The 55,752-nt window shown below is 69.1% G+C and carries 53 protein-coding genes; 23 read left to right on the top strand and 30 right to left on the bottom strand.

Features of this window, described 5'->3' with window-relative positions; genetic code table 11:
* Positions 1 to 82: 82 nt before the first annotated feature.
* On the top strand, positions 83 to 496 hold the full coding sequence (locus tag NO900_RS16180; protein ID WP_256410058.1) for a winged helix-turn-helix domain-containing protein: 414 nt from the start codon (positions 83 to 85) through the stop codon (positions 494 to 496).
* Positions 489 to 830, top strand: coding sequence for a hypothetical protein (locus NO900_RS16175; protein WP_256410057.1), 342 nt, complete (start codon positions 489 to 491; stop codon positions 828 to 830). Before NO900_RS16180 ends, NO900_RS16175 begins: the two co-directional genes overlap by 8 nt.
* 79 nt (positions 831 to 909) lie before the next feature.
* Here the strand turns inward: NO900_RS16175 and NO900_RS16170 are convergent, their stop codons facing one another.
* Positions 910 to 2,223, bottom strand: a complete 1,314-nt coding sequence (locus NO900_RS16170; protein ID WP_256410056.1) for an RNA-guided endonuclease InsQ/TnpB family protein — start codon at positions 2,221 to 2,223, stop codon at positions 910 to 912.
* A gap of 330 nt (positions 2,224 to 2,553) precedes the next feature.
* On the opposite strand from NO900_RS16170, the gene NO900_RS16165 reads away from it, so the two are divergent.
* A complete protein-coding gene (locus NO900_RS16165; RefSeq protein WP_256410055.1) occupies positions 2,554 to 4,182 on the top strand; it encodes a DUF7827 domain-containing protein in 1,629 nt (542 codons plus the stop codon).
* A 127-nt stretch (positions 4,183 to 4,309) separates the two neighbouring features.
* Here the strand turns inward: NO900_RS16165 and NO900_RS16160 are convergent, their stop codons facing one another.
* From NO900_RS16160 to NO900_RS16150, 3 genes are all read right to left on the bottom strand, one after another.
* On the bottom strand, positions 4,310 to 5,896 hold the full coding sequence (locus tag NO900_RS16160) for a hypothetical protein (protein WP_256410054.1): 1,587 nt from the start codon (positions 5,894 to 5,896) through the stop codon (positions 4,310 to 4,312).
* Positions 5,897 to 6,108: 212 nt separating this feature from the next.
* On the bottom strand, positions 6,109 to 7,425 hold the full coding sequence (locus tag NO900_RS16155; protein WP_321169241.1) for an ABC transporter ATP-binding protein: 1,317 nt from the start codon (positions 7,423 to 7,425) through the stop codon (positions 6,109 to 6,111).
* Positions 7,422 to 8,684 carry an ABC transporter ATP-binding protein gene (locus tag NO900_RS16150; RefSeq protein ID WP_256410053.1) on the bottom strand — a complete coding sequence of 421 codons (1,263 nt, stop codon included), beginning with the start codon at positions 8,682 to 8,684 and terminating at the stop codon, positions 7,422 to 7,424. The genes NO900_RS16155 and NO900_RS16150 overlap by 4 nt, the downstream gene beginning before the upstream one ends.
* A gap of 259 nt (positions 8,685 to 8,943) precedes the next feature.
* Between NO900_RS16150 and NO900_RS16145 the strand changes: the two genes are divergently transcribed.
* Positions 8,944 to 10,239: a transposase gene (locus tag NO900_RS16145; RefSeq protein WP_256410052.1), complete on the top strand. Its 1,296-nt coding sequence runs from the start codon at positions 8,944 to 8,946 to the stop codon at positions 10,237 to 10,239.
* Positions 10,240 to 10,244: 5 nt separating this feature from the next.
* Here NO900_RS16145 and NO900_RS16140 read toward each other — a convergent pair whose 3' ends face one another.
* From NO900_RS16140 to NO900_RS16130, 3 genes are read right to left on the bottom strand one after another with little or no spacing between them, the layout of a single operon-like run.
* Positions 10,245 to 11,264, bottom strand: a complete 1,020-nt coding sequence (locus NO900_RS16140) for an ABC transporter permease (protein WP_256410051.1) — start codon at positions 11,262 to 11,264, stop codon at positions 10,245 to 10,247.
* Position 11,265: 1 nt separating this feature from the next.
* On the bottom strand, positions 11,266 to 12,258 hold the full coding sequence (locus tag NO900_RS16135) for an ABC transporter permease (RefSeq protein WP_256410050.1): 993 nt from the start codon (positions 12,256 to 12,258) through the stop codon (positions 11,266 to 11,268).
* Between the two features lie 30 nt (positions 12,259 to 12,288).
* A complete protein-coding gene (locus NO900_RS16130; protein ID WP_256410049.1) occupies positions 12,289 to 13,917 on the bottom strand; it encodes an ABC transporter substrate-binding protein in 1,629 nt (542 codons plus the stop codon).
* A 184-nt stretch (positions 13,918 to 14,101) separates the two neighbouring features.
* On the opposite strand from NO900_RS16130, the gene NO900_RS16125 reads away from it, so the two are divergent.
* The 5 genes from NO900_RS16125 (at position 14,102) to NO900_RS16105 (ending at position 17,789) form a co-directional block, all read left to right on the top strand.
* Positions 14,102 to 14,557: a DUF7529 family protein gene (locus NO900_RS16125; RefSeq protein WP_256410048.1), complete on the top strand. Its 456-nt coding sequence runs from the start codon at positions 14,102 to 14,104 to the stop codon at positions 14,555 to 14,557.
* A gap of 132 nt (positions 14,558 to 14,689) precedes the next feature.
* Positions 14,690 to 15,403, top strand: a complete 714-nt coding sequence (locus NO900_RS16120; RefSeq protein ID WP_256410047.1) for a phosphoribosyltransferase family protein — start codon at positions 14,690 to 14,692, stop codon at positions 15,401 to 15,403.
* 125 nt (positions 15,404 to 15,528) lie between these two features.
* Positions 15,529 to 16,908, top strand: a complete 1,380-nt coding sequence (locus tag NO900_RS16115; RefSeq protein ID WP_256410046.1) for an NCS2 family permease — start codon at positions 15,529 to 15,531, stop codon at positions 16,906 to 16,908.
* 95 nt (positions 16,909 to 17,003) lie between these two features.
* The gene (locus tag NO900_RS16110) at positions 17,004 to 17,258 is read left to right on the top strand and encodes a glutathione S-transferase N-terminal domain-containing protein (protein ID WP_137782601.1); all 255 of its coding nucleotides are present in this window, start codon (positions 17,004 to 17,006) and stop codon (positions 17,256 to 17,258) included.
* Between the two features lie 174 nt (positions 17,259 to 17,432).
* The gene (locus NO900_RS16105) at positions 17,433 to 17,789 is read left to right on the top strand and encodes a DUF192 domain-containing protein (RefSeq protein ID WP_256410064.1); all 357 of its coding nucleotides are present in this window, start codon (positions 17,433 to 17,435) and stop codon (positions 17,787 to 17,789) included.
* A 29-nt stretch (positions 17,790 to 17,818) separates the two neighbouring features.
* Here the strand turns inward: NO900_RS16105 and NO900_RS16100 are convergent, their stop codons facing one another.
* From NO900_RS16100 to NO900_RS16085, 4 genes are all read right to left on the bottom strand, one after another.
* The gene (locus tag NO900_RS16100; RefSeq protein WP_256410045.1) at positions 17,819 to 19,321 is read right to left on the bottom strand and encodes a sensor histidine kinase; all 1,503 of its coding nucleotides are present in this window, start codon (positions 19,319 to 19,321) and stop codon (positions 17,819 to 17,821) included.
* An 82-nt stretch (positions 19,322 to 19,403) separates the two neighbouring features.
* Positions 19,404 to 22,037 (bottom strand): DNA topoisomerase I, encoded by a 2,634-nt coding sequence (locus NO900_RS16095; protein ID WP_256410044.1) that lies wholly within the window; start codon positions 22,035 to 22,037, stop codon positions 19,404 to 19,406.
* Between the two features lie 88 nt (positions 22,038 to 22,125).
* Positions 22,126 to 23,340, bottom strand: coding sequence for a DR2241 family protein (locus NO900_RS16090; protein WP_256410063.1), 1,215 nt, complete (start codon positions 23,338 to 23,340; stop codon positions 22,126 to 22,128).
* Positions 23,341 to 23,369: 29 nt separating this feature from the next.
* Entirely contained in the window at positions 23,370 to 24,239 is an 870-nt protein-coding gene (locus tag NO900_RS16085) for a CbiX/SirB N-terminal domain-containing protein (RefSeq protein ID WP_256410043.1), read from the bottom strand.
* A gap of 129 nt (positions 24,240 to 24,368) precedes the next feature.
* Here NO900_RS16085 and NO900_RS16080 point away from each other — a divergent pair, with 129 nt between their 5' ends.
* The 4 genes from NO900_RS16080 to pheA all read left to right on the top strand — a co-directional run bounded on the left by NO900_RS16080 (position 24,369) and on the right by pheA (position 26,804).
* Positions 24,369 to 24,905, top strand: a complete 537-nt coding sequence (locus tag NO900_RS16080; protein ID WP_256410042.1) for a DUF7523 family protein — start codon at positions 24,369 to 24,371, stop codon at positions 24,903 to 24,905.
* A gap of 1 nt (position 24,906) precedes the next feature.
* Positions 24,907 to 25,266: a hypothetical protein gene (locus NO900_RS16075; RefSeq protein ID WP_256410041.1), complete on the top strand. Its 360-nt coding sequence runs from the start codon at positions 24,907 to 24,909 to the stop codon at positions 25,264 to 25,266.
* A gap of 95 nt (positions 25,267 to 25,361) precedes the next feature.
* Complete coding sequence (locus tag NO900_RS16070) at positions 25,362 to 25,880, top strand: copper resistance protein CopD (protein WP_256410040.1); 519 nt, start codon at positions 25,362 to 25,364, stop codon at positions 25,878 to 25,880.
* Positions 25,881 to 25,997: 117 nt separating this feature from the next.
* Complete coding sequence (pheA, locus tag NO900_RS16065) at positions 25,998 to 26,804, top strand: prephenate dehydratase (protein WP_256410039.1); 807 nt, start codon at positions 25,998 to 26,000, stop codon at positions 26,802 to 26,804.
* Between the two features lie 371 nt (positions 26,805 to 27,175).
* Here pheA and cysS read toward each other — a convergent pair whose 3' ends face one another.
* A complete protein-coding gene (cysS, locus tag NO900_RS16060; protein WP_256410038.1) occupies positions 27,176 to 28,675 on the bottom strand; it encodes a cysteine--tRNA ligase in 1,500 nt (499 codons plus the stop codon).
* 628 nt (positions 28,676 to 29,303) lie between these two features.
* Entirely contained in the window at positions 29,304 to 30,689 is a 1,386-nt protein-coding gene (locus tag NO900_RS16055) for a cryptochrome/photolyase family protein (protein ID WP_256410037.1), read from the bottom strand.
* Positions 30,690 to 30,867: 178 nt separating this feature from the next.
* Between NO900_RS16055 and NO900_RS16050 the strand changes: the two genes are divergently transcribed.
* A complete protein-coding gene (locus NO900_RS16050; protein ID WP_256410036.1) occupies positions 30,868 to 31,230 on the top strand; it encodes a hypothetical protein in 363 nt (120 codons plus the stop codon).
* Between the two features lie 21 nt (positions 31,231 to 31,251).
* On the opposite strand, the gene NO900_RS16045 is transcribed toward NO900_RS16050, so the two are convergent.
* The 10 genes from NO900_RS16045 to ahaH form a co-directional block, all read right to left on the bottom strand.
* Positions 31,252 to 31,677 (bottom strand): DUF6276 family protein, encoded by a 426-nt coding sequence (locus NO900_RS16045; RefSeq protein WP_256410035.1) that lies wholly within the window; start codon positions 31,675 to 31,677, stop codon positions 31,252 to 31,254.
* Positions 31,678 to 31,743: 66 nt separating this feature from the next.
* The gene (locus NO900_RS16040; protein WP_256410034.1) at positions 31,744 to 32,448 is read right to left on the bottom strand and encodes a V-type ATP synthase subunit D; all 705 of its coding nucleotides are present in this window, start codon (positions 32,446 to 32,448) and stop codon (positions 31,744 to 31,746) included.
* 129 nt (positions 32,449 to 32,577) lie between these two features.
* Positions 32,578 to 33,999, bottom strand: coding sequence for a V-type ATP synthase subunit B (locus NO900_RS16035; protein ID WP_256410033.1), 1,422 nt, complete (start codon positions 33,997 to 33,999; stop codon positions 32,578 to 32,580).
* 2 nt (positions 34,000 to 34,001) lie between these two features.
* Entirely contained in the window at positions 34,002 to 35,780 is a 1,779-nt protein-coding gene (locus NO900_RS16030) for a V-type ATP synthase subunit A (protein ID WP_256410032.1), read from the bottom strand.
* 1 nt (position 35,781) lies between these two features.
* Positions 35,782 to 36,111: a V-type ATP synthase subunit F gene (locus NO900_RS16025; RefSeq protein WP_092566743.1), complete on the bottom strand. Its 330-nt coding sequence runs from the start codon at positions 36,109 to 36,111 to the stop codon at positions 35,782 to 35,784.
* A complete protein-coding gene (locus NO900_RS16020) occupies positions 36,108 to 37,154 on the bottom strand; it encodes a V-type ATP synthase subunit C (protein WP_256410031.1) in 1,047 nt (348 codons plus the stop codon). The genes NO900_RS16025 and NO900_RS16020 overlap by 4 nt, the downstream gene beginning before the upstream one ends.
* Positions 37,151 to 37,729, bottom strand: a complete 579-nt coding sequence (locus NO900_RS16015) for a V-type ATP synthase subunit E (protein WP_256410030.1) — start codon at positions 37,727 to 37,729, stop codon at positions 37,151 to 37,153. The genes NO900_RS16020 and NO900_RS16015 overlap by 4 nt, the downstream gene beginning before the upstream one ends.
* A 21-nt stretch (positions 37,730 to 37,750) precedes the next feature.
* On the bottom strand, positions 37,751 to 38,005 hold the full coding sequence (locus tag NO900_RS16010) for a hypothetical protein (protein WP_092565591.1): 255 nt from the start codon (positions 38,003 to 38,005) through the stop codon (positions 37,751 to 37,753).
* 223 nt (positions 38,006 to 38,228) lie between these two features.
* Positions 38,229 to 40,451 (bottom strand): V-type ATP synthase subunit I, encoded by a 2,223-nt coding sequence (locus NO900_RS16005; protein WP_256410062.1) that lies wholly within the window; start codon positions 40,449 to 40,451, stop codon positions 38,229 to 38,231.
* Positions 40,452 to 40,455: 4 nt separating this feature from the next.
* A complete protein-coding gene (gene ahaH / locus NO900_RS16000) occupies positions 40,456 to 40,812 on the bottom strand; it encodes an ATP synthase archaeal subunit H (protein WP_256410029.1) in 357 nt (118 codons plus the stop codon).
* Positions 40,813 to 40,980: 168 nt separating this feature from the next.
* On the opposite strand from ahaH, the gene NO900_RS15995 reads away from it, so the two are divergent.
* On the top strand, positions 40,981 to 42,423 hold the full coding sequence (locus tag NO900_RS15995; protein ID WP_256410028.1) for a nucleotide-binding protein: 1,443 nt from the start codon (positions 40,981 to 40,983) through the stop codon (positions 42,421 to 42,423).
* A 54-nt stretch (positions 42,424 to 42,477) separates the two neighbouring features.
* Here NO900_RS15995 and NO900_RS15990 read toward each other — a convergent pair whose 3' ends face one another.
* The gene (locus NO900_RS15990) at positions 42,478 to 43,449 is read right to left on the bottom strand and encodes a transcriptional regulator (RefSeq protein WP_256410027.1); all 972 of its coding nucleotides are present in this window, start codon (positions 43,447 to 43,449) and stop codon (positions 42,478 to 42,480) included.
* 232 nt (positions 43,450 to 43,681) lie between these two features.
* Between NO900_RS15990 and NO900_RS15985 the strand changes: the two genes are divergently transcribed.
* Positions 43,682 to 45,172 (top strand): tRNA(Ile)(2)-agmatinylcytidine synthase, encoded by a 1,491-nt coding sequence (locus NO900_RS15985; RefSeq protein WP_256410026.1) that lies wholly within the window; start codon positions 43,682 to 43,684, stop codon positions 45,170 to 45,172.
* A gap of 6 nt (positions 45,173 to 45,178) precedes the next feature.
* Here NO900_RS15985 and NO900_RS15980 read toward each other — a convergent pair whose 3' ends face one another.
* Both NO900_RS15980 and NO900_RS15975 read right to left on the bottom strand, forming a co-directional pair.
* A complete protein-coding gene (locus NO900_RS15980; protein WP_256410025.1) occupies positions 45,179 to 45,409 on the bottom strand; it encodes a DUF7543 family protein in 231 nt (76 codons plus the stop codon).
* Between the two features lie 73 nt (positions 45,410 to 45,482).
* Positions 45,483 to 45,635, bottom strand: coding sequence for a hypothetical protein (locus NO900_RS15975; RefSeq protein ID WP_256410024.1), 153 nt, complete (start codon positions 45,633 to 45,635; stop codon positions 45,483 to 45,485).
* 96 nt (positions 45,636 to 45,731) lie between these two features.
* On the opposite strand from NO900_RS15975, the gene NO900_RS15970 reads away from it, so the two are divergent.
* From NO900_RS15970 to NO900_RS15960, 3 genes are all read left to right on the top strand, one after another.
* Positions 45,732 to 46,856, top strand: a complete 1,125-nt coding sequence (locus tag NO900_RS15970; protein ID WP_256410023.1) for an aminopeptidase P family protein — start codon at positions 45,732 to 45,734, stop codon at positions 46,854 to 46,856.
* A 279-nt stretch (positions 46,857 to 47,135) separates the two neighbouring features.
* Positions 47,136 to 47,423: a DUF5789 family protein gene (locus NO900_RS15965; RefSeq protein WP_256410022.1), complete on the top strand. Its 288-nt coding sequence runs from the start codon at positions 47,136 to 47,138 to the stop codon at positions 47,421 to 47,423.
* 124 nt (positions 47,424 to 47,547) lie between these two features.
* Positions 47,548 to 48,003, top strand: a complete 456-nt coding sequence (locus NO900_RS15960; protein WP_256410021.1) for a DUF302 domain-containing protein — start codon at positions 47,548 to 47,550, stop codon at positions 48,001 to 48,003.
* A 477-nt stretch (positions 48,004 to 48,480) separates the two neighbouring features.
* Here the strand turns inward: NO900_RS15960 and NO900_RS15955 are convergent, their stop codons facing one another.
* Entirely contained in the window at positions 48,481 to 49,716 is a 1,236-nt protein-coding gene (locus NO900_RS15955; RefSeq protein WP_256410020.1) for a cation:proton antiporter, read from the bottom strand.
* A 58-nt stretch (positions 49,717 to 49,774) separates the two neighbouring features.
* Positions 49,775 to 50,254, bottom strand: a complete 480-nt coding sequence (locus NO900_RS15950) for a cation:proton antiporter regulatory subunit (RefSeq protein WP_256410019.1) — start codon at positions 50,252 to 50,254, stop codon at positions 49,775 to 49,777.
* A gap of 119 nt (positions 50,255 to 50,373) precedes the next feature.
* Here NO900_RS15950 and NO900_RS15945 point away from each other — a divergent pair, with 119 nt between their 5' ends.
* From NO900_RS15945 to NO900_RS15935, 3 genes are all read left to right on the top strand, one after another.
* Complete coding sequence (locus tag NO900_RS15945; RefSeq protein WP_256410018.1) at positions 50,374 to 50,742, top strand: DUF7562 family protein; 369 nt, start codon at positions 50,374 to 50,376, stop codon at positions 50,740 to 50,742.
* A gap of 112 nt (positions 50,743 to 50,854) precedes the next feature.
* Positions 50,855 to 52,156: a ribonuclease catalytic domain-containing protein gene (locus NO900_RS15940; protein ID WP_256410017.1), complete on the top strand. Its 1,302-nt coding sequence runs from the start codon at positions 50,855 to 50,857 to the stop codon at positions 52,154 to 52,156.
* Positions 52,157 to 52,240: 84 nt separating this feature from the next.
* A complete protein-coding gene (locus NO900_RS15935) occupies positions 52,241 to 52,708 on the top strand; it encodes a hypothetical protein (protein ID WP_256410016.1) in 468 nt (155 codons plus the stop codon).
* Between the two features lie 22 nt (positions 52,709 to 52,730).
* On the opposite strand, the gene NO900_RS15930 is transcribed toward NO900_RS15935, so the two are convergent.
* Together NO900_RS15930 and NO900_RS15925 are read right to left on the bottom strand one after the other, a co-directional pair.
* Positions 52,731 to 54,014, bottom strand: coding sequence for an MFS transporter (locus tag NO900_RS15930; protein WP_256410015.1), 1,284 nt, complete (start codon positions 54,012 to 54,014; stop codon positions 52,731 to 52,733).
* Positions 54,015 to 54,080: 66 nt separating this feature from the next.
* Positions 54,081 to 54,215 (bottom strand): hypothetical protein, encoded by a 135-nt coding sequence (locus tag NO900_RS15925; protein ID WP_255310119.1) that lies wholly within the window; start codon positions 54,213 to 54,215, stop codon positions 54,081 to 54,083.
* Positions 54,216 to 54,559: 344 nt separating this feature from the next.
* Here NO900_RS15925 and NO900_RS15920 point away from each other — a divergent pair, with 344 nt between their 5' ends.
* Positions 54,560 to 54,976 carry a type IV pilin domain-containing protein gene (locus tag NO900_RS15920; RefSeq protein WP_256410014.1) on the top strand — a complete coding sequence of 139 codons (417 nt, stop codon included), beginning with the start codon at positions 54,560 to 54,562 and terminating at the stop codon, positions 54,974 to 54,976.
* Positions 54,977 to 55,752 lie beyond the last annotated feature (776 nt).

Here is a 55,752-nt window from a genome sequence, read left to right as displayed (position 1 = left end):
GGATGACCGTGACGAACGCTCCGGCGTTGCCGTGATCGGGCACAACAGTCATATGGTACAACCGATTACAGTCGGCTACACCATGCCGGTACTCCTCGACGATCACGACGCCGACCTTCCACTGCGACCGGGGACCACGAAGTCGGACATCGCGGCGTTTCTCTACCGTCACCCCGATTGGGGGTACTCGCCGCAGGAGGTCACGGAGGAGCTCGACGTCCCTCGCGGGACCGCCACGACCACGCTCGCGCGCCTCCGCGACGAGGGCCTCGTCGGGAAGACTGACGACGGCTACTATCACGCCATCGACGACCGGTCCGACGTCCGGCGGTACGTCGCCAGCCTCGACCAAGTCGACCGGCTGTTCGGTCGCCACCGCGACGACGACGTCACGCCCGAGGAACCGGAGAAGCGGATCGGTGAGGATCGTACCAACGACGAACTCGACGCGGAACTCGACGCGCTGGAAGCGGAGCGCGACGAGTCCGATGAGTAAGCTACCTGCGGGAACCGTCTGTTGGGCGCGGGATCCGACGGGTGCGCATCCCCAGCGACCGGTCGTCGTCTTGGCTCACGAGACGCATCCGTTCAGCGCTACCGATTGCACCGTGATGTGTATCGGAACGAGTGCGGGAGCGTACGAGCAAACGACTCCGGAACTCGAAGACGAACACCTCGACGGGATTTCGTTCGCTGACGCCTCGTACCTCATGCCGTGGGCGCTGTACACGATCGCTCCGAGAACGATCGCGAACGGGAGTACGAGCGGTGAGCTCACGGAGGCGGGACGGAGACTGGTGAAAAAGTCGCTCATTTCGCTCATCCCGTGATCGACGGTCCGCGGAGTTGACATCCTCCTCCGCCTGAAGGCGGAGGAATCCCACGGCACCGCGCCGCTGGTTTGGGATATTAGGATTTGCAGTCTACCACTTGATCCTGCGGTTGGAATCCGCTGGACAAATCATATAGGTAGACTCCGGGCTGTGCCAACCAGCCGGTACTCCTATCCTCGTCCAAACTGGCCGAAGACTCGGAGTTACTTTCGTTCATGTTGAGACGGATGTTCTCCGCCCCGTTCACGTCTGCGTTGAACGCCGCATCACACTCCTCGCAGACGTATAGACCACGCTCAACACGCTGACTACCGTCTTCTCTCCCACACATACAACACGTCTTGCTCGTGTCGCGCTCGGACACTTCTACGACTTTGATGCCTTCCACTTTCGCCTTGTATTCGAGCAGGTCCGTGAAGCGGTCGAACGCCCACCCGTGCAAGTCGAGGTTTCCGTGCCGACCCCAGTTCTTTGAGCTACCATCTTCGTCCTCTCGGATACCCCCCAAGTCCCCCACGTTGATACGACCAACTTGGTTTTCAACACACCGTTGAACGATATGTTTGGCGAGACTGTGGAAGAAGTGAGTGCGCCGCTCCGACCATTTCGCGTGTAGACGGGTGGCTTCTTCGCCACCTGAGTCGTCGCACTTGGCAATCTCTTTTGGGAAGTAGTAGCCGTCCTGTTTCAGCCGGTTGCCGGGGTAGAGGTCAGCTTCCTCGGTACTGTACGCAACGGTGGCAAAGTTACAGATACCGAGGTCAATACCTGCCGTCTCGGTGCCGGGAGCGTCAGGAGTCTCAACTTCGTCATTGCAGACGAGGTGTAGTTCCCATTGCCCGTTTGAGTTGTCGTAGACGGCGCGAACCTGTTGTAGATTTTCGACGGTGACGCCGGGTGCGGTTTCGTACTCAACGAGGATGTACTCTCTCGCTCGGGGATACTCCTTGTGATTTCGACCTTTTGAGAGGCGAACCCGATCGTTCTTTGAGTCGTGACGGATGCCTTTCTGTTTCCACGTCACCGTGCTACGCGGGTGTTCTTCGTGGACGCGACGACCCTGTTGGTCGTAGTAGTTTTCTTTGCGGTAGCCGGGGGGGTTATCTCTGTCATCATCGGAGCCGTACCACGAGTTGAAGGCTTCAGCGAGTTCCTCCAGAACGCGCTGACTGGACTGACTGTGCAGCCCTTTGTATTTGTTGTGGGTCTTCAACTCGTCTTTGAGGTCTCCGTGATCGGGGATTTCACCTGTTTCATCCCATACTTCGCGGGAGTAGTAGTTAGCGACGTTCCAGAGCTTGCTGGCTGACCACCCGTGCCTGTCAAGCGACTCCACTACCTGACCGTGGTTGAGGATTTTCGCTTGGTGGGTGCGGTGGACTTCCAGCATCTGAAACACCCTATAACAAGTTATAGTTAGGTCATCAATAAAAGATCTGGCTGAGAACGGTGGAATATCCAAACTTGCTATCGATAGTAGGGTGTGTCAGAGTTGTCGGATTCATCCCGCGCCTGAAGGCGCGGGTATTCTCCTTGTATTTTATAACGATGAGCCGTTCCAAACCGCGAACTCGCCGTGAGCGCGCTCGATACCTCCGACTAGTCCAGTTGTGCCGTGGTGCGTGATTCCCCGATACCACGGTAGAACGTCTGTAGCCACCGTTCTCGAAACCCCGTCACAGAAAGTATTTACCCGCGACGGCGGTAGATCAGGGCATACATGGACACACGTCTCACCCTCGCGGCGGTCCTCCTCGTCGGTGTCGCGGGGATCGCCGCGCCGCTGGCCGCCCCCGCGGCGGCGCAGTCCGAGCCCGCCGTCGGCTTCGGCGACGCTCGGACGACGGTGGCGCAGGGTGACGTCGCAACGATCGATCTGCAGCTGCGCAACGCCGACCGAGCAACCCTCCAGATCAATGCAGCTAGTCTGCCATACCGGGCGACGCTTCGCGTACACGACGGCGACGGCGACGGGACCGTCCAGGTCCGCGCCAACACGTTCCACGGCGAGGGTGTCGACGGCGACGAGCGATTCACCGCGGCTGGCGACGCAGACGAGGCCCGGCTCCTCGCTGAGGCGAACCCACCTGAGGGGGCCGTCCTCGACACCGGGCGCTACAACCTGATCGTCTCGACCGCCGAGACAAGCGTCGCGGCCGTGCTCGCCGTTGAGGAGCCGACCGCCAGCAGCAGCAACGCGACCGTCGTCGCTCCAGACGCCTCACTCAATCCGGAAGCGGGCGACTCCGAGACGACAGCAGGCAGCTCGGGCGACGCGAGCGCAGATGACGGGACGAGCGAGACGGACGCAGCCGATCCGCTCTCTGCCGCCCGCAGTGACCAGGTGCGGACGGCGTTCGCCGTCAGCGGAATCGGCGGAATTCTTGAATCACCTGCGCCCGCGAACAACCTCGTGTTTCCCGCTAACAGCGCTCCTAGCGCACAGACAGTTCACACAATTGAGACGGCACCTGACGAGGATGTCTCGGTGCGGTCAGTGACGATCGACTACGGCATTGATGACGCCGTCCCGCCGCGGACCGTCCACCAGTTCACCCGGAGCGACATCGAGGCAATCGGGATCGATGAGACGGGTGACGGCTACATCGACCGCTCGGTGGGGATCGCGATCCAAAACACTCGGACGAGCACCGACGGTCGCATGACGATTACGTTCGACCGGTCGGTCACCATCGCGAGCAATCAGACGTTCCGGCTGGCCTACGCGATGGAGAACCCCGAGGTGACCGGGCCACAGGCTGTAAGCGTCGCGCTCGACGGCGAGCGAACGACCCATCACGAGCGCGGGACCGTGCTGTACGGGCCCGCGGGACAGGGGACACTTGGGTACGGCGTCGACCTCCGTCTGACGACGGCGGACGGCGAGGGGCCGACCGCGCCGCTCGCGGCGGTCGAGACCGCATACGACATAGACAATGGTGGGCTCGTCGCGATGATCGACACGGACGCGCTCGCGACCGAGGAGTACGCCGTGGAGCTGACGGTCGGCGAGGCCGCTCCGGAGCCGGTGCCGCGCGTCTCGTTGCGCGAGCCGTTCACTGTCGTCGAGCCCACCGCCGAGTTTACCAACCGCTCTGTGGGTGACGACGAGCAGCTCTCCGTGACCGCGGACACCAACCTCGCGCCGGAGGGGTCAGTGATCATCCGCGTGGAGGCCGACGAGTCGGGCGGCGGTATCAGCCAGGTGCTCAACTGCGTGGCCACAGTAGAATCTGACGGCGCTGTCGGCTGCGAGTTCGACCTCTCGAGGTCTGCGAGTGACTTCGACATCGAGGTCTCGATTCAGCGAGATGGCTCCGTCATCGCCGGGCCGACTGAGTACAATTAACGGACTCCTCTGGTCGTCGTCTTGGTTCGGCCGAGATTGCTTCGATGCTCCGCGTCCGTACTGTTTCGGGACGGATGCAAAGAACACCACCACAAGGAGAGTGGGCCCCGTTTCGCGACGATTCCGGTCAAATCCGGTGGCCGAGCAGATATGTCGCTCCCACAACTGCGACCCCGCCGAGCGCCTCGCGGGTTCGGATGGGGACGAACACGGGACCGGCTCGATCTAACGGGTTCTCGTCACCGGTTACCGGCGTATCACCATCCCCGGTCACCATGCTCGCGTTGCCACTCGATTCGTCGTCAGATCCGGATCTGTCCTCGTTCCTGTCGCTTCCAGCTCCGTCAGCGGCGGAGGTGTCCGTCGCTTCCTCGTCGGCCGACTCGGGTGGCGTACTGACTGCCGGCGTGATCGACCGAGAGTACTGTCCGTGTTCATACGCAATAATGAGATTGACGGCGGTTTTACCGGGGACGGCCGTGAGCGTATGATTAAGATCAACGGTCGTCGCTGGCGGCGCGTCTGCCTCGTACACTCGAGCGATGTCGAGCCGTTCGCCGGACCGCGTGTCGATCGATTCGAGTGTCACACGGCGAATCTGCGCTTCTGAGACATTGCCGGCAACGTGAACCGTCTTGGCAGTCACATTGGTCACGTTCTCCGTAACGGTCACACGCGGGGTTGGATCATACGCAACGCTGAATGTTTGATTTTCAACGTTGCCAGAGGAATCTTCGGCGACAAGGCGGAACTCGTTATCCTCGTTGGTATCGTACAGATCGATCGTCGTGTTAACGTCATAGGTGAGTCGCTCCGGCTCCGGTCCAGGCTCGTCGCCGGCTAACAGTACCTGCGATGCGCCGTTGCTGGTGCGACTGAGTGTCACCCGGTGGAGTTTTGTTTCGTCACGAACGGTTCCCCGGACACGTACTGAATCGGTGTAGCTCTCGTTCGGTGCGTGAAGCGTGATAGTCGGGTCAGTTACATCGTCGACGATCAATCGGAACGAGTCCTTTCGTATCCGACCGGTTGAGTCAGCATACCGTGCCACAATTCTGTTTGTTCCGTTCGCAAGCAACAGATCCTGTGAAAACGAGTCGCCCGGTTTCGGGAGCCGGTAGACGTTACGCTCAGTTGGGATAGACTGATTAGAAGCGTATTTAAAATGTGTGCGTTCAATCCAGATCCACTCAACGTCTGATGCTGTATGGAGCGTGCCGGCGAGCGTCACCTGGCCTCCAGAGACGTTCGTCTCGTTGGGGGGTCCACCTACAACACTCGTAGAGAACGGCGAGCTGTAGCGGACCCACGGCGCGGCAGTGTGTTTGATAACTGTCGTTTCCGACGAAGCGACCTCTGCTCCTCTCGCAATCACCTCCACGGTATTTTTATTTGGGTCAAGATCAAGCGCGATGCTTCGATTAAACGACTGAGAGTTAGGGTGGTACGAGTGACGGATCACTCCGTTAACGCGAATCTCGATTAAGTCGATCGTTCCGTTCGAGCTGACGGTGACGTTGGCGGTTGGATCCGTCATGACAGTGATTTCGCTGTTGTCGGTAAATGACTCACCACCAATCATCACATCAATTGCTGGCGCCGCCTGTGCCGTCGCGGGTCCCGTTCCGACGCCGGCGCCGACGAGCGAGAGACAGAGGGCGAGACAGAGCGCGGTACGGAGCGCGCGGTTCGACGGGGTCGTGTCCGGGATCATGTGAGGCGAGTCGCCGGATCGGGGCGCCGGTCGCCGCCGATTCGGCCTGTACACGCGTCCGGTCGCCTCGTCGACGCTTAACTGTAGTGCGCCAGTTATCGAACCCGATAGCTGAACGCGCTCCGAGCGCGGGGAGGAGAGCTCGGGGGACGCGGAGGGCGCTCGCTACCGGGTGCCGGGCGAGCCGAGAAGGGGATCCCCCGCGGAACCGCTCAGTCGCCCGCCTCTTCGGCCGCGTCGCGGGCGTTCTCTCCGATCGGCTCGCTCTCCCAGTACGGGTGGTCCGCGTCGGCGCGGAAACACGCCGCCGAGCGGCGCTCACCGACGTCGTACGCCGGCGGCGCCGACTCGCGACAGGCCGTCCGCGCCTCGGGACACCGGGTGTGGAACCGACAGCCCGCGGGCGGGTTTCGGGGCGAGGGCACGTCGCCGCGGAGCGTCTCGAACTCGCCGTCCCGCTCCTCGGTCGTCACCCGCGGGACGCTCGACAGCAGCGCCCGCGTGTACGGGTGCGCCGGGTCCGCGAAGAGCTCGTCGACCGGCCCCACCTCGACGATCTCGCCGAGGTACATCACCGCGACGCGGTCGCAGATGTGCCGGACGACGCCGAGGTTGTGCGCGATGAAGAGGTAGGTGAGCCCGAACTCCGCCTGGAGGTCGTCGAGCAGGTTGAGGATCTGCGCCTGCACCGACACGTCGAGCGCCGAGACGGGCTCGTCGAGGACGATGAACTCCGGGTCGACCGCGAGCGCCCGCGCGATCCCGATCCGTTGGCGCTGGCCGCCGGAGAACTCGTGCGGGTAGCGGTCGGTCTGGTCGGCCGAGAGCCCGACGCGTTCGAGCAGGCTCCCGGCGCGAGCCAGGCGGATCCGCCGGTCGGAGGCGTCGACGGAGACCGTCGCGACGACGCCGTCCTCGGTCGTCTCGACGGTCGTCCCGAGCAGGTCGCGCCGCCGGTCAACCTCGGCGGCGACGCCCTCCGCGTCCTCGCGGACGGTGACGGCGACGCGCGCGATCCCCTCCTCGGCGTCGACGACGCGATCGACGTCGTCGTCGACGCGAACCGCGACGTCGCCGGGGTCGAGGGAGTCGCCCTCGACGGTCACGTCGGCGACCGTCTCGACGTTCGGGTCGCTCCGCGGGAGCCCGTGGATACGGAGCCCCTCGGTGACGATATCGCCGGCAGTCATGCGCGGGTCGAGACTGGAGAACGGGTCCTGGAAGACGATCTGCGCGCGCTTGCGGAACTCCGTCAGCTCCGCGTCGGTCAGCTCAGAGAGGTCCCGCCCGTCGAAGGCGACGCGGCCCTCGGTGGCCTCGCGCAGGCGGAGCACGGTCTCGCCCGTGGTCGACTTGCCGCAGCCGGACTCGCCGACGAGCCCGAGCGTCTCGCCCTCGGCGACCTCGAAGGAGACGCCGTCGACGGCCTTCACGCTCTCCGTCTCCGCGCCGAGCAGCCGGTCGAGCAGGGACCCCTCGTCCGCGTAGTGCTTCCGGAGCCCCTCGACGGCGAGGAGGGGATCGCTCACTCCCCGTCACCCCCGAAGTGGTCCTCGGGAAGCGCCTCGCTCGGGTCGTAGGGGCGGTCCGCGAGCACGCACTTCGCCCCGTGTTCGGCGTCGGCGTCGACGACGCGCTCCGCGGGCTTCGCCAGGCACGACTCCATCGCCTTCGGACAGCGGTCGGCGAAGTAACACCGGTCGTCCATCTCGGCGTCGACCAGTCCGGGGACGTTGCCCTCGATCGGTTGCAGGCGCGGTCGCGGGTCCTCCAGGTCGGGGATCGACCCCAAGAGCCCCTCCGTGTACGGGTGGACGGCGTCGTCGAACACCGCGTCGAGCGTCCCGCGCTCCACGACCTCGCCCGCGTACATCACGCAGACCCGGTCGCACATCTCCGCGATGACGCCGAGGTCGTGGGTGATGAGAACGATGCTCATGCCGCGGTCCGCCTGGACCTCGCGCAGGAGGTTGAGGATCTGCGCCTGGATCGTCACGTCGAGGGCGGTCGTCGGCTCGTCGGCGATCAGCACGTCGGGCTCGCCGGCCAGCGCCTGAGCGATCATCGCGCGCTGGAGCATCCCGCCGGAGAACTCGCCGGGGTATTCGTCGACGCGCTCGGCGGGGATAGGGATCCCGACCCGTTCGAGCAGCTCGATCGCCCGCTCGGTGCTCTCGTCGCTGGTGTAGCCGCCGCCGGGGACGATCCCGTCGAGGAGGAACCGACCGAGCCCGTACCCCTGCGTCCGCGAGCGCGTCGACCGCGGGTTCGCGTCCGCGCGCCGTTGGACCTCGACCGCCTCGGCGATCTGCTCGCCGACCGTGATCGAGGGGTTGAAGCTGCTCATCGGGTCCTGGAAGATGGTGCTGAACGACGGGCCGCGGAGCGACCGGCGGACGCGCGGCGGGACCGTCCGGAGGTCGACGTGGTCGCCGTCGACGCCGACCGCGTCGTCCGCGCGGAACTCGTCGGCGAGGTCGGGGTTGCGGTACCAGATCTCGCCCTCCGTGACCCGTCCCGGCGACTCGACGAGGTCGATGAGCGACAGCGCGGTCACCGACTTCCCGGAGCCCGACTCGCCGACGATCCCGAGGATCTCGTTGTCGCGGAGGTCGAACGAGACCGACTCGACCGCGTTGATCTGTCCCTCCTCGGTGAAGAAGCGGGTCGAGAGGTCCTCGACCGAGAGCACGTTGTCTGGCCCGAGCGTCCCGGTCAGCGCAGTGTCGCCCCCGCGGACGGCGTCAGCGGGCACGGTCACATTTTCTGGGGGGGTAGTGTCACTCATCTTTTTGTGAGCACGAGATCCTGCTGCTTGGGGTAGGGAAAGTTGCGACACTCGGCTGTCCATCTACTGCCTCTCGTTGGTGTCGAGTGTACGGTAGTCCTTGAGGTGAAGAATCTTCCACGAGTAACCGTGTCGGTTTTTGAACCCACTTAATGCCTCGTACTGGTCTTCCTCGATCTTGAGATGGATGTTTTTTGATATTCATGAAGATTGTATTATATATTCTTATGAACCTTCGGAGGGTATGTGGTATTGTTGGATGACCGCTACGGTCACGAAAACACTTGAAGCCACACTCGCGCCGCCGACGGCGCACAAAGAGCGTCGGCTTCAGCGTACTGTGGCGACGTATCGTCGTGCTCTTTTTCGGTCGTTCGAGAGCGGGGCGGATACGCAATCGGCTGTTAATAATATTGTCACCAGATATACTCTTACGTCTTATGCGAAAGACGCGCTGAAAAATTACGTCCCGGAACTTTTGAACACGTATAACGCCGAGGAATTGGACGAAGACCACCCGATTCGTTTCACGAATCGGGGATTCAAGATCGATCACTCTGAAGAGCGAGAGCACGGGTTCTGCTGGCGCGTTCCGCAGGCCGGCCGTGGCAACGCTTTCTGGATTCCGCTCCGCATCAACCCCGCTCAGCGGGAACTGTGGGACGACCTGTTCGACGGCAACCTGACAGTCGGCGAGTTCCGACTGCAAGACCGTCCCACCAGCTGGGTGCTCCACGTCACCGTCGAGTACGAAGTCGCAGAACCGACAGAGCCGGACGATCCGACGCCAGTTGGTTTTGACATCGGTGAATCCAAGCTCCTGACGGGCTGTGCCCTGACGGATAGTGGTACCCCAACCCAACCATACATTTACGATGGTGGTCGAGCGCGACACCTCCGCAAAGAGATGTTCACAACTCTCCGTCGTCTCCAAGAGCGTGACGCCGCCGAGTGGCGGATAGATGACCGATTTGGCCACTACCAAAACGCCCTGACAGATATCGTTGAGAAGGCCTCCCGCGAAGCCGTCGAGTACGCCCGGTCTTTTGAGAACCCAGTTATTGTTCTCGAAGACCTGACCGATATCCGCGAGGATCTCGACTATGGGGCGTGGATGAACCGGCGGCTCCACAACTGGGCGTTTGCCCGTCTCACCGGCCGTATCGAGGATAAAGCTCTCGACGCGGGCATCCCGGTACAAAAAGTGCGCCCGGCATACACGAGCCAAACGTGCCATGCCTGTGGTCATCTCGGCTCGCGGTCGTCGCAGGCGGCGTTCCGATGTACGAACGACGAGTGTTGGGTGACTGAGTATCAAGCAGATATCAACGCGGCGGCCAACATTGCCGGTCGCCTCAACCCGTGGGGAGAGAGCCTGGCTTGGAAACCGGCAGGCGATGACTCGCCAGGGGACGGGAGTGGCTGTGACACCACCATGGAACACCGGGCGGCGAGTCGACACCCCCGACAAATGACCCTCTCGGCGTACAGTTCCGAAACCTCCTCGCGTAGCGAGCCTTCCACTGTAGGAAGCCCCGCCGCTCACGGCGGGTGAGGATGTCACGCCGCACCCCCTTCGCCCTCGATGCCGGGGTCCAAGGCGTCACGCAGCCAGTCGCCGAGCAGGTTGATCCCGATCACGGACAGCATGATCGCGAGCCCGGGGATCGAGGCGATCCACCACTGGCCGGAGGAGACGTAGTCGCGCCCCTGCGCGATGTCGAACCCCCACGAGAGCGTCGTCCCGGAGAAGCCGAGGAACGACAGGGAGCTCTCTAACAGGATGATCGCCGCCACCTGCACGGTGCCGAGGACGATGATCGGGGTGATCGCGTTCGGCAGGACGTGCCGGAGGATGATCGCGTTGTCGTCGGCGCCGAGCGCGCGCGACGCCTTCACGTACTCCTGGCTGCGCAGCGAGAGGGCTTCCCCCCGGGCGACCCGAGCGAACCACACCCAGTTGACGAGGCCGACGACGATCACCACCGTTATCGGCAACACGAAGCTCTCGGGCATCTCCGGCGCGAGCCCGGCGGCGACGAACGGGTCGGGGACCGCCACCGCCGCGCGGCCCCAGAGCCCGATCAGCGCCACCGCCAACACGAGCGAGGGGAACGCGAGGCTGACGTCCGCGATCCGCATCAGGGTGTCGTCGACGCGCCCGCCGTGGTAGCCGGCGAGCAGGCCGACCGGCACGCCGATCGACGCCGCGAGCAGCGTGCCGAGGACGCCGACGACGAGCGACGTGCGGGCGCCGTACACCACCCGCGAGAACATGTCGCGGCCGAGCCCGTCGGTGCCGAACACGTGGTCGGGGTCGGCGGTGATCTCGACCTCCTCGGTGACCGTCTGGATCTCGCCGTCGACCATCTGCGAGGTGGTCCGCTCTTCCGTCTGCGAGAAGCCGATCGGCGGGAGCTCGCTCTGGTCGAGCTGCTGTTCGGTCGGGTTGTGCGGCGCGATAAAGGGGGCGAACACGGCGGTCAACAGGATGACCGCCACCAGCGCCAGCCCGAGCTTCGCGAGCCCGCTGCCCCTGAACTCCTTCTTGAGATTGCGTATGACACGTGAAGAGACCATGTTAGTCGGTCACCACCTCGGGGTCGAGGTAGGCGTACACCACGTCGACGAGGATGTTGACGAGGACGAAGCTCGTCCCGATGACGATCAGGCTGCCCTGGAGCGCCGGCCAGTCGCGCTGGTTGATACTGTCGATGACGAGCGTGCCGAGCCCGGGCCACGAGAACACCGCCTCCGTGATGACGGCGCCGCCGATCAGCGTCCCGAGCTGGAGCCCGAGGACGGTGATCACCGGGATCAGCGTGTTCCGGAGCGCGTGTTTGTACCGGATCAGGGTCCGGGGGAGCCCCTTGGCCCGCGCGGCCCGGACGTACCCCTTGCTCAGCTCGTCCAACATCCCCGACCGCGTCAGCCGGGTGATGAGCGCCATGAAGTAGGTGCCGAGGGCGATCGCGGGCAGCGTGATGTACGCGAGCCACGTCAGCAGCGTCCCGACGAACGGCTCGGCGGTGACGAGCGACAGCGCGACGTCGCCGACGGCGACCCCGCGACCGCTGGTGTTGAAAATGTTGAACTCCACGGCGAAGACGAGGATGAGCATGATCCCGAGCCAGAAGTTCGGGGTCGAGATGCCGCCGAGCGACAGCAGCGTCGCGCCGTAGTCGACCGGCTCGTTGCGCCGGGTCGCGCTGATCACGCCCAGCGGAACGGCGAGCACGACGGCGACGACGCTCGCGGCGACGGCGAGCTCGACGGTGGCCGGGAGCCGCTCGAACACGAGCGTCGTGACCTCCTGGCCGCGGATGTACGACCGCCCCATGTCGCCCTGAAGCAGCTCGAAGACGTACCGCCCGTACTGGACGTACAGCGGCTGGTCGAGCCCCAGCTCCGCCGCGATCGCCTGTCGGGTCTCCTGTGACGCGTCGAGCGGGGCGACCGCGTTGATCGGGCTGCCGGGCGTGACGAACCGGAGCGCGAACACGACGGTGACGACGCCCCAGACGACGCCGACCCCCTGGAGGCTTCTTTTGAGTGCGAATCTGCCGAGTGACATGAATAGCGGTGTGGAGAGGTGGCGGTCGCCTTACTGTCGGGTGGCCGTGTCCGGGTCGATGAACTCGTCGGCCCGCGGCTCCCACGATATCTCGTTGGAGACGCCGTAGACGCTGAACTGCTGGTGCATGAACACCCACGGCGCGAGGTCGTGTGCGAGCTGGTTCGCCTCCTGAAGGATGTCGGCCCGCTCGTCGGGGTCCTGAGTCGACTCCGCCTCGTCGAGGAGCCCGTCGAGCTCGTCGTTTTCCAAGATCGTGAGCGCGCCCTCGGAGGAGAGCAACGGCGTCAGGGTCTGGCTGCCGTCGAACTCGGCGTTCCCCCACCCGAGGAGGGTGAAGTGCGGGCGGTCCTCGATGTTCGGCGCGGTGACGTCCTGGACGAGCGAGGAGAACTCGCGCTGCTGTAGCTCACAGGAGACGTTCGACAGCGAGTCGATCTGGTTGGCCGCCGCCTGCGCGATCTCGACGTCGCGGAGGTAGCGCCCGATCGGCGTCTGAAGCGTGATCTCCACGCCGGCGTGGCCGGACTCCTCGACGAGCCGCTCGGCCTCGTCGGGGTCGTACGGGTACGGATCGATGTCGGGGTTGTACCCCACGTGGCCTTCGAGGGTCGGCTGTGCGGTGAGGTTCCCGAAGCCGTTGAGCACGTTCTCGATGATGCTCTCGACGTCGACCGCGTGGTTCATCGCCTGCCGGAACTGCCGGCTGGAGAACGGCTCCACGTCGTAGCGCATCTGGAGGAAGATGATCCGCGCGCTCGGCACGGAGTTGATCGTCGCCACGTCGGAGCCGTTCACCCGCGACACCTCGTTCGGCGGGACGTTCGTCACGATGTCCGTCTCCTCGGCGAGCAGCTGGTTGACCCGCGTGCTCGACTCGCTGGAGGCGGTCATGCTGAGCTCGTCGACCGCGGGCGCGCCGTCCCAGTACTCCTCGTTCGGCCCGTAGACGACCTCGTTGCCGGAGTCGTACTCGGTGAGGCGGAACGGTCCCGTTCCGTTGGCGTTCCGGTTGATGTAGTCGCCGCCGTGCTCCTCGACCCACGACCGCTGCATGACGTCGCCGTTCGTCGCGAACAGCTGGAACGCGATCGGGTTGTACCCCTCGAAGGAGACCGTCACCTCCCCGTCGCCGGTCGTGACCTCCGAGACCGGGCCGAGGTCGTTCGTCTGCGGACTGGCGATGCCGACGTCGTTGAAGACGATTCGGCGGATGCTGAACCGGACGTCCTCCGCGGTCAGCTCGTCGCCGTTGTGGAACGTGACGCCGTCGCGCAGGGTGAATCGGACGCTGCCGTCGTCGGTGCGCTCCCACTCGTCGGCGAGGCCGGCGATGATGCCGCCCTCCTTGTCGCGGTCGAGCAGGCCCTCGTACAGCTGCCCGGTGATGATCTCGGTGTTCGTCTCGGCGTGGTCCTGCGGGTCGAGCCCGGAGTCCATCTGCCCCATGGTGACGCCGAGCTCGAACGCGTCGTCGCCCCCGTCGGAGCCGTCCTCGCCGTCGGAACCGTCCCCGCCGTCCGTGCCGTCGCCGCCGTCGGAGCCGTCCGACCCGTCGCCGTCGTCGCCCGTGCAACCCGCGATCCCGACCGCGCCGGCCGTCCCGGCGTACTTGAGCACCGTCCGCCTGTCGACGTGTTCGTCGCTGTCAGTCGGCATAGCCGATCCCAGACAGCAGAACGTTATGAACCTACCGGCCGACACAGGGGCTGTCGGCCCCGCCTGCCGGCGATCCGGCGACAGAACGGCGTCGCGAATCCCTGTCGTGCGACGCCGTGGCACGAAACCCCGACGCGAGCGGAAACCGACGCCTATGTAGGGGCGCCGGCGGTAGCGGGGCGACATGGACGCACCCGATCTCGGACCGCGGTGGGGAGCGGTCGAGGCGGACGCGGAGTCGACGGCGGCGGCGTACCGAGAGCGCGGCTGGACCGCGGTCGCGGGCCACCCGGGGCAGGTGAACCCCGTCGCCGACGCCGCCCGGATCGACGTGCTCTTGCCCGGGTCGGAGTTCGACGCGGCGCTGGAGGCGGTCGACGAGGCGGCCGTCGACGGCGTCGACGTGTACGCCGGCGCCGCGGGCGGCGTCGCGTACCGCCTGGTGGTCGCCACCGACGACGCGGCGGAGGTGGCGCTGTGCGTGCCCACGTATCTCGGGGACGACGACCTCGCCTCGCTGCGCGCGGCCGCCGAGGCGTCCGGGTCGCTCACCGTCCGGCTGCGACCGCTCGACGACCGCGACCGCGTCGAGATCGCGATCGACGATCCCGCGGCGTTCTTCGACGCGCCGGCGGAGTGAGACGGGCGCGGAGGTCGGCGTCGAGGGGCGCCGCCCGGCGTCCGGATCCGCGGTCGTGCGACGCACGCACGTGGGTATCGATACCGCGATCGACTTCGACGTATTCATACTTGTGCGATCGCGATCATTCCCATGAACCGCGCAGAGAAGGCGGCCCTCCAGCTGCAGGCGGTCGCCGTGTTGCGGATGCTGAAGGAGACGCGCACGTACGAGGAGCTCTCCGCGGTGACCGGGCTCCCGTCGGGCGACCTGAACCGGTACGTGAACGGCCACGTGCTCCCCGGCGCCGACCGGGCGAGCGAGGTCGTCGAGGCGGTCGGCCGCGACGCGCTCGCCGACGAGCTGATCGCCCGCGTCGAGTTCGACGACGAGGGGTACGTCGACAACTCCGGCGTCGTCTTCGACCAGTCGTTCCTCGACCTCGTCGCGCCGGTCGCCGCGGAGACGTTCGCGTTCGAGTCGCCCGACGTCGTCCTCACCGCCGCCACCGACGGGATCACCCTGGGCGCGGCGATGGCCTCCTTCTTCGACGCGCGCCTCGCGTACGCCAAGAAGTCGAAGGAGACCGCCGTCGAGGAGTTCATCGAGTCGCGCCAGCGGCTTGCCTCCGGCATCGAGCTCACCTACTACCTCCCCGCCAGCGCGGTCGACGCCGGCGACACCGTCCTCGTCGTCGACGACCTGATCCGGTCAGGCGAGACCCAGGAGCTCCTCCTTGACATCGCCCTCCAGGCCGAGGCCGACGTCACCGGGGTGTTCACCCTCATCGCCGTCGGCGACGAGGGGATGGAGCGCGCGAGGGCGATCACCGACGCCCCGGTCGGCGCGCTGACGACGTTCGAGTAGGCACGTTCGACCAGTATTTTTCGGTTCGTCGGGGGAGAAACCGATGAAAATACGCATATACGTGGATACATCCCGATTTCGTTCAGCAAGGCTTATGTGGAGATACTGACGAGCCATGTCCGTACATGGGCCTTTCAGACGCGCTGGCGGCGCGGTTCGACGTCGAGTCGCACGGGTCGGACGTCCGGACGGAGCTGGTCGCCGGGGTCACGACGTTTCTGGCGATGTCGTACATCATCGTGGTCAACCCCACGATCCTCTCGAACGCGATCCGGATAGAGGGGTACAGCCAGGGGGAGGTGATCCAGATGATCGCCATCGCCACGGTGCTCTCCTCGGCGGTGGCGACGCTGGTGATGGCCTTTTACGCCAACCGGCCGTTCGGGCTCGCGCCCGGGCTCGGCCTCAACGCCTTCTTCGCGTTCACCGTCGTGTTGGGCCTCGGCGTCCGGTGGCAGACGGCGCTGGCCGCCGTCTTCGTCGAGGGCGTGCTCTTCATGCTGCTCACCGCGATCGGCGCCCGCGAGTACGTCATCCGGCTGTTCCCCGAGCCGGTCAAGCGGTCGGTCGGGGCCGGGATCGGACTCTTCCTGCTGTTCATCGGCCTCCAGGAGCTACAGGTCGTCGTCAACGACGACGCGACGCTCGTCGCACTCGGGAACGTCTTCGCGAACCCGTGGGCGATCCTCGGCGTGCTCGGCCTCGTGTTCACGTTCGTGCTGTGGGCGCGGAACGTGACGGGAGCGATCATCGTCGGCGTCCTCACCACCGCGCTCGCGGGGTGGGCGCTCACGCTCGGCGGCGTGTTCGCCCGCGGGACGGTCACGCCCGAGTCGCTCCCCGCCGCGCAGTACGACATCACGCCGCTGGCGGGCGCGTTCGTCGACGGGCTCTCGGGGATCGACCCGCTCACGTTCGTCCTGGTCGTGTTCACGTTCTTCTTCGTCGACTTCTTCGACACCGCCGGGACGCTCATCGGCGTCTCGCAGTTCGGCGACTTCCTCGACGACGACGGCGACCTCCCCGACATGGACCGGCCGCTGATGGCCGACGCGGTCGGGACCACGTTCGGCGCGGTGCTTGGCACCTCGACGGTGACGACGTACATCGAGTCGTCGACCGGCGTCGAGGAGGGCGGCCGCACCGGGCTGACCGCGCTGGTCGTCGGGGTCCTCTTCCTGCTGTCGCTCGCCGCGATCCCCGTCGTCGCCGCGATCCCGGCGTACGCCTCCTTCATCGCGCTGATCGTCGTCGGCGTGATGATGCTCCAGGGGCTCGTCGAGGTCGACTGGACCGACCCGGCGTGGGCCGTCTCCGCCGGGCTCACGGTCACCGTGATGCCGTTCGCCTACTCCATCGCCGACGGGCTCGCGGCCGGCATCGTCGCGTTCCCGCTGATCAAGGTCGCGATCGGCGAGGCCGACGACGTCGCCCTCGGGCAGTACGTCATCGCGGCGCTGCTCGCGGCCTACTACGTGCTCTCGACCGCCGGCTACATCCTGTAGCACGGACGGCGCGGCGGCGGACCGGACCGCCGCCCGTGCGCGGCGCGCGCACCGTCCACCGTACTTCTTTACGCGTCTACGCCGTAGGGAGCGTGATGGCAAACCTGACGCTCTACGAACTGGAGGGCTGCCCGTACTGCGCGAAGGTGAAGACGAAGCTGGCCGACCTCGACTTAGAGTACGAGTCGGTGATGGTGCCGCGCTCGCACTCCGAGCGCACCGAGGTGGAGGAGGTCAGCGGGCAGACCGGCGTGCCCGTCCTCGTCGACGAGGCGAACGGGGTCGAGGGGATGCCCGAGAGCGACGACATCGTCGAGTACCTCGAGGAGACGTACGGGAGCGCGAGCTGAGGCGGCGGGGCACTCCTCGACCGGGGCGCGCCGGCGACGACGACCGTCTCTCGGGCGGCGGTCCGCGGCCCCGGTCGATAGCGAGGCTATTTATCCGACGCCCGCCACGTGCGGAGCGTGCGACTCGTCCACCGCAGCGGTCGGTCCGACGACGCCGCGACCGCCGGTGACGCCGTGACCGGCGACGGCGACTCCGCAGTCGACGACGGCGACCCGACCGTCCTCGCGAGCGACGTCGAGGTCGCCCGGTCGACGCTCCGGCAGGCCCGCGGGCTGATGTTCAGACGCTCCGTTCCCGAGGGCTACGCGCTCGTGTTCCCGTTCGACGGGGTCGACGCGCGGTGGCTCCACATGCTGTTCGTCCCGTTCGCGATAGACGCGCTGTGGCTCGTCGACGGCGAGGTGACCGAGCGGAAGCGGCTCGCCCCGTTCGTCGGGCTGGGTCGGGGCCGGGCCGACGCGGTCGTCGAGCTCCCGGCGGGCGCGGCCGACGGGGTCGCCGTCGGCGACGAGGTCCGGCTCGTCGACTGATCGGGGCGTCGGTCGGAGACGGGTCGGTCCTACTCCCCGTCCGGCGTGCGGAGCTCGATCTCGATCCGCGTGCCGCCGGTCTTGGTCTCGCCGATGTCGAAGCTCCCGCCGCCGGCGGTGACGATCCAGTTGACGTACCAGAGCCCCAGCCCGCTGGCGTGTTCCAGCGGGGTCTCCTCGCCGGTGAGCACCGCGCGCTCGGCGGGCGGGATCCCCGGGCCGTCGTCGGCGACGACCAGCGACGCCCACGACTCGCTGGGGAGCTCGGCGGCCGTGACGCTCACCGAGGGACGCGCCGCGTCGCCGTGTCGGATCGCGTTGTCGACGAGCTCCGCGATCGCCTCGGCGAGGTAGCCCACGGCCGACACCGTGATCCCGGTCGGAACGTCGACCTCGACGTCGGCGCGCTCGCGGAGCGCCGGCGGGAGCATGGCGATCGCCTCCTCGACCGCGTCGGCGAGGTCGGTCGGCCGCGGGGCCGGGCGGTCCGCGAGCAGCCGCTCGACCCGTCGCGAGGTCTCGCCGACGCGTAACAGCCGCTCCGCGGTGTCGACGACGCGCTCCAGCTCGGCGGCGAGCTCCGGGTCGTCGACCTCGGCGATCGCCCGCTCCGTGAACCCCGTGACGACGTTGAGGTCGTTCCGGAAGTTGTGGCGGAGCACCCGCGTGAGGACGGCGAGCCGCTCCTCGCGGACCGACGCCTCGGTGAGGTCCTCGCCGACCCCGACCGCGCCGACGACCTCGTCGCCGTCGGTGACCGGTCCGAGCGAGAGGCGGTACGGGACGCGCTCGCCCGAGCGCGTGACGAGCGTCGCCTCGCACTCCGCGCCCGCCCCGTCGCCGTAGACGGACCGGAGCGCGTCGGCGACGGCGTCGCGGGTCTCCTCGTCGAACAGCGACGGCAGCGCGGTGGCCGACAGCGCCTCGCCCCCGTAGCCGACGTCCGCGGCGAGCCGGTCGTTCCACCGCGAGAGGGTGCCGCGCGCGGTGCACTCGAACAGGGCGGCCGGGACCGTCGCGGCGATCGCGTCGGTGACCCGGAGCTGCGAGCGGAGCCGCCGCTCGGCGGAGACTCGGTCGGTGACGTCGGTCAGGCCGACGATCAGCCACTCCCGGTCGGCGATCGTCGCCGCGCGGACCGCGAGTTCGAGGCGCCAGAGCGGGGCGTCGGAGACGGTCCACTCGAACCGAGCGACGCCGCCGGCGTCGCGCGCGTCGGCGACCGCCTTCCCGATCGGCTCGCCGGCGACGGTCCGCTCCGCCTCGCCGAGGTCGTCGAGCCCCGTCAGCGTCAGCGCCCCGCGGTCGCGGTCGAGCAGGTCGGCGGCCGGGGCGTTGGCCGCGCGGATCGCGCGGGTGTCCGGGTCGCACGCGAGCGTCGGGGTGGGAATCGCGTCGATGAACGAGCGGAGGACGGGCGGGGCCGCATCGCCGACGGACGCGTCCGGCCGGCGCTCGCCGGTCGCGTCGCTCCCCTCGCCCGCCGAGAGGCCCCCGTCCGCGTCGCCGTCGGCCTCGCGATCGCGACCCATACGTAATCGGACTGACGCGTCCCGCGTTTATGTCTCTGTGGGTGGAGCGGTCGAGGGCGAGGAGAAGAGGGGGGAGCGCCGCTCAGTCCGCCTTCGCCTGCCAGTTCCGGACGGTGTCGGCGCCGACGCCGTCGACGTCGGCCGCGAGGTCGTCCGGGTCCGCGGACTTGAGGTCGTCGACGCCGTCGACGCCGACGTTCCGGAGCTTCTCGGCCGTCTTCTCGCCGATGCCCTCGACGGTCTGGAGCTCGGAGCCCTCCTGGCGGGCCGTGAACTCCCGGTAGTTGCAGATCGGACAGCCGAGCTCCCACGGCTCGTCGCCGGAGTGGACCCGGAGGTGCGGGAGGTCGTGTTCCTCGCAGGTCTCGTCGGTGACCTCGATCTCGCCGCGGCGCGGGAGCGGCAGCGAGTAGTCGCAGTCGGGGTAGCGCGTGCAGCCGACGAGCCGGGAGCCGGAGCGGAGGCGCTTGATCGCCAGCTCGCCGCCGGCGTCGGCGGTTTCACCGCCTCCGTCGCGCGGCGAAGCCGCGCCCTCACCGCAGTCGGGACACGTCCCGATCACCTCATCCTCCTGGTCGTCCGCCTCGTCGGCCTTGCACTGCGGGCAGCCGTGGACAAACGTCTTCCGGCCCGCGAGCATCTTCACGTGCCTGAGGTCGTGCGCCTCGCAGCTCTCGTCGAGGATGAGCGGCTTCCCCGTCGAGGGGAGCGGGAGCGTGTGCTCGCAGTCGGGGTAGCCGTCGCAGCCGACGAAGTACGACCCCTGCCGGGACTTCCGGACGAGGAGGTCCGACCCACACTCGGGGCAGGGACCGAGCGTCTTGTCCGCCTTCAGCGACTTCTGGAGGTGGTCGCCGACCGCCTCGCGCGACTCGGTGAGGTCGTCGAAGACGCGGTCGAGCAGCTCCCGGGACGCCTCCGTCACCTCGTCGTACCCCTTCTCGCCGGCCGCAATCGCCTGCATGTCGCGCTCTAACTGCGCGGTCATCTCCTCGCTGACGATGTGCTCCGCGAACTCCTCGGCGGCCTCGACGACCGCCTCCGCGAGCCGGGTCGGGCGCGGCGGGTCGCTCTCGACGTAGTTGCGGTCGTACAATTTTTCGAGGGTGCGGTGGCGGGTCGCCTTCGTGCCGACGCCGCGCTTCTCCATCTCCTCGATGAGCCGGGACTGGCCGTACCGGCGCGGCGGCTGGGTCTCCTTCGCGTCCGTGCGCCGGTCGGTGAGCGCGAGCGTCTCGCCGACCTCGACGTCCGGGACGATCCGCTCGTCGCTGGAGCGGTACGGGTAGACGTCGTGATAGCCGGCCTCCAGGAGGCGCTTCCCGTTCGCCTTCAGCCGGAGCCCGCCGTCGGCGACGAGGTCGGGGGGGCCGTCGGCGTCCGCCGGGTCCCGGAGGGCCGCGAGCCCGTCCGCGCGCTCGGCGATCGCGGTCGCCTCGCCGTTCGCGAGCGCGACGACGCGGAGCCGCTCCCACGTCGCCGGCTCGGCGCAGGTCGCCAGGAACCGCCGGACGATCAGCTCGTACACCTCCCACTCGTCCTCCGAGAGGTCCGACGCCGAGGGGAGCTCGCCGGTCGGGTGGATCGGCGGGTGGTCGGTCGTCTCCTCGTCGCCCTCGGTGGGCTCGATCTCCTCTTGGTCGAGCAGGCTCTTCGCGTCCGCGCCGAACGTCGAGGCGGCCGAGAGCTCCTCGATCAGCTCGCGGGGCTCTAGATCGTCGGGGTACACCGTGTTGTCGGTCCGCGGGTACGTGACGTAGCCGGCGGTGTAGAGGTCCTCCGCGAGCGACATGGCGCGCTGGGCGGAGTAGCCGAGCGAGCCGGCGGCGCGGATGAACGCCGTGGTGTTGAAGGGGGTCGGCGGGTCGTCGGTGCGGGTGCGGCGGCGCACGTCGTCGACGACCGCCTCGTCGGCCGCCGCCAGCGCCTCCGTCAGGACCTCCGCGACGTCGCCGTCCCAGACGCGCTCGGCCTCGTTGCCCTCGTCGTTCAGGTAGAAGTAGCGCGCCTCGAAGGGGTCGCCGCCGGACTTGGTCAGGTCCCCGTACAGCTCCCAGTACGACTCGGGGTCGAACGCCTGGATCTCGCGCTCGCGGTCGACGATGAGCTTGAGCGTCGGCCCCTGCACCCGGCCCACCGAGATGAAGTCGTCGCCGAGCTGGCGGGCCGACAGCGAGAGGAAGCGGGTGAGCGCCGCCCCCCACGTGAGGTCGATCACCTGCCGGGCCTCGCCGGCGGCCGCGAGGTCGAAGTCGAGCTCGTCGGGGTTCGCGAACGCCTCCCGCACCTCGTTCTTCGTGATCGAGGAGAAGCGGACCCGGTCGATGGGGGCGTCCTCGTTCACCTCGCGCACCAGCTCGTACGCCTCCTTGCCGATCAGCTCGCCCTCGCGGTCGTAGTCGGTCGCGATGACGACCCGGGAGGCGTTGCGCGCGAGCCTGCGCAGCGCGGCGACGATCCCCTCCTGGGTCGGCTCCTTGGTGACCGGCGCGTCGATGAGCTCGACGGGCTCCACGTCGCGCCAGTCGTTGTACTCGGCCGGGAAGTCGACGCCGACGACGTGGCCCGAGAGGCCGATGCAGCGCTTGCCGCCCCACCGATACACGTTCACGTCGTTCTGCCGCTCCGCCGTCGCGGACTCGCCGCTCAGGATGTCGGCGATGCGGCGCGCCGCGTTGTCCTTCTCCGTGATTATCAGCTCGGGGCCGCGACTCATTGCACCGGGGTAGGCCGCTCTCCCGTCTAAAGGTTTCGTGACACAACTTAAGATCGCCCGCATGCGGGAGGGTCGACGCGCGGCGCGGCTACCCCTCGTCGTCCTCGTCCGGATCGGTCGGCACGCCCGCGAAGTTCCCCTCGTCGTCGAACAGCTTGGCGCGCAGGAATCGGGTCCGGTAGCGGTTCGCCCCCTCCTTCGTGTCGGCCTCGCGGATCTCGTCGATCCGGCCGTCGGCGACCGCGTCGATGATGTCTTCGACCTGCTCCTTCTCGCTCGGCGTCAGCTCGAACTCGTACGTCCGGGGCTGCTCGCTCTCCAGACGCGTCCACTTGCGGGCGGCCGAGACGACGACCGAACAGGGCTCGCGGCAGGGGAAGGCGCCGTCGCCGCCGTCGACGTCGAGGTCGGTGTCGTCGTCGTACTCCCACTCGCGGCGCTTCAGGCACTGCGAGTCGTCGCAGCAGGCCTCCGCGACCCAGTTGACGTGCTCGTACCCCTCACCGCGGTCCCACGTCTTCACGACGCCGTAGATGCCGGACTGGCGCGCCATCGTCTCGCGCCAGTGGTTCACGTCGAGCTCGCCCTCGCGCTCGCGGTGCCAGTTGGCGACCGTCGCGGGGTAGATCGTCTCGACCGCCTCGTAGGCGTCCCGCGGGCCGAGGTCGGGGAAGACCCACCCGCCCGCGAGCGACGGCGCGGTCTTGAGGGGGCGGTAGCGCCCCTTCGCGTCGCGTTTGACGAGGTCGCGGGCGTCGAGCGGGTCGTCGTAGGCGTCGAGCTCGTCGACCGGGACGCCGGCGTCGTCGGCGTGGCGCACGTCGTACCGGCGCTCGCCGCGGTCGGTCACCGTGGCCGTGATCTTCAGTTCGCCCCACGCGCGCTCGATCCCCTCCGCGAGCGCGGCGTACCGCGTCGCCACGGTCGCGCCGTCGGCGTCCTCCAGCCAGCGCAGGAACGCGCGGCGGGGACCGAACTCGCCGACGACGCGCTCGAACGCGTACCAGTCCGTGACCGCGGGGGCGCGATCGGCGAGCGCCGCGTGGAGCTCGCGCTCCGTCAGCCCGGTGCGGGGGTCGCCGTCGGCGGGGTCGAGGCGGTACCCGCCCGCGGCGTCGTCACCGTCCTCGCCGTCGGCGCCGGCGTCGCGGGCGACGCCGAACCCCTCGAACCGGAGCGGGTCGTCGGGGTCGCGGTCGGCGAGCGCGTCGAGCACCGCGTCGAAGGCGTCGCCGGGGAGGTCGATCTCGGGGACCTCGGGCTCGGTTCCCTCGGCGCCGTCGGCCGCGGCGGCCTCGTTCACGGTCGCGTCGGAGGCGGAGTCGACCACGGTCAGTCCCCCGCCGCGACGCGGGTGGTCTCGCGCACGTCGTCGAGCGCGGTCCCGAGGTCGGCGCCGGCGTCGGCCGCGCGCTCCAAGATCACGTCGGCCATCAGGGGCTCCGTGCCCACGGCGCCGGCGTACCAGATCCGGGTGCCGTCGACCGCGGTCGGCACGTCGTACCCCTCGGTGTGGTCCTCACAGAGCCCCACGTCCTCCGGGATGTCCTCTTGGGTGTGGTAGCCGTCGGCGATGAAGAGGGGAACGAGGACGACGTCGTCGCTCTCGAAGAACTCCGGGAGGTCGTCGACCTCGGGGTCCTCGTCCATGTACAGCGCCTCCACCTCGTCGAAGCGGTCGCGCTCGCGGATCCGGTCGGCGTGGTACTCGATCGCCTTCGCCGAGTTCTCGTTGCGCTCGGTGCCGTGGCCGACGACGGCGAGGCCGAAGCCGTCGCCCACGTCGGGGTCGCCGGTGACCGACTCCGCGCGCCGGACGATCACGTCGGTCATCGCGCGGTGGGTCCCCACCGGCCCGCAGTAGTGGACCTCGCGGTCGATGTCCTCGGCGACGAGCGTGGCCTGGTCGGCCGAGAGGCCGTCGGAGTCCCACTCCGAGACGTCCCAGCCGTCGAGCCGGAGCTCGCGGGGGATCACCTGCTCGGTGAAGTACCCCTCCGAGACGAACAGCGGGACGACGTAGACCTCGTCGCCCTCGACGGTGCGGAGCACCTCCCGGAAGTGCGGTTCCTCCTTCCAGAACCCGGTGCGCACCTCGTCGAACGCGCCGGTCGCGCGGATCGTGTCCGCGTGGTCGTACGTCGGCGCGCTCGACTCCGGATTGAGGTGCGAGCCGTGTGCGACGATGACGAGCGACTGCATACCCACGCTGGGGGCGCGCCGCTCTTAGGGACTTCGGCACGTCCGGGATCGCGGGAAACCGGTCGGGCGCCGCCGGTCCGCCGTCCGGCGACCGAAATCGCCATGGCGTCCCGCGCCGCAGGGGGAACCATGTCGCTGGCAGCCGACGCCCGCGAGGCGGCCCGGGCCCGCCCGTTCGTCCTCGACGCGCTCCGCGCCGGCGTGTTGAACCACAGCGCCGCCGCCGCGTGGCTCGCCGACGAGGCCGACCTCGGCCGCGACGGCGACGCCGACACGGACGCGATCGCGGCCGCGCTCCGGCGGTTCCGCGAGGAGCTCCCCGCGTACGCGACCGCCGAGCGCGCGGCGAGCGTGTCGATGCGGAGCGGCGTCGGCGTGGTCGAGGGACGGGGCGGTCCCGATTCCGGAGACGCCGACGTCGACCCCCTCCTCGTCGTCGGCGGCGCGGCGGTCGTCCCCGAGGGGCGCCGGACGGCCGTCCTCGGGACCGGCGACGTCGACGCCCCGGCGCTCGCGGCCGTCCTCCGCCGCCTCGCAGCCGTCGACGTCGACGTCGCGGCCGCGGGGGTCGCCGGGGACGCGCTCGTCGTCGTCGTGGGGCGGCGCGACGGCGCGACCGCGGTCCGGACGGTCGAGGGGGCGCTGGCCGCGGTGCCGAACGACTGAGGTGTCCGCGGCCCCGCTCTCCGACGTGAACCACGTCCCGGACGAGGCGCTCGCGGCGCTCGACGCGTTCGGCGAGGGACACCTCCGCGGCGACCCGCCGCCGGTCCGGGAGCGGCTCCGCTCGGACCTCCGGCTCCGGATCGACCCGACCGGCGACGGCCGGACGGCGCGCTGTCGGTTCGAGACCGAGCACGCGCGGGCGCCGCCGACGCTCCGGGACCGCGGGTCGTTCCTCGCGACGTACGTCGACGGCGTCGACGACGGGCTCCGCGCCTGGGGGATCGAGCCGCCGGAGGCGTACGAGTACGCCGAGACGGTCGACGGGTGGCACCGGTACGTCGGGACGCTCCGACTCCCGTAGTCGTCGGGGTCCGTCCGGTCCCCGTCGTCGGTCGCGGCGCTACGTGCCGGGAACGCCGGCGTGTCTTTATTTCCCGGGCGCCCGGATCGGTTCGCGTGCTCCTCACGACCGCCTTCGTCCTCCACGTGGTCTCCGGCGCGCTGTGGACCGGCGCGACGCTGTACGTCGCCTACGCGACCCTCCCGCGGGCGGCCGACGGGACGCTCGGCCGGGCGGCCTTCGTCGACGCCGCGCACCGCCTCCTCATGGTCACGCGGTGGACCGGGGTCGTCCTCCCCGTCACCGGCGCGTACATGATCTGGAGGCTATACACGCCGCTCGACCTCCTCGCGGCGAGCGCGAGGGGATGGGCCGTCCTCGCGATGCTCTCGCTGTGGGGCGTCATGAACGGTCTCGTGGAGCTCGGCGTCCTCCGGATGCGCCGCGAGGTCGACCCCGATATCGGCTGGGGAACGTACATGGCCGAGGGATTCCCGGTCGACGCGCTCGGCGGCGACGAGCCGACCGCGGCGCGGCTCGCCGCCCTCTCGCGCCCGTACCTGCTCGCGAGCGCCGGGCTCGCGGCCCTGCTGCTCGTCGACGCCGGGCTCCTCGCGGGCGGGGTCCCGGCGTGAGGCGCCCTCGCAGTTTTCGTCGCTCCCGCCGCTCCCGTCGCTCCCGTCGCCTCCATCGCTCGCCCGGCCAGGCGGGACCCAGCACGTTTTTCTAACGCGCTCTGATAGGTAGTGGCGATGAACGCCGTCACGCTCGGTCCCGCCGGCACGTACTCACACCGTGCGGCGCGGGCCGTCGCCGCCGAGGTGTCGTTCCGCGAGTCGGTCACCGCCATCGTCGACGCCGTCGCGGCCGGCGAGTTCGAGCGGGGAGTCGTCCCCATCGAGAACAGCATCGAGGGCTCCGTCACCGAGAGCCTCGACGCCCTCGCGGACTTCGACGTCGCCGTCACCCGCGAGGTCGTCACTCCGATCCGGCACGCCCTCCTCGCGCAGGGGTCGGAGTTCGAGGTCGTCGCCAGCCACTCGCAGGCGCTCGCGCAGTGCCGCAACTGGCTGGAGGAGCAGTACCCGAACGCCGGGCTCGAAGCGGTCGCCTCCACCGCCCGCGGGGTCGAGCGCGCCCGCGAGGACGCCCGGATCGCGGGGATCGGGCACCCGGACAACGCCGGCGACGACCTCACGATCCTCGCGGAGGACATCCAGGACCGCACCTCGAACGCGACGCGGTTCCTCGTCGTCGCGCCCACGTCCGCGCGCTCGGACGCCGGCGGGAAGACCACCCTCATCGTCTACCCGAACGCGAACTACCCCGGGCTCCTGCTCGAACTGCTGGAGGCGTTCGCCGACCGCAACCTCAACCTCTCGCGGATCGAGTCGCGCCCGAGCGGCGAGCGCCTCGGCGACTACCTGTTCCACTTCGACGTCGACGCCGGCCTCTACGAGGACCACATGGCGGCCGCCGTGGGAGACGTCGAGGCCATCGCCGACAACGGGTGGGTCAAAGTGCTCGGATCGTACGACACGCAGCACGTGCTTGAGTAGGGAGTCTTTCTCCGTCTGGTGCGGTGGCGCGCGCCTGTGAGCGCCCGGAGGGCGCGAACAGCGCGTGCGAGGGAGTCGGTCGTCCGGAGCAACGCGGAGGACGACCGACGAGGCTGGGGAGGCGTGAGGCTGCGGTGCCGTGCTGGGCGGGGTGGGGACTCAAAGGGGCAGCCGCGAGGCCACCGTAGGCGACGGAAGCACCGCAGCGAGCGGAGCGAGCGAGGAGCGCAACGAGCGTACGGTGGCCTCGCGGCTGGGGCTTTGGAGGTGTTCACCGTGGCTCCGGTATCAAGAACCGACAGCCGAGCGGCCGGAGTTTCGAAACTGTCCCCTGTGCGGTACTCACGGGCTCGAAAGAAGACAGCCCCGCCCTACTCGAACCGGTACGTCGCGCCGTCCGGGCCGTCCTCGATCTTGACGCCGACCTCCCGCAGCGCGTCCCGGAGCTCGTCGGCGCGCTCGTAGTTGCCGGCCTCGCGCTCGGCCTCGCGCACGTCCAGCACGAGTTCGACCAGCTCGCCGGCCAGGTCCACGTCGCCGTTGGTCTCGCTCCCGAACTGGAGGCCGAGCACGTCGCCGGCGAGGTCCTCGAACGCCTCAACCGCCTCGCGGAGGGCGCGGTAGTCGTAGGCGGCCTCGGCGTCCGCGTCATCCTCGTCGACCGCGTCCACGTGTCGGTTCACGGCGTCGGTCAGGTCCAACAGCGCCGCCGTCGCCTCGCGGAGGTTCAGGTCGTCGTTCATCGCGGCCACGAAGTCGTCGCGGACGGTCGCGACCGCCTCGCGGAGCTCGTCGTCTTCGGCCTTCGCGCGGGCGTCGGTGGAGTCGAGCGCGTCGACGGCGCGGTCGTAGGTGCGCGAGAGTCGCTCCCAGCGCTCCTCGGCCTCGGCGATCGTCTCCTCGGTGAGCGCCTGCTCGGAGCGGTAGGCGGCGCCCGCGTAGAAGGTCCGGATCACGTTGACGCCGAGCTCGTCGAGGGCGTCCGGGACGGTCCAGAAGTTGCCGATCGAAGAGGACATCTTCTCGCCCGCCATCTCCAAGAGGCCGACGTGGAGCCAGTGGCGCGCGAACGTCTCGCCGGTGGCCGCCTCCGACTGGGCAATCTCGTTCTCGTGGTGCGGGAAGACGAGGTCGCGGCCGCCCATGTGAACGTCGAGCGTGTCGCCGAGGTGCGTCGTCGACATCGCCGAGCACTCGACGTGCCACCCCGGTCGCCCCTCGCCCCACGGGGACTCCCAGGTCTCGCCCTCTGGAACCGAGTCGCCGTGGTCGTGCTTCGCGTGCTCGCGCGCGGCGGCCTCGCTCACGCCGCCGGCCTTCCACAGCGCGAAGTCAGCGGGGTTGCGCTTCTCCGACCGCTCGTCCGGTTCGCCCTGCGCCTCCAGCTCGTCGACGTCCTGGTTCGAGAGCTTCCCGTACTCCTCGAACGTCGTGACGTCGAAGTAGACGGAGCCGTTCGACTCGTAGGCGTACCCCTTCTCGACGAGCGTCTCGACGAGCTCGCGGATCTCGGGGACGTGTTCGGTGACGCGGGGGTACACCTCGGCGCGCAGGAGGTTCAGCCCGCGCATCGCGTCGAACGTCGTGGCCGTGAACGCCTCGGCCACGTCGCGCTCGGCGGCCCACGCGTCGCGCTCGCCGACGCGGGCCGCGATCTTCTCGTTGACGTCGGTGACGTTCTCGACGTGGCGCACGTCGTGGCCGAGGTGCTCCAGCCACCGGTGGAGGACGTCGGCGTGGAACCACAGCCGGGCGTGGCCGAGGTGAGGGTCGTCCGACACCGTCAGCCCACAGACGTACAGCGTGACGTCGCCGTCGGCCGTGAACTCGACGCGCTCGTCTGCCAGGGTGTCGGTAACGACGAGACTCATTAGCGGGTCGTTGCTACGGTGAGCGTTTTAAACCGTCGGATCGGGCGAGGGGACGGTGATGAACGCTCGGACGTGTCGGTTGTGTGTTTATAATTAGCCAGGACTGATCGTGAGTCGACTGCGAGCACCTCCGAACCCCCAGCCGCTCGCTTACAAGCCGTTGCTGTCGGTGACGTAGAGAACACCTCCAAAGCCCCAGCCGCTCGCTTATAAGTCGTTGCTGTCGGTGACGTAGAGAACACCTCCAAAGCCCCAGCCGCTCGCTTATAAGTCGTTGCTGTCGGTGACGTAGAGAACACCTCCAAAGCCCCAGCCGCGAGGACTCGCGCGGCTCGGTGCGCTCCTCGCTCGCGTTGCTCGCTGCGGTGCTACCGTCGCCGTGCTTCGTCCTCGCGGCTGCCCCTTTGAGTCCCGCCCCGCACCGCAGCGCACAGCACCTCACGCCTCCCCAGCCTCGTCGGCCGCTCTCCGCTTCGCTCCGGACGGCCGACTCCCTCGCACGCGCTCTCGCCGGCGGCGGAGCCGCCGGCTGTCAGAGAGACCGAAGGTCTCTCTCTACTCGCGGCCGCCTTCGGCGACCACTCGGAGGCGCGCGCCGACTGCTCTTGTGTGTATGTATAGTCGCCTCTCACCGCTTCCCGAGCGCCTCCTCGAAGACGCGCTGGGCGCGCTCGTACCCCTCGTTCCGGTCGACGATCGGGTGGGGGTAGTCGGGCGCGAGCTCCTCGCGCTCGCGCCGCGAGAGGGTGGGCCAGTCGACGACCTTCCCGGCGGGCACGTCCCGGAGCTCCGGGACGTACTCCTTGACGAAGTGGGCGCCGTCGTCGTACTTGCTCATCTGGCTCACCGGGTCGAAGATGCGCACGTCGACCGAATCGGTGCCGGTGGAGGCGGTCCACTGCCACGCGCCGTGGTTCGACGCGTAGTCGTGGTCGATCAGCTGCTTCGTGAAGTAGCGCGCCCCGCGCCGCCAGTCGATCAGGAGGTGCTTGGTGAGGAAGCTCGCGACGACCTGCCGCGGGCGGTTGTGGATGTACCCCTCCGCGTTCAGCTGGCGCATCCCGGCGTCCACGAGCGGGTACCCGGTCTCGCCGCGCGCCCACGCCTCGAAGTCGGCGTCGTCGTCGCGCCACGCGATCGCGTTCGGGAACGACTTGTAGTTCGACACCGCCAGGTCGGGGTTGTAGTAGAGCAGGTGGTACATCTGCTCGCGCCACGACAGCTCGTAGCGGTACTTGTCGACGTTCCGGCGCTCGCCGCCGGTCACGGCCTCGTAGACGTCGCTCGCGCCGGCCCACACCTCTCGGATCCCGATCGCGCCGGTCGCGAGGTACGGCGACATGCGCGAGACCGCGCGCGTCGGCGCCTCGACGGCGCGCCGCAGGTCGTCGCGGGTGTCGTTGTACGAGGCGATCCCGTAGTCGAGGAAGTCGTCGAACCGCTCGCGGGCGGCCTCGTACCCCGCCGCGGGGAGGTCGATGTCGGCGTCCGGTTCGGGGACCGTCTTCCCGTCGCGCACGGCCGCGAGCGACTCGGGGTCGGGCTCCGGATACGGCCCGGACTTGGGGACGGTCCCCCAGTCGTCGTGGAACCGGCTGTGGTTCGCGTAGCGCTCCTCCAGCCGGCCGGGGTCGACGAGCACGGCGTCGGTGCGCGCGTCCGTCCCCACCCCGGCGCCCGCGAGCGCGTCCTCGACCGCGCGCTGCCGGTTGCGTCGGGCCGGCCGGTAGTACTCGTTGTAGAAGACCGTCTCGGCGTCGTGCTCGTCGGCGACCTCGACGAGGACCTCCGCGGGGTCGCCCGCGCGGACGACGAGGTCGCTCCCGAGCTCGCGGTAGCGCGCCTCCAGCCGCTTCACGTGGCGGAGGAGGAACGCCCGCTGGCGCGCCCCCACCGTCTCGAACAGGTCGGCGTCGTAGGCGAAGACGGGGACGACGGTCCCCGCCCGCGCGGCGGCCGCGAGCCCGGCGTTGTCCCTGGTCCGCGGGTCGCGTCGGTGCCAGAACAGCTGCATGGGATCGGTACGGGCTCCACCGGATAGTGTCCTTCGGCCGGGCGGAGCGCCGGCCTCCGAGCGCCGGCCTCGCGAGCGCGGACGCGGGCGCCAGACCGACGCCCCCGCGACCGCCGCGCGACCGCGCCTCACCCGAACCCCACCCGTGCACTTAAGACGACGAGCCCGAAGCGGGGGTATGCAACCGCTCGTCGTCGCCATCCTCGTCGGCGTCCCGCTCGCGTGGCTCGTCGGCTTCGCGGCGTACGTCTACGTCGACGCGCCGAAACGCGGGATGGACCGACGGAAGTGGGCGCTCATCGCCTTCGCCGTCCCGCTGTTCGGCCTCTTCGCGTACCTCTTCGAGCGCGAGGAGCAATCGTACGACCCCTCCGAGGACCCCTACGCCGGCGGGAGCGACGCGCGCAAGGCCGGCCTCGCCGTCCACGAGCGGCGGCGCGGCGAGCGGTCGCTCGGCCCGGCCGGCACCGAGGCGGACGACGAGACGGACGAGGAGGACGAGTGGGACGACCCGCCGGGCGTCGACCTCGACGACTCCTGAGGCGCTCCCGCCGACGGGCGCTCACAGCGCGTCGAGCAGCGCCGCCCGCCGCCGGTCGAGGTCGAACGCGGCGTCCGGGGCGTCGAGCCGCTCCAGGAACGCGAAGACGTCGGCCCCCGACCGCTCCGCGTGCTCGGCGAGCGCCTCGATCGAGGCGCGGTTGAGCGCGAACGACTCCAGCTCGCCGCAGAGCAGCGCGAGCGCCGCGCCCGCCTCGCCGTCGGGGAACGCGGGGTCGACGGCGGAGAAGTCGAGGTCGGCGGGCGAAGCGTCGGGATCGGGGGCGTCCGCGTCGACGTCGGCGGCGACCGCCTCGCCGCTCCCGTCGGCCGCGAACGTCCGCAGACAGCGGGTGCAGATCGCCGCCGTCGCGGCCGGCGCGCGCTCGCGGAGCGCGGGCGGCACGGCGAAGGCGACGAGGTCGGCGCCACAGCGGGGACAGGACATGAGAAGCGATGGATGAGACGCGGGGTCGGTGGGCGAGCGCGGAACGGCGCGGTCCGAGGAGAGCCGTCAGTCCGCGGGCTCCGGCTCCTCGGTCTCGGCCGCGGCGGCCTCGGCGGCGGCCGCCTCTTCCTCCTCCTCTTTCTCCTCTTCCTCCTTCTTCGCCTTGATCTTCTTCATGCGGAAGATCTCCTCGCGCTCCTGCTCCTCCAGCTTCTGTTCGATGTACTCCTGGTTCTCGTAGAGGTTCGGGAGGAGCGTGAACTCCAGGGCGTTCACGCGGCGCTTGGTCGTCTCGATCTCCGTGAGCATCTTCTTCATCGCCGTCTCGACCTCGGCCGCGAGGATGATCTTCTCCAACAGCTCCTCGTAGCCGTCGGCCGCCTCGTCGATGCGGGCGGAGGAGCCGAGCAGCCCGTAGCCGCGCTCGTCGAGGCTCTTCTTCACCTTCGAGGACTCGATCTGCGGGACCACGACGCCCATGATGTTCTTCGACTGGGTCGTGATCTCGGGGTGCTCTTTCAGCGCCGCGGCCGCGCCGCGGACGGCGACGTCGCCCTCCATCGCCCGGGCCATGTCGATCTTGCGCTGGGCCGTCTCGTAGTTCTCCGAGACCTCCGACCGGACGTCCTGCGCCTGATCGAGGATGTCCATGAACTCCATGATGAGCCCGTCACGCTTCTGTTCGAGCGTGTCGTGACCGCGCTCGGAGAGCTCGATGCGGTCCTCGATCGCCATCAGGTTCTTCCGCGTCGGTTTGACGTCCTTGGCCATCGTATTGGGGAATCGTTCCGCTCCGAGGCGGTTAATTCTTTTCAGTCGCCGCGTGCCCGCGCGCGGTCGGCTCCCGCCGACGTCGACGCGGGCCGCTAGCCGGGGAGCGAAAAGTGGAGAAACGCCGCGTCAGTCGGCCGCTTCGACGACCTTGCGCTCGGAGTCCTCCTCGCGGTAGTGCTCCTCGATGAACTCCTCGTCGATCCGGTTGAGGGCGTCCTTCGGGAGCATCGAGAGCAGGTCCCAGCCGATCGAGAGCGTCTCCTCGATGTCGCGGTTCGTGTCGAAGCCCTGGTCGACGAACTCCGACTCGAAGGCGTCCGCGAAGTCGAGGTACTTGTTGTCCAGCTCGGAGAGCGCCTCGCGGCCGACGATGTTCACGAGGTCGCGCAGGTCCTCGCCCTCCGCGTACGCCGCGAACATCTGGTCTTTCACGTCGGCGTGGTCGGCGCGGGTGAGCCCCTCGCCGATCCCGTCGTCCATCAGCCGCGACAGGCTGGGGAGGACGTTGATCGGGGGCTGCAGGCCCTGGCTGTTGAGGTCGGGGTCGACGTAGATCTGCCCCTCCGTGATGTACCCGGTCAGGTCCGGGATCGGGTGGGTGTCGTCGTCGCCCGGCATCGTGAGGATCGGGATCTGCGTCACCGACCCCTCGCGGCCCTGGATCCGCCCGGCGCGCTCGTACAGCTGCGCCAGGTCGGTGTACATGTACCCGGGGTAGCCCCGGCGACCCGGGACCTCCTCGCGGGCCGCCCCGATCTCGCGGAGCGCCTCGCAGTAGTTGGTCATGTCCGTCAGGATGACGAGGACGTGGTAATCCTTCTCGAAGGCGAGGTACTCGGCCGTGGTGAGCACCATCCGCGGCGTGACCGTCCGCTCGACGGCGGGGTCGTCCGCGAGGTTCATGAAGACGACCGAGCGCTCCAAGGCGCCGGTGCGCTCGAAGTCCTCCATGAACTCGTTGGCCTCCTCCTGGGTGATCCCCATCGCGCCGAAGATGACGGCGAACTCGGAGCTCTCCTCGTCGTCGCCCTCCTCCTCTTCCGGCACGCTCGCCTGTCGGGCGATCTGCATCGCCAGCTCGCTGTGCGGCTGGCCGGAGCTGGAGAAGATCGGGAGCTTCTGGCCGCGGACCAGGGTGTTCATCCCGTCGATCGCGGAGACGCCCGTCTCGATGAACTCCTCGGGGTACTCCCGGGAGTACGGGTTGATCGCCGCGCCGACGATGTCCTGGCGCTCCTCGGGGACGATCTCCGGGCCGTCGTCGATCGGGCGGCCGGAGCCGTCGAGCACCCGCCCGAGGAGGTCCTCGGTGACGGGCATCTTCATCGTCTCGCCCAGGAAGCGGACGGACGCGTTCTGGTCGATACCGCTCGTGCCCTCGAACACTTGGATGGCGACGACGCCCTCCGAGGATTCGAGCACCTGTCCGCGCAGCGTCTCCCCCTGTGCCGTCTCGATCTCGACGATCTCGTCGTAGCCGATCGCCTCGTCGACCTCGGCGTACACGAGGGGGCCGCTGATCTCGGTGATGGTCTGATACTCTTTCATGGTCAGTAGAGGCTCCGGAGTTCCTCGGTGATGTCCGCCTTGAGCTCCTCGACGTACTCCTCGTACTCCTCCTGGACGCCGATCCGGTTGATCCGGGGGGCGGCCTCGGTGTCGACGATCTCCTCGACGGGGACGCCGGCGTCGAGCGCCCTGAACGCCTCGTCGCTGAACGTCTCGATCGTCGTCAGCATGAGGTACGTCTTCTCCGGCGGACAGTAGGTGTCCACCGGGTGGAACGCGTTCTGCTGGAGGTACGCCTCGCGCAGGTAGCGGGCGACCTCCAGGGTGAGCTGCTGGTCGTCGGGCAGGGCGTCCTTCCCGACGAGCTGGACGATCTCCTGCAGTTCGGTCTCCTCGTCGAGCACGTCGACCGCCCACTGGCGCTTCTCGGCCCAGTCGTCGGCGACCTCCGCTTCGAACCATGGGTCCAGCTGGTCCTTGTACAGCGAGTACGACTCGTTCCAGTTGATCGACGGGAAGTGGCGGCGCTCCGCCAAGTCCGCGTCGAGCGCCCAGAACGTCTTCACGATGCGCAGCGTGTTCTGGGTGACCGGCTCGGAGAAGTCGCCGCCGGGCGGCGACACCGCGCCGATCGCCGAGACGGACCCTTCCGTCCCGTTGACGTTCTCGAAGTAGCCGGCGCGCTCGTAGAACTGCGCCAGCCGGGCGGCGAGGTACGCGGGGTACCCCTCCTCGCCGGGCATCTCCTCCAGCCGGGAGGAGATCTCGCGCATCGCCTCCGCCCACCGCGAGGTGGAGTCGGCCATCAGCGCCACGTCGTACCCCATGTCGCGGTAGTACTCGGCGATCGTGATCCCGGTGTAGATGCAGGATTCACGCGCCGCGACGGGCATGTTCGAGGTGTTCGCGATGAGCGAGGTGCGGGCCATCAGCGGGTTGCCGTTGGCCGGGTCCTCCAGCTCGGGGAAGTCCTCGATGACCTCGGTCATCTCGTTGCCGCGCTCGCCGCAGCCGACGTAGACGATGATGTCCGCGTCGGCGTACTTCGCGAGCTGGTGCTGGGTGACCGTCTTCCCGGAGCCGAACGGGCCCGGGATCGCGGCCGTCCCGCCCTTCGCGATGGGGAACAGGCCGTCGAGGATGCGCTGCCCGGACACCAGCGGCGTCCGGGGGGTCTTCTTGTTCGCGGAGGGGCGCGCCTCGCGGACGGGCCACTCCTGGTGCATCGAGACGTCCGTCCCGTCGGCGAGCTCGGCCACCGTCTCGGTGACGTCGAACGAGCCCGACTCGACGGCGGTGACCTCGGTGGTCTCGCCCTCCTCCAGGGCGTCCGGCGGCACCATCACCTTGTGGTCGATGGTGACCGTCTCCTCGACGACGCCGACCACGTCGCCGCGGCCGACCTCGTCGCCGACCTCGACGGTCGGCTCGAACTCCCACTCGTCTTCGAGGTCGATGCCGGGCGCGTCGACCCCGCGGTCGAGGTACGGACTGCCCATCTTGCCCTCCAGCACGTCCAGGGGACGCTGGACGCCGTCGTAGATGGCGTCCAGCATGCCCGGACCAAGGTCGACCGACAGCGGCTCGCCCGTGTTCTCGACGGGCTCGCCGGGGGCGACCCCGGAGGTCTCCTCGTACACCTGAATGGTCGTGATGTCGCCTTCGATCTCGATCACTTCCCCCATGAGGCCTTCGTCGCCGACGTAGACGACGTCGTTCATGCGGGCGTCGAGGTCGCGGGCGCTCACGACCGGACCGCTCACGCTCTGGATGACACCGTTTTCGGCCGTGGTGGTCTCCGTGGATTCTGCTTTGCTCATGTTAGTCGTCCTCCTCCATCAGGTCGATCCCGATGGCTCGTTTGATCTGGTCGCGCAGCCCGCCGCTGCCGGCGCCGTCGCCGCCGAGCGTGACGAGCACGGGCTCGATGCTCCCCTCCACCGCCTCGCGGGTCCCCCGCGAGAGGTGGTCGAGGTCGTCGTCGTGCATCACGATAATGCCGGTGTCCTCGTCGTCGAGGGTCCGTTCGACGGCGTCGTCGAGGCGTTCGTCCTTCTCGTCGTCCGGGACGTTCTCGAACTTCCGCACGCCGGCGAGCCGGAACCCGGTGGTGAACTCGGGGCTGCCGACGACGGCGATCTCCTGGCTCATGTTATCACCAGCTCCGATTCGATCTCGTCCGGCGACAGCCCGGCCTCCTTCCCGCGGGCGATCGCCCGGATGTTCTCCACCTCGCGCTCCTTCGCGAGGATGTACGAGATGACCGGGGTGATCGACACCGGGTGGACCGTCCCGAGCCGGTCGCCGTACGCCAGCAGCGCTCGGTCGGTCGCGTGCTCGAACGCGATGAGGCTGTCCGCCTCCTCGAGTTCGCGCAGCGCCGGGCCGAGCTCGTCGGCGTACTGGCTGTCCGCGATGTACTCCACGAGCTCGTCGAGGTTCCGCGCGAGCCGCGCGAGCGACCCGCGGGTGAACAGCTCGCCGCCCTCGATGAAGTACGCCGCGGGGTCGACGTCCGCGCCCGACCGGGCGAGCCGGAGGGCGTTCGTCGCGTTGCGGAAGTCGACCTCCGCCTTGAGGAACGCCTCGTACTGCCGGGTCGGCTCGTCGTCGCCGAGCCCGGAGAGGAGCCGCTCGTAGAACGCGCGGTCGACGGCGTTTTCGAGGGGGACCAGCACGTCCGTCTCCTCGTACTCGGCGTACGCCTCGCGGAGCGGCGGCCCGTAGATCGTGTCCTCCAACGCCTCGACGACGGCGTCGATCGAGTCCGCCTCCAGCAGGCGGCGGATCCGCCGGTCGTCGAACTCGCCGGCGCGGATCAGGTCGACCTCGACGTCGGACTGGTCCGCGTCGGTGTAGACGCCGCGGATGACCGTCTTCACGTTCCACGCGTCGAACTTGCGGAGGTAGCGGGCGATCTGGTCGTACAGCCGCCCCTCGCTCCACTCCAAGATCCCCTCGAACTGCTGAGCGAGGTTCCGGTTCAGCGCGTACTCGATGAGGTCCACGCCGCCGTGGCGGCTCCCGAGGGCGTTGATCTCTCGGCCGTAGCTCGACTCCTCCATGAACCGAGCGATCTCCGCCGGGGTCATGCGGGTCAGCTTGCGGTACTCCTCGTCGCCGTAGAGGCTGCCGCGGCGGGCACGAACCCGCGCGACGACGTACTCTGGGTTCGAGCTCCCGGCGGCGCTCATTGGTCGAACAGTCGCTCCGAGATGCTCTTCAACTCGTCGTCCCAGACCGACTCCAGGACCGAGTCGAACGTGTTGTTCACGCGAACGCGAGAGGTGTCGCTCTCGGCGACGACGCCGCCGAGACAGTCGATCTCGCCGTCGACCTGCGCGTTGCGGTCGGCGACGAGCTCCTCGAGCAGCTCGACGTCCTCGGCGCGGGTGTAGACGGCGACGTCCTCGTCGTCGTCGAACTCCGCGAGGGTCGCGTCGAGCAGCGTCTCGGTCAGCTCGCGCCGTCGGTCGTCGTCGAGGTCGGCGATCGCCGCCTCGACGTCGTCGCGGACGTCCTCCAAGACGTCGCGCCGGGCCCCGAGCCGCTCCTGCTTGGCCTCGAGTTTGGCCGACGAGAGCGCCTGCTCGCGCTCCTGGTCGATCTGTCGGTCGACCTCGGCGAGCCGCTCCTCGCGGATGCGCTCGGCGTCGGCCTCCGCCTCGGCGACGATCTCGTCCGCCTCGGACTCCGCCGCTTCGCGGATCTCCTCTGCACGCGCGCGGGCTTCGTCTCGAACGTCCTCAACGACAGTGTCCAAACTCATTGTGTGGAAAGGGGATGCCGCTCAGACGATGAAGACGACGACGAGTGCGAGGATGACGATCGTCTCGGGAAGCACCGTCAGGATGAGCCCGTTGACGAACAGATCGTCGTCTTCGGCCATCGCGCCGACGGCGGCCGAACCGATACCGCGCTCCGCGTATCCCGCGCCGAGGGCCGCGAGCCCGACCGCGAGGGCGGCTGCGGCGCTAGGGTTGGTCAGCGTTCCACCGGCGGTGGACAGTACGGCGTTCCCGAGTGCGTTGGTAGCTTCAAGCATTGGTAGTAGTTGCGGTTGCTCGTCTCCGAACGGTAGGTAGTTGCCGCCACAGTAGTCATAAAGCTTCCCAAAACGACCGAATAGAGCGGCCGCAGTCGGGGACGGAAACGCGGCTAAAGCGGGCGCGGACCCGCGGACGGCGGCCGGTGTGAGCCGGGCCGAGGGCGCCGAGCGCGGGTCCGAAGCGAGCGGGACGGCCGGCGGGACGTCGCCGCCGGACCGCCTACTCCTCGGTGGTGTACTCCCGGTCGTAGCCGAACGGGAGGTAGCTGTCGCCGCCGCCCTCGTAGAAGTTCCCGAAGAACTCCACGTATTCGAGGCGCACCGCCTGGATGCCGGCGGACGTGACGCCGAGCAGGAGGACGACGACGTGGCCGACGACGGCCACGACGACGCCGGCGACGAGCGCGACGACGCCGACGAGCCCGATCGAGGCGGGGTCGAAGGCGGTCGTCATCCCCGCGAAGACGAGCTCGTAGTCGGCCGTGTTCCGCACCTCGGCGAGGTAGTCGGCGCTGAAGATGAAGTGGAAGCTCCCGTCGCCGCCGCCGTCGATGTACGCGCCGAACGCGAGCAGGTTCACCGCGAGCGCCATCCCGCCCTTCGCGAGCAGCACCGCCATGATCCGGGCGTACGAGATGACGTTGACGATGGGCGAGAGCACCTCCGCGAGCTCCGGGGGCTCACCGATCGCGAGCAGGACGACCCCCGCGAGGACGGCCGCGATGGCGGCGTAGCCGACCGCGACCGGGAAGCCGCCGAACGACACCGCCCCGAAGGTGAGGATCGAGAACGACTCGAAGAGGAAGTCGGGCTTCGGGCCGGGGACGTGCTGGCTGAAGATCCAGACCCACGCGCCGTTGAGGATCAGCAGCCACGAGCCGCCCTCGTACAGCGCGTGCTTGAGGTCGTGCTGCTGGTAGTTGCTCACGAACGAGAGGGCGTGTCCCACGTTCAGGTGGACGAGCCCGAATAGCACGCTCACGACGAGGAACGACAGCGCCCAGTCGATGTCCGCCGGCGAGAGGCCCTTCCCGTCTACAGGCCAGTGAAGGCCGAACAGCTGGTAGGCGTGGTAGCCGAACACGTCGATCCCGAAGTAGATCCCGAACAGGATCGTGAAGCCGCCGGCCCACATCGCGACGGCGCCGAGCTCGCGGAACGCCCCCTCGTACCTGTTGTAGAGGAAGGCGCCGATCCCGGCGTAGAGGACGCCGTAGCCGACGTCGCCGATCATAAACCCGAACATCAGCGGGAACGTGAGGAAGACGAGGAGCGTCGGGTCGAACTCGGTGTACTGCGGCCGCCCGAACCCCTGGACGAGCAGCTCGAAGGGGCCCGCCGCGTCCCCGTTGTCCTGGACGACCGGCGGGTCGTCGTCGCCGTGGGTCGCGTGGCCGCCGTCGGTGGCGGCCGCCTTCTCGACGGTCGCGTCCGCGGCGTCGGTCTCGTCGTCGGTCGCGACCGCGGCGTCGCCCTCGTCCCCGGAGTCGCCGCCGACCGCCTCGGTGTGGTGGTCGCCGTCGGGCGTGAACGAGGCGCGTTCGAGCTCCTCGACCTCGGCGTGGTCGCCGACGGCGTCGGCGATGGTCGCCTCGAAGTCGGGGTAGACCGACGTGGGGATCCACCCCTCGGCGACGAACGCGTTCTCGGTGGTCGCGAACGAGAGCGGCGCCTCCTTCTTCTCGGCCTCGATGGTGAGCTGCTCCTCGGCGCGGAGCAGGAAGCCGGCCGCCTCCTCTCTCACCGCCGCGAGCTCAGCCTCGACCTCGTCGAGGTCGGCGCGGAGCCCCTCGCGCTCGCGCTCCAGCTCCGCGACGTACTCGCTCGGGGTGGCGTCGGCCTCGGGCACCTCCAGCAGCGCGATGTCGACGCCGATGAGCGACTCCTGTAGGACGCCGGCCTCGGCGCCGTCGGCGGGCCTCGCGAAGGCCGCCACGACGCCCCTCCCGGCGAACACCTCGGCGGCCTCGATCCCCTCGGCGTCGGCGAGCGCCGCCTCGACGGCCTCGGGCTTGGCCTCGCCGACGACGACCTCCAGCGAGTCGTAGCCGCGCAGGAGGTCGAGGTCGATACCGAGGTCGGCGAACGGCTCCATGCGGTCGATCTCCTCCTCCCGGTCGCGGATCTCGGCCCGGAGCTCGTCCTGTCGGTCGTTGAGCGCGTTGACGCGCTCGCGGACGTCGGCGAGCTCGCGTTCGAGCGCCTCGTCGTCGACGGCGCGGGCCGCGTCGACCTCGTCGCCCTCGACGTCGAGGACGCTCTCCAGCGAGCGGACGGTGACGAGCCGCTCGTTCACCGCCTCGGCGCCGTCGAGCGACTCGCCGGGCGCGAACCCCTCGTAGCGCTCGTCGTAGTCGGTGACGTGCAGGGAGTGGTGGGCGTACGCCGCCTCGATGACGTCGTCGATGACGCGCTTCGAGCCCGTCACCGACACCTTGCTCATCCGCTCAGGCCTGAGCATCCACCGCCTCCTCGGCCTGTTGTCTCACCGCTTCCTCGAACCGTTCGACCCCGTAGTCGACGGCCGCGTCCACGCGCTCGCGGGCCTCGCGTTCGAGCTCGTCGCGGTCGGACCGGCCCGCTTCGAGGATCTCCTGGCGGCGTTCCTCGATCTCCTCGCGGGCCGCTTCGAGCCGTTCCTCGGCCTCGGACTCCGCCTCCTCCTCGGCCTCCTCGCGGATCGCCTCCGCGCGCTCTCGAGCCTCGGCGAGGCGCTCGTCGGCGTCCGATTCCGCCTCCGCGATGATCTCGTCCGCCTCCCGTTCAGCCTCTTTGATCCGGTCGAGCACCTCTGGTCTGGCCATGCTACTAATCGCCTGAAACTCTACAAGCGACGTATAAGGTGTTTGCGAAAGTTGGCGGGCGTCGCCGGTGATCTCGCCGGGAATCCGAGGGGGATCCCCGGCACCGAGCGCTCTCCGGTCAGGCGCCCGCCGCCCACATTTAAGTACCAGTCGCCGGACCGTCACCGTATGGCAACGGTGTATGCGGTCGCGTCGGCGAAGGGTGGGGTCGGGAAGACCACCACGACCGCGGCGACGGCGACGGTCCTGGCGGGCGCCGGCGCCGACGTCGTCGCGATCGACGCCGACATCGGCATGGCGAACCTCGCGGGCGCGCTGGGCGTGACGCCCGGCGAGACGACGCTCCACAACGTGCTCGCGGGGCAGGCCGAGCCGCTGGACGCGGTCCACGAGGGCCCCGAGGGGCTCCGCGTCGTCCCCGGCGCGACCGACCTCGACGCCTACGCGTCGGCGGACCCCGCCGGGCTCGCCGACGTCGTCGCGGCCTTCGACGACGCCGACTACGTGTTCGTCGACGCCGGCGCGGGGCTCTCGCACGACTCCAGCCTCCCGCTCGCGGTCGCCGACGAGACCCTCCTCGTCTCGACCGCCGAGCGGAGCGCCCTCGGCGACACCGAGAAGACCCGGCAGCTCGCCGAGCGGCTCGGGGGCGCGGTCGCCGGCGCCGCGATCACCCGCGTCGACCCGGACGCCGACCCCGACGGGACGGGCGCCGGGGGACCCGACGACGTCGCCGACGTGCTCGACGCGACGGTCCTCGGCCGGATCCCCGAGGACGACGCGGTGGTGCGGGCGGCGGCCGCGAACCGCCCGCTCCCGACGTTCGCGCCGGACGCGCCCGCGACCCGGGCCTACCGGGATCTCGCCCGGGCGCTGACCGGCGCGGCGGTCGAGGGCGACGGCGTCGGTGACTCCGGCGGCGACGCGGACGATGCCGAGTCGGACGACGGTGAGGGAGACGACGATGCGAGCGACGGCGACGCGAACGACGAGGAGCGGGCGCGGCGGGACCGGGACGCCGGGGGCGACGAGGACATCATCGTCGCCGACGCCGAGTCCGGCGGGCTGAGCGACCCGGGCGACGAGGAGGAGATCATCGTCGCCGACGAGGACCCCGTCTCCGAGGGGGACGCGGCGACGCCCGGCGAGACGGAGACCGTCGGCGAGGGGCGCGTCGACGGCGACGACCTCGAAGCGATGATCGAGGCGGACGAGGCGGACGAGGCGGGGGCGTTCGACGGCGCGGAGTCCGAGGGCGACGGGGCCGACGGCGGGGAATCGACCGACTCGGACGCCGCCGGCGACGAGTCCTCCCCGGGGGAGACGGGGGAGGCCGCGCCGGCGGACGACGACGAACTCGCGGGGAGCGTCCCGTTCCGCGACGACGACACCGGGACGATGAACACCGTCCTCGCGGAGGGCGACGGAGACGGAAACGGGGGCGCTGCGAGCGGTGAGGGGACAGCGGGAAGCGACGAGGAGACGGCGAGCGGCGACGGGGCGGCGAGTGGCGACGAGTCGGCGAGCGGGGGAGAGGCAGCGAGCGGCGACGAGTCCGAGGGCGAGGAGGCGGAGAGCGGCGGCTTCTTCAGTCGGCTGTTCGGTCGATAACGTCCGTCCGACGGTTGTTTTCGGCCGCCGACGGCGGAGCGTCGTCCCGGGTCTTCAGGCCTCGGACGGCGCCGCGGCGCGGTCGCGGATGAGCTCGCGGATCTCCTCGGGGTCGGTGATGCCCGCGAGCTCCTCGCAGGAGACGAGGGCGGTGCCGTCGACCGACTCGCGCTTCTCCTCCTCCTCGGTGAAGTAGACGGACCGCGTGCGGGCGACCTCGCCGATCGAGGACATAATCCGCGCGCGCTTCTCCGCCGCGGGAGTGAACGCCGAGTGGCCGGTGAGCACCCGCGTCTCGGCGCGCTGGTCGTCCTCGGAGACGGCCTTGAACGGCGCGCGGGCGGTCGGGTGGACCGTGAAGCCGGCGTTGGTGAGCACGCCGAGGACGTGCTCGTCGTCGGGGTCGGTGTCCGGCGCCGAGGGGGTCGGTTCCGCGTCGCGCACCTCGTCCGCGCCCTCCAGCACGTCGACCGGGCTGGAGAACGGCTCGTCGAACAGCTCCTCCAGCTGGATCGCGACCTCGATGGAGGCGTTCATCCCGTCCTCGTACTTCGAGACGGTGCGCCGGGAGACGCCGAGCTCGGTCGCGAGCCGGCCGAGCGACCAGCCGCGCTCCTCGCGCTCGTCGGCGAGGAGGTCGCCGTCGAGGCTCACGTAGAGCCCGCCGGGCGCCGCGTAGATGAGCGGCGGCATCCCCTCGACGAACAGGTCGTACCCCGTGTCGGGGTTGATCACCGGGACGCCGTGCCGGAAGTAGACGACGCCGGGCTTCAGCTCCTCGTCGCGGGTTCGGACCCCGATCACCATCGGCGTCGCCTGCAGGTATTCGCCGAGCCGGCGCATCTCCGCGCCGGTCTCCGCGTCGAGCGCGTCGACGTTGCCGAGGATCTTCAGGAGGAGCAGGTCCTCGTCGCGCCGGGCCGCCACGTCGAAGCTCTTGGGCCGGACCGCACACCGGTCGCTGACGAGGAAGCCCGCGTCCTCCAGCATCGCGGTGACGTTTTCGATCAGCGCAGTCCGGGACATACCCGAAGTAAGCGGCTCGCCGTATATATGCGTTGTGTCACTTTGCGCGCGCTCGAAGCCGTCGCCCGCTTGCGGTTTTCCGGAGATACCCGGCGATGCGATTAAATACCGACGGTCGACTCGGCGCCGGTCGGCCGGCGCGGGCGAGGCGAAAGGGGCGGGGACGAGGGGCGACCGGGCGAAAGGGCGTGCCGGGCGAAACCGGTTTGTCGGGGAGCGGACAAGGGCGCGTATGCCCATCGTCGCCGTCGACGATACCGACTCCCGCGAGCGGGGGATGTGCACGACGTACGTCGGCGCGCGGCTCGCGGAGCGGCTCGAAGCCGCCGGAGGGCGAGTCCGCCGCCGGTTCCTCGTCCGGCTGAACCCCGCCGTGAGACACAAGACGCGGGGGAACGCCGCCGTCGCGGTCCACGTCTCCGGCGTCGACGGCGGGGCGGCGTTCGACCTCGCCGCGGAGGCGGTCCGGGAGTTCGCCGCCGCCGACGACCCGCGGACCTCGCCCGGCCTCGTGGTCGCCGACGTCGACGTCGCCGGGGACCCGTTCGCGCCGGGCGCTCTCACGGGCACCCCGGAGGAGGGCGGCGACGCACCGCCGACCTCGGCGGCGAGAATTCCCGACGCGGTCGCCGACTTCGCCCGGCGCGCGCTCCGGCGTCGACTCGCGCTCGACGAGGCCCTCGACCTCGCCGAGGCGCACGGCTACCGCCACGCCGCGTTCGGGACCGGGGGAGAGACGGAGGCGTCGGCCGTCGCCGGTCGGGGTCGGATCGGCGCGCTCGCGGCGGTCGGCGCCCCGGCCGCGTTCGACGACTGGACGGCGGAGCGGATCTCGTACCGCGAGCTGGACCGCTGCGGGACGCCCCGCGAGGTCGACGTCGAGAGCGTCTTCGCCGCGGCCGACGCGGGGTATCCGACCGTCTGGGACACCGTCGACCGCGGGACCGGCGAGGCGGTCTGCGTCCCGAACGCTCCCGGCCCGATCCTCCACGGGATCCGCGGCGACGACCCAGCGGCGTGTCGGGAGGTCGCCGAAGCAATCGAGAGCGAGCCGGTCGAGCGCGCCGCGACCTTCCTCACGAACCAGGGCACCGACGCCCACCTCGCGCCCGGGCGGATCGGCGACCTCCGCGACGGCGCGGGGTACCGGGTCGCCGGCGCGGTCGCGAGCGACCCGGAGACGAGGCGGGGGGGGCACGTCCACGTCGACGTCGCGCCGCCCGGGGCGGCGACCGACACGGGGACGGCCGGGGACGACGCGGGGGCGGCCGGGGGCGACGCGGGGACGACCGGAGGCGACGCGGTTCGCCTCCGGTGCGTCGCGTTCGCGCCGACCGGCCGCTTCCGCGACCGCGTGCGCGCCCTCCGACCCGGCGACCGGGTGACGCTGTGCGGCGAGCACGAGCGGCGCGACCCGGACGGGGGAAGCGCGGAGGAGCCGACCGCGACGCTCAAGCTGGAGAAGTTCGCCGTGCGGGACCTCGTGCGGACCGAGCCGGCCGTGCCGACCTGTCCGGACTGCGGGCGATCGATGTCGTCGGCGGGGCGGGGGCAGGGGTACCGCTGCCGCGACTGCGGGGCCGCCGCGCCCGGGAAGGTCGCCCGCGAGCTCGACCGCGAGCTGGCGCCCGGCTGGTACGAGGTCCCCCCGAGCGCCCGCCGTCACGTCGCGAAGCCGCTCGTCAGGGGCGGGTTCGACGCGCCGGTCCACCCCGAGCGGTGACCGGGCTCAGTCGTCGAGCGCCCGCTCCTCGCGCCACTCGGCGGCGCGGTCGAGCGCGGCCTCGCGGTCGGCGAAGCGCTCGCGCTCGTAGGCCGACGCGTCGGCGGCCTGCTCCATCACGTCGAGCCGGACGACGAACCCGCCGTCGGCGCGCTCGCGGACCCGGACCGTCGCGTAGCCGTCGGCGCGCTCCCACTCGGTGATCGCCTCGTCGTCGCGTCCCAGAGCCCAGCTCATACCACAGAGGACGGACCCGGCGGCTAAAGCGACCCGGTTCGGGCGGGCCGTGGGGCGGGTCGGCGCCGGCGGATCAGGCCCCGTCCGATCGGTCTCCGTCCGGGCCCGTCGCGTGCGAGCAGACCGGACAGACCGCGTAGCCGAGGGCGTCGTACGGGACGGACGCAGACGGGGCGGTCACGGCGCACTCGGGGCAGTCGAACGTCGACGCGTTCTCGGTGCTCATGGCTTCCCGTAGCGCGGCCAGGTATATCGTTACGCGCAGCTTACCGCGCCGTCAAGGAGTCCCTACTTATAAGCGGCCGCCGCGCCGATGGCGTCCATGACCGACGACGTTCACGCCGACCGACGGGGCCGGGCGGCGGCGCGGCTCCGGGAGGTCGAGGCCGACGGGCTCGTCTGCTTCCCGAGCCGGAACCTCCGGTACCTCACCGGGTTCGACGCGGAGCCGAGCGAGCGGCACCTCCTGCTCGCGGTGCCGGCGGCGGGAGACGATGGAGACGGCGCGCCCGCCCTCCTCGTTCCGGAGTTGTACGAGACGCGAGTGCGCGAGGAGACGACGGTCGCCGACGTGCGGACGTGGGCCGACGGCGACGACCCGGTCGCGGCCGCCCGCGACCTCCTCGCCGACCGCGGCCTGCGCGGGGGACGGCTCCTCGTCGACGACACGATGTGGGCGACGTTCGCGCAGGACCTCCGCGCGGCGGCGCCGGACGCGACCTGGGGGCTCGCCAGCGAGGCCCTCGCCGACCTCCGGGCGCGCAAGGACGACGCCGAGCTGGCCGCGCTGCGCGAGGCGGCCGCCGCCGCGGACGCGACCGTGCGCGACCTCCGCGACCTGGGCGCCGACGCGGTCGGGATGACCGAGCGCGAGCTCGCCGAGCGGATCGCCGACCGGCTGGCCGCGCACGGCGGGACGGGCGTCGCCTTCGAGACGATCGTGGGGTCCGGTCCGAACGGCGCGAAGCCGCACCACGGCCACGGCGACCGCGAGATCCGGGCGGGCGAGCCCGTCGTGCTCGACTTCGGCACGCGCGTCGACGGCTACCCCTCCGACCAGACGCGCACGCTCGTCTTCGACGGCGACCCCCCGGCGGAGTACGAGCGCGTCCACGAGGCGGTCCGGGAGGCGCAGGCCGCCGCGGTCGACGCGGTCGAGCCGGGGGTCGCGGCCGGGGCGGTCGACCGGGCCGCGCGGGAGGTGATCGAGGCCGCGGGGTACGGCGACGCGTTCGTCCACCGGACCGGCCACGGGGTGGGGCTCGACGTCCACGAGGAGCCGTACCTCGTCGCGGGCAACGACCGCGAGCTGGAGCCGGGGACGGTCGTCTCGGTCGAGCCGGGGGTCTACCTCGACGGGCGGTTCGGCTGTCGGATCGAGGACCTCGTCGCCGTCACGGCCGACGGTCGGGAGCGGCTGAACGACACCGACCGCGGGTGGCGGTGACCGTCGGCGCCGCACGGCGCGAGTCGAGGCGCTCCGCGCGCGAAGAGCGAACCGGAGGCGCGAAAACGACGGGAGAGGGGGAGCGCGAGGGCTCCGACACCGGGAGACCGGAGCCCGAGGGGAAACACGGGAATCGTGTGCCTACGCCGCAGTCGGACATCCGTGTCGGATCGGATAATTCTAACACCGAATTATTTCGGGTGCGAGAGGCGCCGCCGGACGAGGGGGCGGCCGGTCCGCATCGAAACCATTAGTGTCGCCGGAGCGGAACCGCGGGGCATGAGCGACACCGACGAGGGCGAGGAGAGCGAACCGGTCGTCGAGCTCGGCGAGGGGCCGGACGTGGCGGGCGAGCCGATCGCCCGCGTCGCGTCCCGGCTCACGTGGCCCGCGAAGCGCAGCGACGTGGTGGCCCAGGAGGGTGACGCTACGGTTCGAAGCCCGGAGGGGCCGCGCGACCTCGACGAGGTCCTCGCGGCGTCCGAGGTGCCGCTGTTCGAGAGTCGCAGCGAGTTCGTCGCCGAGGTGGAGGAGCTCGTCGGTCGCGGCCCGGTCGCGACCGAGTAGCCGCCGCTCCGTCCCGCCTCGCTCCGTCCCGCACTGCTCCGCCCCGCACTGCTCCGCCCCGCTCCGTTCCGCGCCGCTCCCGCGCCGCCGCGGCCTTTTTGTTCCGGCGAAGCGCAGTCGCGGTATGGCGATCCCCTTCGATCCGCACGAGCTGGACCCCGAGGAGTACGGCGAGACGCGGGCGACGCTGTCGACCGACCACGAGTCCGCGATCGAGCGCGTCCGCGAGGTCTGTCTCGACGCCGGCTTCGGGATCCCGGTCGAGTTCTCCCCGTCCGAGATGCTGAACGAGAAGGTCGACGCCGACCGCGACCCGTACTACGTCCTCGGCGCCTGCAACCCGAGGATGGCGGACCGCGCGCTCGACGCGACCGACAAGCGCATCGGGGGGCTGTTCCCCTGCAACATGATCGTCTGGGAGGTGTCGCCCGGCGAACAGGTCGTCTACCACGTCTCGATCATGAAGATCGCGCGTCTCCTCGGGATGCCCGTCGACGACGAGGAGATGGACGCGATCGTCGCGGAGACCGGCGAGATGGTCGACGCCGTGTTCGAGGAACTGGCGGAAGGAGAGAAGTAGACGGCTTCTCCGCGATTACCGATAGTTGCTGAGAGCGTCGGGAGCGACGTATAGCGCGAACAGCCGGTGCGGTGGCGCGCGCCTCCGAGTGGCCGCCACCGGCGGCCACGAGGAGCGCCGCGCGAGGGAGTCGGTCGGCCGGAGCGAAGCGACGGCCGACCGACAAGGCTGGGGAGGCGTGAGGCTGCGGTGGCGTGCTGGGCGGGTGGGGACTCAAAGGGGCAGCCGGGAGGACGGCACAGGCGACGCAAGCACCGCAGGGAGGGAGCGAACGAAGTGAGCGACCGAGTGAGGAGCGCAGCGAGCGTGCGCCGTCCTCCCGGCTGGGGCTTTGGACGTGTTCGCCACAGAGCCGATGTCAACACCGTATAGCCGAGCGGCTGGGGCTTTGGAATGATTCACCGCAGAGAAACCGGTCACGGATAACCGACCGGTCGGAACTTCGGAGACGTTCTCCGCCGATCCGCCGTCGGTCGCTTACAGACGCTCGCCACCCCTATCGCCCACGTCGCGATCCAACCACGAGACCGCGACCGACTCGAACGGCCCGGAGTACTGCATCAGCGTCGTCCCGAGCACCGCCATCACGAGCACGTAGCCGACCGCGAACGCGTTGATCGTCGCGGCCAGCGCCGGGTCGAACGTCCCGGCGTTCGCCCCGCTCACGGCGACCGTCGCGATGATCAGCGAGAACTCCCCGCGGGTCGTCATCCCGAGCGCGACGCGGGTCGACCGCTTGGCGTTCAGGTCGAACGCGCGCCCGGCGAGGAAGCCGGTGACGAGCTTCGTCGGGGTCGTCACGAGGACCGCGAGCGCGACCAGCGCCGCCACGCCGCCGAACAGCAGCGGGTCGGTGACGAGCCCGATCCAGAAGAAGAACACCGCCGCGAACGTGTCGCGGACGGGTTCGAGCAGCGTCTCGATCTCGTGGGCGTAGTCGGTCGAGGCGAACGCCATCCCGACGAAGAAGGCGGCGACCGCCTCGCTGACGCCGAGCGCGAGCGCCGCGCCGGCGACGAGCACCACGGTCGCGATCGACCGGAGCGCGACGAACTCCTTGTTGTCCGTCGCCACCAGCCGGTCGAACGCCGGCGCCCCGAACCGGACGACCCCGAGCAGCGCAAGGATGAACCCGATCGCGATCCCCACGTCGACGGCGGCCGCGCCGACGTCGCCGCCGCCGAGCACCAAGGCGGACGCGACGGCGAGGTAGACGGCGATGAACAGGTCCTCGTAGACGAGGGTGCCGAGCAGCGGCTCGGCCTCGTCGTTGGCGATCCAGCCGAGGTCGATGAGCGACTTCGTGATCACCGCCGACGAGGAGATGTAGACGATCCCGGCGACGAGGAACGCCGGGAGGGGCGCGCCGAAGACGAGCCACCCGAGGACGAGCCCGGCGCCGAAGTTCGCGAGGTCGATCGTCCCCGCCGCCCCGATCGGCCGCCGCCGCGCGAGCAGGCGGTCGAGGTTGAACTCGAGGCCGAGGAAGAAGAGGAGGAAGACGATCCCGAGCTCCGCGCCGAGCGCGATGAACTCCGTCTCGGGGACGTGGACGGTCCCGACCGCCGGGAGCGCGACCCGTCCGAGGACGAACTCGCCGAGGAGCATCCCGGCGACGATGTAGAAGGGGATCACGGACTGGCCGAGGCGGTTCGCGAGCGCGCCGGCGACCGCGACCGCGGCGAACATGACGCCGACGTCGAGCAGCGCCACTACCGGTCACCCTCGAAACGGCCGACCGGTGGGATCGGTCCGGGGAAGGCGCGGCCGCTCATTCGGTGAGGAGCGCCTCGAACGCCGCGCAGTTCTCCGGCGTCCCGACGCCGATGACCGTGTCGCCCTCGCGGAGCGCGGTGTCGGCGGTCGGGCTGTCGATGACCTCGCCGTCGCGCTGGATCGCGACGACCGCGAGCCCGGTGCGGTTGCCGACGTCCGCGCTCGCCAGCGTCTCGCCGATCAGCGGCGAGCCCGGCTGGAGCTCGTACCACTCCAGGAGGATTCCGCCGGGGAGCGTCGTCTCCTGCGTGTCGGGCTCGACCGGCTGGAAGTAGGCGCCCTCGATGATCGAGCCGATCTTGCGGGCGAGGTCGTCCGAGAACTCGAAGGCCTTCTCCGAGTCGGCGTCCGGGTCGGGGCGGCGGAACACCTCGCGTTTCCCCGTGTTGTGGATGACGACGACCATCTCGCCGTCGTCGAGCTCGATCTCGAACTTCTTCCCGACGCCCGGGAGGTCGGATTCGCGGATCGTCATACCGGGGAGAGCGACGCCCGACGTATAGCTGTACGCGTCCCGCGACGCCCGGGCAGCGCGAGCGCGCCGCGCGGTCCCTCGCACCAAACGCTAAGTGGGGAGGGTCCGAGGGAGCTATCATGTGGCGCTCCCGGAAGAGCCGGGACCGGCGGTCGGTGACCTGTATCGCGTGCGGCGACTCGCTGCTGCGCGAGGACGCGCGCGAGTACGACAAGGAGGGGAACCGCTGGAACCGGCGCGACAAGGAGTTCGAGTACCTCTGTACCGACTGCGACGACGAGCTCTGCCACCAGCCCCGCGACGGGCTGGAGTCGCTGGTCTGTTCGATCGAGGCCGACGGGCTCTCGCGAGAGGAGTTCCTCGCCCGATATACCGACGCGGTCGCGGGCGACGGGGGCGCCGACGAGGGCGGCGCCGGCGCGACCGGGTCTCGCGGCCGCTCCGACCGCTCCGACCGCGATCGGGAGCCGTCGGACCGCGACCGCTAGCGCGCGTATTCGACGACTCTCCGCCCCGTCTCGACAGGGCACCCCGTCCGTCCGGCCTCGACGCGCCGCTAACCCCGACAGGCCTTTCTAACGGACCCGCGTTGGTCCCGGTATGTCAGACGACGAGCCGAAACCGGGGTCCGCCGAGGACCAGGGTCCCGTGACGATAACGCCGGAGCTCGCGGACCGCCTCGCCGAGAAGCGGACGGAGCTGTTCGAGGAGTTCGAGATCCCCGACGAGTTCCCGAGCGAGGTCCTCCGCGAGGCCGAGACGCGGACGGAGGGCGTCTACGACGAGATCGAGGCCGAGATCAACGAGCGCGAGGACCTCCGGGACCTCACGACGTGGACCACCGACCCGATCGACGCGCAGGACTTCGACGACGCGATCTCGATCGAGCGCGAGGAGGGCGCCTACCGGCTGTGGGTCCACATCGCCGACGTCACCCACTACGTCACGCCCGACACGGCGATGTGGGAGGAGGCGGTGAAGCGGGCGAACACCGTCTACCTGCCCGACTACACGATCCACATGCTCCCGCCGGTGCTCGCGGAGACCGTCTGCTCGCTCGTCCCCGACGAGGACCGGCTCGCGCACACCGTCGAGATGGAGATCGACGACGAGACCCTCTCGTTCGAGGACATCGACATCTACAAGTCCGTCATCAACTCCGACGAGCGGCTCACCTACAAGCAGTGCGAGGAGCGGTTAGAGGACCCCTCGCTCCCGCTCGGCGAGGAGAACCGGCTCGCCTTCGAGCTCGCCGACCGGATGCACGAGCAGCGCAAGGAGGACGGCTCGCTCGTGTTAAACCCGCGCCGCGACCGCGCGCACACCATCATCGAGGAGTCGATGCTGAAGGCGAACAAGGCGGTGACGCACACCCTGATGTGGGACCGCGGCGTCGAGGCGATGTACCGCGTCCACCCGCAGCCGACGCCGGACCAGTGGAACGAGGCGCTGAAGGAGATCCAGGAGCTCGACTCCGTCTCCATCCCCGGCAGCGCGTGGGGCGACGATCCTCGGAAGGCGGTCAACGCCGCCCTCGAAGAGTCGCCCGGCCGCCAGCTCGACAAGATCCAGCGCGCCGTGCTGAAGGTGATGCCCCGCGCGAAGTACATGAACGACCCGTTCGGGGGCCACCACGCGCTCAACTTCGACATCTACGGCCACTTCACCTCGCCCATCCGCCGGCTCTCGGACACGATCAACCACTGGATCGTCCACGAGAACGACGTGCCGGAGAACCTCGTCGAGCTGTGCGACCACGCCAGCGACCGGCAGAAGGACGGCGAGACGGTCGAGCGCCTCTACAAGCAGTTCCTCCAGGAGCAGGGGCTCGACCCCCACGCGGTGAACAACCGCGGCGTCGAGGTCGTCGACGACGAGGAAGAGGCGAAACACACCGTCTGAGCGGCCGAGACCGACCGGGCCGAGTTTCTCCCCCTGTCCCCGGCCGGCGAAGCGTATAGACCGCCGGAGCCCCTACCCGCCGGTATGACCGCTCACGACCGCGACGAGGGCCGCGCCGCCGATCGGATCGCCGACCGAGACCGCACCCGGTCCGAACGGGAGGCGGAGCGGGCCGCCACCCTCGGGGGGTTCACCGGCGCCGTGCTCGGCGCTCGGGGCGGCCCGGTCGGCGCCGGGATCGGCGCCTTCCTGGGCGGATCGACCGGCTACGCCGTGGGCTACGCGCTGAGCGAACTGGAGGGGAACCGCGGCGAACCCCGGGAGACGACGCTCGACGACTACGCGGACGCGGCGGACGTGCCGGAGGGGGAATCACACGGCGAGCACGGGGACGACGGACCGGTCCGCATCGAGGTCGGCGAGGAGGGCGACGTCGACGGAAACGACGCGGTCGACGAGGAGACCGACGGAGACGAGCGCGACGAGGAAATCGACAGGGAGGAAGGCGGCGACCACGAGGACGATCACAGCGACGACCGATCCGAGGGATGATCCGAACGCGCGACGCGCGATCCTAATCCGGTCGGGTCGCGAACCGGGCGACCGCGGCCGCCGAGAGCGCGCCCATAGCCGCGATCCCGGCGAGGACGAGGAACAGCTCGCGGGGGCCGGCGCGGGTGAGGACCGTCCCGGCGAGCGCGGCGCCGAGCGATCCGACGCCGAAGATCCCGAGGTAGGTGTAGCCGAACGAGATCCCGCGCGCCTCGCTCGGCGAGTAGGCCGCGACCGTCGCCTGCGAGAGGGGCTGGACCGTGAACAGCGCGACGCCGAGCGCGAGCGAGACCGCGAGGAACGTCGCGGTGCCGCCGCTGGCGGGAACGAACAGCAGCGCGAGGACCGCCAACACCGACATCAGGACGATCAGGCCGCGCTCCGGGGGCATCCGGTCCGCGATCCGGCCGCCGAGGTACTGGCCGAAGACGCCGACGGTGAGGATCGCGACGTAGAGGTACCGCGCGACGTCGAACTCCTCGGCGTACGGGCTCTCCGGGTCGATGAGCTGGACGTCGATGAGTCCGCCGAGGACGTCGCCGAGGAGGTCCGGCAGGAACGTGAGGAACGTCCGGTAGTAGAGCCCGCTGAAGGTGACGAACGCGAAGACGATCAGGAACCCCCCCGCGAGCAGCACGCGCGTGTCGTCGGCGATCGTCGACAGCGAGACCTCGCCCTTCGCGCCGCCGCTCCCGGCGGCGTCCGGGTTTTCGTCGTCTCCCTCCCCGCCGTCGGTGGCCGCGGGGTCCGGTAACGCCGCGTCAACGTCGACGGTGACCCCGTAGGCGGCGACGGCGACCGCCGGCAGCGTGAGCGCGGCCGCGACGATCCGCCAGTCGAACGCCAACAGGAGCAGCGCGGTCGCAAGCGGGCCGAGCGCGATCCCGAGGTTGCCGCCGATCCCGTGGTAGCCGAGCGCGGTCCCGCGCTGGTCCACCGACTTCGAGAGCAGCGACAGCCCCGCGGGGTGGTAGACGCTCGCGGTGACGCCCCAGACGCCGACGGCGAGCGCGAGGGCGACGAGGTTCGGCGCGACGCTCACGAGGAGGAACGACCCCGCCATCCCGGCGAGGCAGGCGAGGATGACCGGCTTGGAGCCGAACCGGTCGACGACGATGCCGCCCGGGAGCGCGCCCACGCCGAACAGCCCGTAGCCGACCGTCGAGACGAGTCCGAGGGCGGCCGCGGTCGTCGAGAACTCGGCGATCCACACCGTCAGCAGGATCGGGATCGAGAGCTCGTACGTGTGAACGAGCCCGTGCGACCCGGCAGTGAACGCCACGATCCGTCGCTCGGCGGGGTCCATCGCGTGGTCGTTCCCCCCGCCCGGTGATAGCTTCGGGGGTTGGCGACGGGGTTGCCGCGAGGGCGGCTACGCGAAGTTGAGCGACGTGTACACCAGCAGCCCGACGGCGACCACGGTGACGAGCACCAGCCAGCCGATCATGATCGCGCCCATCTGGCGATGCGAGAGGTTCGTTCCCTCGAGTATCTCTGAGACGCCCATGTCCCGACCGATTCGCCGAGAGTATTTAATCGCTTTCAACGGACCGAGACCGGCGGTTCGCGGGGGCTACCGCTCGACGTGCGCGAGGCGGCACATCCGCGGAAGCCCACGCGAAACGAAGCCGCTGCGATCCCCGAATATCGGGGGAACCCGACGCCGGTAGTTTCGGAACGTGAATCGCACGACCCTACGGACGTATCCGCGAATGCGTCCGCGCGTAGCTAATTTTCGGCGTTGATATTTATGCCAGTAACTACATAAGTGGTTCCGACGTACAGTATGGTAACCAGCTAACCGATCGGAACGGAGCGGCCGTTTCGTCGGTGGATCGCTGGGTTCAAACAATGAAACCAAGCAACCTATTCAAATCGGACGACCGCGCGGTGAGTCCCGTGATCGGAGTCATCCTCATGGTCGCGATCACTGTGATTCTGGCCGCCGTCATCGGGACGTTCGTGCTCGGACTGGGCGATCAAGTAAGTGATACCGCACCGCAGGCGAGTTTCACCATCGATGGCAACAATTCGTCGGTCATCAACGTAACAAAGACCGGCGGACAGACAATTGACACGGCAGATCTCACGCTCTCCGTAGATGGTCAGGTCGCAAGTAGTAGCATTGATCAGGGGACTTGGGAGACTGGAGAGCAAAAATCACTAGACTACAGTAGTATTACTTCTCCTAGTGGGGAAGTGGTAGTCCGGATAATCCATGACCCGAGCGGAAACGTAATCTTAGAACAGAATTACGACTTCAGCTAGTCAAGTAGTTTATTTACTTTATTAGTCGGCTTTATTCTCATTCTGTAGTAAAGGCTGATTACATCGGTGTTGAACTAGTATGAGGTTACAGGATCTAATTCATGATAATTTATAAATAATTTTGGACTGATCAGGTTCATGAGCGCGGCGTCAACTGCGATAGTCATTGATACCACCCGCTAGAGTCTCACGTTTTTGAAATAGCGTTCATGCCCTCTGGTAATATTGAGCATATTTTTACAGGTGACTTATTCTATACTGCATGTACCGAGGTGATCTAATCATTCTAAAGTAACTGAACTGGCTCGAATTAAACTAGCACCACCAAATTGACCACAATCGTGTCTAATATCAACCGCAATCTGGGGTTATTCACATACCTCACACACTGGTCAATCCAAGGGAGGTGCGTAGATTGCAGAATCAAAAGCGTCCATGTCAAATATTAGGAGATCGTGTTGAGAGCTACATTTCAGCGGTGTTCACCGAATTCCCTCTGGAGAGTCTGAGATTGTTTTGTTAGCGATTGCCCGAACGACATCTTTCACTCAGATCGTGGATCTTCTTTTTTCAAAAAATCCGGTGCGAAACGTCGTTAATAGCCTTTCCTCTCGCCGTTTGAGCACCTCCGCAAAAACGAGGGGCTGCTATGGACTCGCGGGGGACCGATCGACCCGCGCGGAAGGATCCACTGACGGCACGGCCTTCATTTGGTCACCTCGCGGATGACGCGACGGCGAACCTTCATGCGCTCGCGTTCCGACCGCTTGTCGTAG

The sequence above is a fragment of the Halorubrum rutilum genome, assembly GCF_024494565.1.
Note: the sequence above shows the minus strand (reverse complement) of the source record. Positions and strands in the feature narration are given on the sequence as shown.

What these genes read in the sequence shown, in the direction of transcription:
- NO900_RS16180 (WP_256410058.1), top strand. Translation starts at nt 83, where the DNA reads ATGCCGGTACTCCTCGACGATCACGACGCCGACCTTCCACTGCGACCG.
- NO900_RS16175 (WP_256410057.1), top strand. Translation starts at nt 489, where the DNA reads ATGAGTAAGCTACCTGCGGGAACCGTCTGTTGGGCGCGGGATCCGACG.
- NO900_RS16170 (WP_256410056.1), bottom strand. Translation starts at nt 2,223, where the DNA reads ATGCTGGAAGTCCACCGCACCCACCAAGCGAAAATCCTCAACCACGGT.
- NO900_RS16165 (WP_256410055.1), top strand. Translation starts at nt 2,554, where the DNA reads ATGGACACACGTCTCACCCTCGCGGCGGTCCTCCTCGTCGGTGTCGCG.
- NO900_RS16160 (WP_256410054.1), bottom strand. Translation starts at nt 5,896, where the DNA reads ATGATCCCGGACACGACCCCGTCGAACCGCGCGCTCCGTACCGCGCTC.
- NO900_RS16150 (WP_256410053.1), bottom strand. Translation starts at nt 8,684, where the DNA reads ATGAGTGACACTACCCCCCCAGAAAATGTGACCGTGCCCGCTGACGCC.
- NO900_RS16145 (WP_256410052.1), top strand. Translation starts at nt 8,944, where the DNA reads ATGACCGCTACGGTCACGAAAACACTTGAAGCCACACTCGCGCCGCCG.
- NO900_RS16140 (WP_256410051.1), bottom strand. Translation starts at nt 11,264, where the DNA reads ATGGTCTCTTCACGTGTCATACGCAATCTCAAGAAGGAGTTCAGGGGC.
- NO900_RS16135 (WP_256410050.1), bottom strand. Translation starts at nt 12,258, where the DNA reads ATGTCACTCGGCAGATTCGCACTCAAAAGAAGCCTCCAGGGGGTCGGC.
- NO900_RS16130 (WP_256410049.1), bottom strand. Translation starts at nt 13,917, where the DNA reads ATGCCGACTGACAGCGACGAACACGTCGACAGGCGGACGGTGCTCAAG.
- NO900_RS16125 (WP_256410048.1), top strand. Translation starts at nt 14,102, where the DNA reads ATGGACGCACCCGATCTCGGACCGCGGTGGGGAGCGGTCGAGGCGGAC.
- NO900_RS16120 (WP_256410047.1), top strand. Translation starts at nt 14,690, where the DNA reads ATGAACCGCGCAGAGAAGGCGGCCCTCCAGCTGCAGGCGGTCGCCGTG.
- NO900_RS16115 (WP_256410046.1), top strand. Translation starts at nt 15,529, where the DNA reads ATGGGCCTTTCAGACGCGCTGGCGGCGCGGTTCGACGTCGAGTCGCAC.
- NO900_RS16110 (WP_137782601.1), top strand. Translation starts at nt 17,004, where the DNA reads ATGGCAAACCTGACGCTCTACGAACTGGAGGGCTGCCCGTACTGCGCG.
- NO900_RS16100 (WP_256410045.1), bottom strand. Translation starts at nt 19,321, where the DNA reads ATGGGTCGCGATCGCGAGGCCGACGGCGACGCGGACGGGGGCCTCTCG.
- NO900_RS16095 (WP_256410044.1), bottom strand. Translation starts at nt 22,037, where the DNA reads ATGAGTCGCGGCCCCGAGCTGATAATCACGGAGAAGGACAACGCGGCG.
- NO900_RS16085 (WP_256410043.1), bottom strand. Translation starts at nt 24,239, where the DNA reads ATGCAGTCGCTCGTCATCGTCGCACACGGCTCGCACCTCAATCCGGAG.
- NO900_RS16080 (WP_256410042.1), top strand. Translation starts at nt 24,369, where the DNA reads ATGTCGCTGGCAGCCGACGCCCGCGAGGCGGCCCGGGCCCGCCCGTTC.
- pheA (WP_256410039.1), top strand. Translation starts at nt 25,998, where the DNA reads ATGAACGCCGTCACGCTCGGTCCCGCCGGCACGTACTCACACCGTGCG.
- cysS (WP_256410038.1), bottom strand. Translation starts at nt 28,675, where the DNA reads ATGAGTCTCGTCGTTACCGACACCCTGGCAGACGAGCGCGTCGAGTTC.
- NO900_RS16055 (WP_256410037.1), bottom strand. Translation starts at nt 30,689, where the DNA reads ATGCAGCTGTTCTGGCACCGACGCGACCCGCGGACCAGGGACAACGCC.
- NO900_RS16050 (WP_256410036.1), top strand. Translation starts at nt 30,868, where the DNA reads ATGCAACCGCTCGTCGTCGCCATCCTCGTCGGCGTCCCGCTCGCGTGG.
- NO900_RS16045 (WP_256410035.1), bottom strand. Translation starts at nt 31,677, where the DNA reads ATGTCCTGTCCCCGCTGTGGCGCCGACCTCGTCGCCTTCGCCGTGCCG.
- NO900_RS16040 (WP_256410034.1), bottom strand. Translation starts at nt 32,448, where the DNA reads ATGGCCAAGGACGTCAAACCGACGCGGAAGAACCTGATGGCGATCGAG.
- NO900_RS16035 (WP_256410033.1), bottom strand. Translation starts at nt 33,999, where the DNA reads ATGAAAGAGTATCAGACCATCACCGAGATCAGCGGCCCCCTCGTGTAC.
- NO900_RS16030 (WP_256410032.1), bottom strand. Translation starts at nt 35,780, where the DNA reads ATGAGCAAAGCAGAATCCACGGAGACCACCACGGCCGAAAACGGTGTC.
- NO900_RS16025 (WP_092566743.1), bottom strand. Translation starts at nt 36,111, where the DNA reads ATGAGCCAGGAGATCGCCGTCGTCGGCAGCCCCGAGTTCACCACCGGG.
- NO900_RS16020 (WP_256410031.1), bottom strand. Translation starts at nt 37,154, where the DNA reads ATGAGCGCCGCCGGGAGCTCGAACCCAGAGTACGTCGTCGCGCGGGTT.
- NO900_RS16015 (WP_256410030.1), bottom strand. Translation starts at nt 37,729, where the DNA reads ATGAGTTTGGACACTGTCGTTGAGGACGTTCGAGACGAAGCCCGCGCG.
- NO900_RS16010 (WP_092565591.1), bottom strand. Translation starts at nt 38,005, where the DNA reads ATGCTTGAAGCTACCAACGCACTCGGGAACGCCGTACTGTCCACCGCC.
- NO900_RS16005 (WP_256410062.1), bottom strand. Translation starts at nt 40,451, where the DNA reads ATGAGCAAGGTGTCGGTGACGGGCTCGAAGCGCGTCATCGACGACGTC.
- ahaH (WP_256410029.1), bottom strand. Translation starts at nt 40,812, where the DNA reads ATGGCCAGACCAGAGGTGCTCGACCGGATCAAAGAGGCTGAACGGGAG.
- NO900_RS15995 (WP_256410028.1), top strand. Translation starts at nt 40,981, where the DNA reads ATGGCAACGGTGTATGCGGTCGCGTCGGCGAAGGGTGGGGTCGGGAAG.
- NO900_RS15990 (WP_256410027.1), bottom strand. Translation starts at nt 43,449, where the DNA reads ATGTCCCGGACTGCGCTGATCGAAAACGTCACCGCGATGCTGGAGGAC.
- NO900_RS15985 (WP_256410026.1), top strand. Translation starts at nt 43,682, where the DNA reads ATGCCCATCGTCGCCGTCGACGATACCGACTCCCGCGAGCGGGGGATG.
- NO900_RS15980 (WP_256410025.1), bottom strand. Translation starts at nt 45,409, where the DNA reads ATGAGCTGGGCTCTGGGACGCGACGACGAGGCGATCACCGAGTGGGAG.
- NO900_RS15975 (WP_256410024.1), bottom strand. Translation starts at nt 45,635, where the DNA reads ATGAGCACCGAGAACGCGTCGACGTTCGACTGCCCCGAGTGCGCCGTG.
- NO900_RS15970 (WP_256410023.1), top strand. Translation starts at nt 45,732, where the DNA reads ATGACCGACGACGTTCACGCCGACCGACGGGGCCGGGCGGCGGCGCGG.
- NO900_RS15965 (WP_256410022.1), top strand. Translation starts at nt 47,136, where the DNA reads ATGAGCGACACCGACGAGGGCGAGGAGAGCGAACCGGTCGTCGAGCTC.
- NO900_RS15960 (WP_256410021.1), top strand. Translation starts at nt 47,548, where the DNA reads ATGGCGATCCCCTTCGATCCGCACGAGCTGGACCCCGAGGAGTACGGC.
- NO900_RS15950 (WP_256410019.1), bottom strand. Translation starts at nt 50,254, where the DNA reads ATGACGATCCGCGAATCCGACCTCCCGGGCGTCGGGAAGAAGTTCGAG.
- NO900_RS15945 (WP_256410018.1), top strand. Translation starts at nt 50,374, where the DNA reads ATGTGGCGCTCCCGGAAGAGCCGGGACCGGCGGTCGGTGACCTGTATC.
- NO900_RS15940 (WP_256410017.1), top strand. Translation starts at nt 50,855, where the DNA reads ATGTCAGACGACGAGCCGAAACCGGGGTCCGCCGAGGACCAGGGTCCC.
- NO900_RS15935 (WP_256410016.1), top strand. Translation starts at nt 52,241, where the DNA reads ATGACCGCTCACGACCGCGACGAGGGCCGCGCCGCCGATCGGATCGCC.
- NO900_RS15930 (WP_256410015.1), bottom strand. Translation starts at nt 54,014, where the DNA reads ATGGACCCCGCCGAGCGACGGATCGTGGCGTTCACTGCCGGGTCGCAC.
- NO900_RS15925 (WP_255310119.1), bottom strand. Translation starts at nt 54,215, where the DNA reads ATGGGCGTCTCAGAGATACTCGAGGGAACGAACCTCTCGCATCGCCAG.
- NO900_RS15920 (WP_256410014.1), top strand. Translation starts at nt 54,560, where the DNA reads ATGAAACCAAGCAACCTATTCAAATCGGACGACCGCGCGGTGAGTCCC.